The sequence below is a fragment of the Halomonas citrativorans genome (genome assembly GCF_014898005.1).
Classification (GTDB): domain Bacteria; phylum Pseudomonadota; class Gammaproteobacteria; order Pseudomonadales; family Halomonadaceae; genus Vreelandella; species Vreelandella citrativorans.
The window spans coordinates 57,672-115,342 of sequence record NZ_JABUYX010000007.1 but is presented as its reverse complement, the minus strand read 5'-3'; the positions used below and the strand labels follow the sequence as shown (position 1 = coordinate 115,342).

Genomic DNA, 57,671 nt, shown 5'->3' with positions numbered 1-57,671 from the left:
TGATGGCGCTGATGACCGGTATGGAGCCCATGAATGGCGACATGAATAACCTGATCCCGCAGATGGTCTCGATGTACCTCTCGCCGGTATTTATTGGACTGTTCTTTATTCTGGTGATCGGCTCGCTCTCCTCAACCGCTGACTCGGACCTTTCTGCCATGTCGGCGATTGTCATGGCCGATATCTATGGCAAGAACATTGCGAAAAACAAGCCCGATCCGACCAGGATGCTGTTTATTGGCAGGCTGACCATGATTGTGGCGACGCTGATTGGGGTGATTCTCGCCAGCTTCTCCATGGACATTCTTATCATGCTGATTTTCGTTGGCGCGCTCTGGGGCGCAATTGTCTTCCCGGTGATCGCCAGCTGTTTCTGGAGCCGGGTCACCAACACGGCGTTTACCTCGGCGGTAATCGCAGGCTTGGTGATGTTCTGCATCGCACGATTTGAACTGCTGCCTATGGTCGGCCTAACCGCAGGGCTATTTGAGTTGCTGGCCTCCGTAGGCGGAGGTGTAGTGCTTGGCCTGATGGCCTTTGGATTCTGCGGTCGCCGTGTCGGTTTGATTGTCGGCGCACTCAGCACTCTTGTTTTGGCCTACTTCTGTGTTGGCTTCCTGCGGGACTACACGGTGCTAATGGCCTCATTAATGGCCTACGGCGTCAGCACGATTGTGTGCATCGGTGTCAGCCTGATGAGCTCAAGCAAGTTCGACTTCGCGCAGATTAATCAGGACGTCATCAACTATGACCCGGCTAAGCCTGCTACTCGGGCCTAAGCGCTCTGTGATAAGGGCTGGGTGATAAGGGCTGGGCAATAAGCCCTATGTAAGACGTTGAAATCATTTCATCCGCTGGTGCGCCATAGCGCACCAGCCAAACATTAGGAAAGCACATGCAAACTTTTATATTGGCGTTATATGTATTGATCTGGCCGCTAATCTCACTCTCCGTACTGGGCGTCATCGGCCTGGCAACACTAAAAGACATTCTTGCGGCGCGGCGTGATAAGCGGGGACTGGTGTAACGTAATAATTAATCGCTGAATAGTGGCAATGCAAACAAGAAAGGAAGCAGGAGTGGCAAAGGATTGCCGTGAGGTGGCTTTTTAGCGCCGATACGTCAAATGCGTCATCACTCAACCCACGTCAGGAAAGTTTTCAAGAATAACGTCAATGACCTCCCTGAGTGTATACCCTTTTTTCACCCCCAGTTCAGACGAGTCTTATACGTCATACTCGTCGTGGCGACGATTCCAGCCATACGGCTCAGTTTGTGGCCAGCCTTCTGGAGAATCTTCCCAGGTTTCCTGACGACCAAACGGGGTCAAGTCTAAATAGGTCCAGAGACTACCAAGATATTCGACGCCTCGCGCCCCTGTAAAATAGCTGCGATACATGGCGTTGCCATCACGAATAAATACACTGACGCCGTGCCTCTCACCTTCCGCAGTCGTTACGCCAACATCATGGTTAAAATCGCTCTCATAAGACGAGTACCATGGGATAGGATAAGCCCATCCCATACGGGACCTATACTGATTAAGTTTTTCCAGGGGGGCGCGTGACACCATCACTAGCGAGGTATCGCGAGCATGCAGATGAGCCGGGTGAGTCATGGCATCAGCGACCCACGAGCACCCTTCACAGCCCGCTTTCCAGTCAGGTGCGTACATAAAATGATACACAATGAGTTGACGGCGCCCTTCAAACAGATCGAGCAGAGACGCTGGGCCGTTTTCGCCCTGAAACGTATAATGCTTAGTCACCTTCACTACAGGTAATTTCCTACGCTCAGCACTCAGTGCGTCACGCGCGCGGGTTAGCGCTTTCTCTTTTACGAGAAACTGATCCAGCGCTAATTTCCACTCTTCTAAAGATACGACACTCGGCAATGGTTGTTTAGTTGTAGTCATGGTTTTTCTCTCCGGTGTGTTCCGTCGATCCGCACCAACACTGATAAACTTCGCCGAAGTGCTGGCGTGCGGGATGCTGACCACTCACACTGCCAAGCGCCGATTATAGGCATCAAGGCATTTATGCCACGCTGGCCGGTCGTGACAGCGCGTTAAATAGGAAGTCACATTAGGAAACTCATCTAGAAGATTTGTATGCTGTATTTGACTTAACGCAGCAACCATTAGAATGTCTGGATAGGTAAATTGGTCGCCAAGCAGATAGCGCTTGCGGATAAGCACACCTTCGAGCACTGCGAGGCAGTTCCTGGCCATCTCCACGAGTGCCGGACGTCGCAGCTTTGCCCACTCGGCATCCGCTTCAAATAAATCAATCATGGCAATTTGCGTCATCGGTGGCTCCACTGTATCCAGGGCAGCAAACGTCCATTGCAGGGCTTTAGCGCGTTCTGACTCACTCGTCGGCAGAAGCCTCCCTGATTGCTCCGCCAAGTAGATAACAATAGCCCCTGACTCAAAAATGATCACGCCATCATGGTCAATCGCGGGTACTTTGCCAAAGGGATTGATTGCCAAATAATCAGCGCTATGTAGTTCACCAGCGACATCATCGAGCCCATTAACCTGATGAGGCAGTTCGCACTCCTCTAGTGCCCACAGCACACGTAAATCCCTCGTAATCCCCACCACTTGCGGCGTTACTTTTCCAAATCCATACATCGTAATCATCATTAATTTCCTCACGAAAGCCGATACTTCAAACGGTCTGTGATTGCATGAGCGAACTATCACTAGTCGTTCGAGCGTGAGAGAAATCGACAAGCTACGATGTATTTTTTATTCTCAATGGCCGCATAAACGGCGCGAGGAGCGTAAACCTCATAGCCCACTCCGCCGCTACACTTATTTCTGCGTTAACCCGTAAAGGTATTGATATACAGCGCTTCTACTTTATCCCGTGCCCACTGCGTTTTACGCAGGAATTTCAACGACGACTTAATAGAAGGATCATTGAAGAAGCAGTTAACGTTGATCTCTGCGTACAAGCCGTCCCAGCCGTAACGCTCAACCAAACGCGTCAAGATCTTTTCAAGGCTTAAACCATGTAACGGATTATTGGGTTGTGGATGGCTCATTAGTAATTCCCAGTGGTATTTCAAACGCCCTGTCCAACATGGCAGGCGACAAACCACGAATATTAACAGAGGGCATGAATAAGCGCGGCGGAAGTAGCCGTCCGCCGCGCTTATCAAAGGCATGAACCTCAGCGGTGCAAGTCGAACCGGTCATTCTCCATCACCTTGACCCATCCAGACACAAACTTGTTGAGCATATGTCGCTCACCGCCATGGGCAGCGTACTCCTCTGCAATGGCACGCAGCTGCGAGTTAGAGCCGTAAACCAAGTCAACCCGAGTGGCCGTCCACCGGGTTTCGCCGCTCTTACGATCACGGCCCACAAAGCGCGCTTCGGTGTCATCAACCGGCTCCCACACGGTTCCCATATCGATGAGATGGACAAAGAAGTCATTGGTCAGCTGCCCAGGGCGATGCGTTAAAATACCGTCATTGTTGTCATCGCCCGCGTTAATACCAATCGCCCGCATGCCGCCCAGCAGTGCGGTCATCTGGGGCGCGCTCAGGTTTAACATGAATGCCCGGTCGACCATTAAATGCTCGGTTGGAATGGACGTTGACTGCGCCTGCATATAGTTACGAAACGCATCATGCCTGGGTTCAAGATAGGCATGGGTATCCACTTCGGTCATCTCCTGAGTGGCATCCGTACGCCCTGGTGTGAAAGGCACTGTCAGGTCATGCCCGGCTGCTTCCGCCGCCATCTCAACCCCAACACTCCCGCCCAGAACAATCATGTCGGCCAACGAAATATTGGCATCGGATGCGTCCTTGATGCCCTGCAATTGGTCGATCACCTCCGCCACGCCACCGCGTATGTTGATATCCCAATGGAGCTGCGGTTCAAGGCGAATCCGCGCGCCGTTAGCGCCACCTCGATGGTCCGTTTGGCGGTAGGTACAAGCAGAGGCCCAAGCCGTTTCGACCAACTGCCGGGCCGTTAGGCCGGTGTCGGCAATGGCCTGCTTGAGCGTTGCAATCTGTTCATCGGAAACCAGCGGCCCTTCATGCTTGGGCACGGGGTCCTGCCACACGAGCACTTCGCTCGGCACCTGAGGGCCGAGGTAACGAGCACTTGGCCCCATATCGCGATGCAGAAGCTTGTACCAGGCGCGGGCGAACTCGTCGGCCAGCACATCGGGATTCTCGCGGTACTCCTTGGATATTTTCAGATAATCGGGATCGACAATCATCGCCATGTCAGCGGCGTTCATCACCGGAGGGTTCTTTTTACCCTCAACATGCGCGTCGGGCACCCAAAATCCATCTTTAACTTCTACCGGCTCCCACTGGTTGGCGCCCGCCGGGGATTTCTTGACCCGCCATTCGTGGGAGAAAATCGTCTCAAGATAGGTGTTGTCCCACTTGGTCGGTGTGGGGGTCCAGGCACCTTCGAGCCCGGATGTGATGGTGTACTCACCCAGCCCCGTTTCGTGCTTATTAGCCCAGCCAACGCCCATTTCGTTGAGCTTGGATTCCTCGGGTGCTTTGCCAACGGCATCCGCAGGCCCGTTGCCGTGCATCTTGCCAAACGTGTGGCCACCCACCGTCAGCGCTACCGTCTCGCGATCATTCATCCCCATTCTGGCGAACGTTTCACGTACGTCCATCGCGGATTTAGCTGCGTCTGGCACGCCATTAGGGCCTTCCGGGTTAACGTAGATCAGCCCCATTTGCACCGCGGCAAGAGGGTTATCGAGGACACGGTTACCGTCCTCGAAACTGCCGGTATAGCGCTCATCCTTGGTGCCCAGCCACTCATTCTCAGGGCCCCAATAAATATCATCCTCGGGCGCCCATATATCAGCACGACCGAACCCAAAGCCGAAGGTTTTAAAGCCCATGGTTTCAAGCGCGCGGTTACCTGCAAACACCAGCAAGTCGGCCCAGGAGATTTTCTCACCATATTTTTGCTTTATCGGCCACAGCAGGCGGCGCGCCTTGTCCAGGTTGCCGTTATCCGGCCAGCTGTTGAGTGGGGCAAAACGCTGAGCGCCGGTACCACCGCCGCCGCGCCCATCAAGCGCCCGATAGGTGCCCGCAGCGTGCCACGACATGCGAATAAAGAACGGACCATAGTGCCCCCAGTCAGCGGGCCACCACACTTGGGAATCTGTCATTAACGCATCAACGTCAGCGCTTAACTCTTCAACGTTGAGCTGGGCAAATGCGTCGCCATAGCGAAAGCCTTCACCAAAGGGGTTGGAATCAGGGTGTTTTTGATGCAGGACATTAAGGTTGAGCTGGTCAGGCCACCAGTGCTCGTTACCTTGTAGGCGCGGCGTGGTACGTGCGCCCCACTCCTGACGCGTAGGCTTTTGATCAGACACGTTATTCTCCTCGACTAAATGCTGGGCTTATTAGGCATTCAAGCGATATTTCTGATCACGCCAAGCGCCAACCACACCGCCCGAACTGCGATAGAAAGCATTGAGCGCTTCTATAAGCCATCACGTTAATGAAGGATTCACTTTGAACCCATCAAGAGACAGTGAAGGATTCAATAGAGAGACCGTCAAGCAGGAAAAAGAAAGTAGGTGCATGAATCATAGTAGTTGCATGAATCATTGCGGGCCGCATATTAACGTTCAGAGAGATTAACGATAGTATTGTTTCTCACCATCGGCGTCCCCCGTGCGGGCCACTCAATCGCTCTCATCTCCGACTACTTTTACATGCCGTAAAGCAATGGCAGATATCAACGCAAGCACCAGGATAGCGATACCACTCACCATAGCGGCCATGCTCATACCGTGAGTAAATGCCAACTGTGCCTGATCAAGTAGCTCGGAGGGGACGCGATCAGCGACAACCATAGTTGCCCATAAGCTCTCTCCAAGGGCAGTGGAGACTTCGTGCGGTACTCCTTCTGGGATCACTGGAGTCATCTGCACTCGATACATCAGAGTAGCCAAGCTACCCAGAAGAGCCACTCCTAGCGCCACACCTAACTCTTGAACCATCTCAGACATCGCCGATGCAGACCCTGCTTTCTCACACGGCGCTGCCCCTACTACCAAATCTGTGCCAAGTGCAGCAATGGTACCCAACCCTAGATAAACCAGCGAAAAACCTATTACGACCAGAGTTACTTGAACAGAGTGTGCATGGACTTGCGCAAGCAAGCCGCAGCCGATACTTGAGAGCATGAGGGCTACAGCAATAACAAACGCTGGTCGAATACGACGTGCAAGCAGAGGGGCAAGTATGCCAGCCAGCACCATCATCAGCGCCGGAGGCCCCATCCAAAGCCCGGCAATCAACGGTGTGTAACCCGCCACTAGCTGAAGATATTGAGTGACCAAGAGCATCATGCCAGCAACGCCAAGCAGTCCTACCAGGAGTATGATAAGTGCGGCAGTGAAGGTCTTACTGGCAAACAATTTCAGATCAAGCAATGGATGGAAGAGGTGCTGTTGTCGACGCACAAAAAGTAATATTCCCAACGCTCCAGTAGCAAGGGTGATCAGCACCGTTGGTGTAACACCCGCTTTAGAAAATTCCTTTATGCTATAGATGCTTGGCAGAATTGCTATTAATAGCAATAGGACACTAAAAAGATCCAGACGACCTGCACGCGGGTTACGGTACTCTGGCAGCAGTATTGGGGCAGCTAACAATAATACGATGACAATAGGCACAGCAATCAGGAAAGCGGCTCCCCACCAAAAGGAAGCTAACAATAATCCTCCAACCATTGGTCCCAACGCCATACCCAATGCAAACATGGTTGCCCATATCCCAATTGCCAATGCACGCTGCCTCAGATCAAAAAACATATTGCTTAATAAGGCCAGCGTAGAAGGCATCAGGGTCGCACCAGCAATACCCAAAGCTGCCCGGGCTACAATTAGCCACTCTGCATTTGGCGCAAAGGCTGCAAACACAGAGGCAACCGCAAACGCGAAGGCCCCAATCATCAGTAGCCGACGTCGGCCGATCCGGTCCCCAAGCGTGCCCATAGTGATTAAAAAACCGGCAATCATGAAGCCGTAGGCATCCATAATCCACAGTGCTTGGGTGTTGCTCGGCTGTAACTCTACCGCTAATGCCGGTAGCGCCAAGTAGAGGATAGTGACGTCGAGGCCTAGCAGAATGGTAGGCAGAGCCAATACTGCAAGCCCCGCCCACTCTTTCATGCCAGCCTTGTTAGACAGGTCGCCTGTTCCTGTATCCGTATTTAAAGGGATGTGAGCATCAACTTTGAATGACATGCTGCCTCCTGTTCCTTCATGGAAGCTGGCATTCTCAGACACTACATATAGGGTTACAATATAGCTAATTATCCTATTACCAAAGGTAATGGCATGGTTAATCAAAGGCTTGAGCGAACACAGAGCGATATTACGGAGTTCATGCTACGGCATCGTCGCAAATTGACGCCCGCTGATGTTGGGCTTCCTAGCAACGGACGAAGGCGTACACAGGGTTTAAGGCGAGAAGAAGTTGCAGCACTTGCCGGAGTAGGGCTGACTTGGTACACGTGGTTTGAGCAGGGCCGTGATATTAAGGTCTCCGAACGCTTTCTGCTCAATATCGCCCATGCGCTGAAACTGGATGATGCCGAATGCTGCCACCTTTTTCTGCTGGCACACCGCCGCGCACCACCAGCAGAAGCGTATCAAGAGCAGAGCATTTCTCCCCGCGTCCAGTCGCTGTTGGATGACCTCTCCCGCCCTAGCTACGTCGTAAACCTTCGCTGGGATGTTCTTGGCTGGAATGCGCAAGCTGATGAGCTACTCCAGTTCAGCTCCCGTGAAACGCCTGAACGCAATCTATTAAGAATGATCTTTACCGCCCCAGATCTGCGTCGGCGACTCCCCGACTGGGAACAGGATGCATCGCGTATGCTGGCGCAGTTTCGTTGTGACTTGGCTGTCGCTCCTGAGGACCCGATCATGCAAACTCTGATCGACGAGCTTAGCCGATTATCACCTGATTTCCGTCGCTGGTGGGAGGCTTCAAACATGGATGGCTATAATAGAGGGATCAGCAGCCTCCTTGATATAGATGGCACGCAACATACCTATGTCCACGAGGTGCTGACCGTTGATGAGCACCGCCATTTGAGGATGATTATCTATTTCGATAGTTCAAATGATCCTATGCCATAAAACTTATCTAACCCACATCATGAAGAGAGTATCTCACCGTCACATTACTTCTGCTTCGTGCGGCTTGGCAGAAAAATACAAAGAACCAGCAATATTCGATACATTTTCATTCCCTGCCATGGTGATGTTGTTATTTAATCCAACGCTACCCTGATTATGTTTAAAGCAACGTAAATTTTATTACGCCAACCTCACCTGCGGACAACTGTCATGGATGATCATCGCGCAAATACGCTGGACAAGCCCACCCGTGCGGGCTTGATTTTGCTGGCCGTGGTACAAGGAATGGCGCTGCTGGCCCTTCACCTGGCGATTGAGCATGAGCACTGGCTGGCCGCTGACCAGCGCTGGCTCAAGGCGCTTTATACCGTAGCAATCGCCCTGCCCGCGTTTTATCTAATTGGCATGGAGCGGCTACGTGATCGCCTCAATTTTTTGCCGCTGTTGCTGGCCCCGTTGCTGTTTTGGCTGGGCTGGCACCTTGGCTGGGTAGAGCAAACACCCGAGCAGCAGTGGGTGCGGCACCCGTTCACGTTTGCCTTTTGCGTGTCACTTGGCGTGGCGCTTTTCATCCTGGCGCTGTTTTTTCGGAGTAGCGCCACTAGCAGAACCTGGCCTACCGCCTATTCACCGCTGCTGAATTACTCTTGGGAATTCACCCAGACGCTTTCACAATTAACGCTGTTTATTGGTGTGTTCTGGGGCCTGTTATGGCTGGGGGCAACGCTGTTTTCGGCTATTGGCGTGCGCTTTTTTGAGACGCTTTTCAGCGCCCCCCTATTTATTTACCCCGTCACTTGGCTGGTGATCGGTTTAACGCTAGTGATGATTCGTAACCGCTTTCGCCTGATTCAAAGCGTGCGGCAGATGAGCGAGGCACTTATCAAAGCGTTACTGCCGCTGGTAGCCCTTATCATTCTGCTGTTTTTTTCCATGCTCCTTTTTACCGGCGTGCAGCCCGTCTGGGATACAGGCAGAGCCTCCTCCATATTAATGGCGCTGATGTTAACCCTGCTGCTGTTCTTCAACGCGGTCTTTCATCAAGCGCATGGCTTACCCCCCTATCCCACCTGGCTACGCCGCATCACCCTGCTGGCCGTTGTGCTGCTGCCGGTGGGTAACGTGCTGGCCGCTTGGGCACTCTGGCTGCGTATAGATCAATACGGCCTTAGCCTGGACAGGCTGTGGGCTGCCCTGCTGCAAGTGCTAACAGCGGCATTTACCGTAAGCTACAGCCTGCTCCTGCTGTGGCGCCGCCAGGCTGCACTTCCCAGCCTACAGCGCGCCAACGTTGGCCTGGCCCTGCTGGTGGCCGTTGTATTGATCGTGGTTAACACGCCGCTGGCAGATATGCGCCACTGGGTTGCCGAGCAGCAAATCAAGCGGTTGCTGGATGACCGCACAACAGCCGAGGCGTTTGATGTTAACTACCTGCGCTACCAGCTCGGCCAGCCGGGCACCCTGGCCTTGCAAGCCTTGGTAGAGAGCGAATTTGCCCAAGCGCAGCCTGAGTTAGCTCGGCGTATTGAACTTTCGCTCAGGCAAACCGAACGTTGGAGCCAGGAACCACTGGTGGATACTCAGAACCTGGATGACGTCGCCCAACAGTTCAGGGCAAGCCCTAACGGCGCCACCCTCCCAGAGCCCTTGCTGAACCTGTTGGTTGAGCAGAATTCCACCTGTTTAAGCCAGACGAAACCCTGCCAGACCCTACAGATAAGCAGCGGCACGCCCTTCCAGTGGCTGGTTTATGAACCTTATAGCGCGGTGGGCAAGGCGTATGGCGAACGCAATGGCGACTGGCTGTTGCTCGGCCATTTGATGCTACTCGGCACGACTCAGCCGCAAGATGACCTAACGTGCCAAACGACTCTGACTACGAATGAGCTGGAACGTATTATCGGACCAGCTGATGTCTACCGAAGCGGTAACTGCCTTTATAACCTGCAACCGACGCTTGAAAACGCTAAGCAGCAGCTTTCTATTCAACTTGATGAAAGCAGACAAGCACAGCGGGACTAGTCCGCTGTGCTTGTCTGTTCAGTTACCGAGCGAGCCTTTCGCCCTTTTTCTATACTAGCCCGCCCAAGCTCTACCCGGCCGGTGTTCTTCCTGCCATTCAGGGATGGCTGGCTGGGTAAGCTGGGGCTTCTAACGTGGGGCTGTGATGACTGACCAGAGGGCCGGACAGTTTACGCAGCGCCACATAGAACACCGGAGTCAGGAACAAGCCAAACAGGGTGACGCCGATCATGCCTGCAAATACAGCAGTACCCAGCGCCGCCCGCACCTCGGCACCCGCACCGGTGGCAATCACCGAAGGCAAGACTGCCGCCGTGAAGGCGATTGAGGTCATGATGATAGGCCGCAAACGCAGCCGACAGGCTTCAAGGGCTGCCTCCACCACTCCCTTACCTTGCAGTTCAAGTTCGCGGGCGAACTCCACAATCAGAATCGCGTTCTTGCATGCCAGGCCTATCAGTACCACTAGCCCCACCTGCACGAAGATGTTGTTGTCGCCACCGCCAAACCAAACGCCAATCAGGGCCGACAGCATCGACATGGGCACAATCAAGATGACTGCCAGCGGTAACGTCCAACTTTCATAGAGTGCCGCCAATACCAAAAATACCAGCAGAATCGATAGCGGGAAGACCACCAGCGCCGCGTTGCCTTGAGTAGATTGCTGGTAGCTCAGGTCGGTCCATTCCAACGCCATACCTGGGGGTAATACTTCTGCCGCCAGAGCGTTGATAGCCTCCATCGCCTGCGCAGAAGAGAGCACTCTAGGGTCAACTTCCCCGGCTAGATCCGCCGCTGGGTAACCGTTGTAACGCAGTACCGGGTCTGGGCCAAAGGTTTGCCGGATATCCACCATCGTGCCGATCGGCACCATTTCCCCTTGGTCATTGCGGGTGCGCAGTCGGGCGATGTCTTCTACGCTGGCCCGATACGGAGCATCCGCTTGGGCGATGACCTGCCAGGTGCGACCAAAGCGGTTGAAGTCATTCACATAGGTCGAGCCAAGATAGGTTTGCAGGGTGTCGAACAGTTCAGTCAATGGCACGCCTTGGGCCTTGGCCCTTAACCGATCCACCTCGGCATCCAACTGTGGCACGTTGGATTGATAGCTGCTGATTGGGAAGCCCATGCCCGGCGTTTGCGCAACCGCGCCCTGGAATTGATTAACCGCCTCCTGCAATGCTCCATAGCCAAGATTACCGCGATCTTCTATGAACAGCTGAAAGCCAGAACCATTGCCAAGCCCCAGAATCGGCGGCGGCATAAAGGAGAACGCAAAGCCCTCTTTCAAGCCACCAATGCGCTGGTTGATGCGGGCATTGATCTCCGCGGCGCTAATGGTGCGCTCATCAAAAGCGCTGAGGGTGAGAAATGCTACCCCGGTATTGGAGGTATTGGTGAACTGCAGCGCGTTCAAACCAGGAAAAGCAATAGCGTGCTCCACGCCTTCGGTTTCCATGGCAATATCCACCACCTCCTGGAGCATCTGATCAGTTCTCTCCAGGGATGCTCCTTCCGGCAGAATAACGCCCGCAATCAGATAAAGTTTGTCCTGCACCGGAATAAAGCCGGACGGCACCGCCTTGAACATCATGCCGGTACCCAGCAGCAACAGCGCATAGACCATAAACACCGCACCACGATGTTTCAGAGACCTAGCGACCCCTCCCTGATACTTATTTGAGCTGGCATTAAAAAAGCGATTGAAGGGACGAAAAATCCAGCCGAACAGCTTGTCAATCACTCGGGTAAGGCGATCTTTAGGCGCGTCATGAGGCTTGAGTAGCATTGCTGCCAGCGCGGGTGACAGGGTAAGGGAGTTAATGGTGGAGATCACCGTGGAGATAGCAATTGTCACTGCGAACTGGCGGTAGAATTGACCGGTCACACCAGAAAGGAAAGCCATGGGGATAAACACCGCGCACAGCACTAGGCCGACGGCAATAATAGGTCCGGAGACCTCTCTCATTGCCTGATGAGCGGCTGCCTGCGGCGGTAAACCCTCCTCAATGTTCCGCTCCACGTTTTCCACCACTACGATGGCGTCATCCACCACGATGCCGATGGCCAGCACCAGGCCAAATAAAGTGAGCGTATTGATGGAGTAACCCAATAGATAGAGCGCCCCAAAAGTACCGATAACCGATACCGGCACAGCAAGCAAAGGGATAATAGAGGCACGCCAGGTTTGTAAGAAAAGCGTGACCACTAACACCACCAGCAGCACAGCTTCCAGCAGCGTTGCTATTACCGACTTTATAGAGTCGTTCACAAAAATGGTGGTGTCATAGATTGCCTCATATTCCACACCTTCAGGGAACTGCTCGGACAGTTCATCCATGGTGGCCACCACCTGCTCACGGATCTCCAGCGCATTGGCACCCGGTGCTTGGAAGATGCCAATCGCCACCGCGTTCTGGCCGTCCAACTGCGAACGCAGGGTATAGTTTCCGGCGCCCATTTCCAGCCGGGCCACGTCTGAAAGCCTGAGTAATTCGCCGTTATCGCCACGTTTCAGCACGATATCGCCAAACTCCTCCACTGTTTCCAGTCGCCCGCGGGCATTGATCAGCGTCAGGAAATCACTCTCTTCAATGGGTTCAGCGCCCAGTTGTCCGGCGGAGACTTGAACATTCTGCTCCCGCATAGCACCGACCACATCGCTGGCCGTCAGGCCGCGAGCGGCTATGCGAGCGGGGTCCAGCCAAGCTCGCATGGCGTAATCCCCCCCACCAAAGAGTTGGGCATCCCCTATTCCTTCGAGACGGGCCAGACGATCGCGAACATTCAGCCGCACGTAGTTGCGCAGGTAAAGGGTGTCGTATTCACCGCCAGGCGAAGTCAGGTGAACCACCATCAGAAAGGTAGGTGATTGCTTCTGTGTGGTGACCCCTTGACGACGTACCGCCTCAGGTAGCCGCGCTTCAGCTTGGCTGACGCGGTTCTGCACCCGAACGGCAGCCTCTTCGGCATCGGTCCCTGGGCGGAAGGTAACGGTCATCTGCAGCACGCCATCAGAACCCGCGACGGACTTGAGATACATCATGTCCTCAACGCCATTGATAGCTTCTTCCAGCGGGGTGGCCACTGTATCGGCGATCTCTTTCGGATTGGCACCCGGATACACGGTACGCACTACCACCGAGGGCGGCACCACGTCCGGATACTCGCTGATCGGCAGGTTGGGGATGGATATCAACCCCACCGCCAGGATAATAATCGACAGCACCGCCGCAAAAATCGGTCTGTCCACGAAGAAACGGGAGAAGTTCATGGCGGATTAATCTTCCCTGGCAGCAATGGTGGACTGGGCAGTAACCGGCGGGGCATCCACTACCTGTTGTGGGGAGACTTCCATCCCCGGCATGAATACTTTTTGCACGCCGTTAACAATCACCCTGTCACCGGCGTTAAGCCCTTCGGTGATAACCGTTCGTTCTGCCACTTGGCGTCCGGTGGTCACCTGGCGCCGCTCTGCCAGGTTGCTCTCATCAATGACATAGACGTAGCGGCGATCCTGGTTGGTCAATACCGCCTTTTGATCTACTAGCAACGCCTGTTCTAAACGAGCGACCGGCATTTCAACCCGTGCAAACTCTCCAGGGCGAATATACCCATCTGGGTTGGCTAACACTGCCCGGAATTGCAGAGTGCCCGTATTGGGGTTTAAACGGTTATCGATAAAATCTAGAGCGCCTGTGAACTGACGCTGCGGGTCGCCCCCCAACTCAATCGTCAGGCGGTTCGGCGCGTCTCCGATCAGCATGGTCTGGCTGGCAAACGCAGCTTGTTCATCCGCCTCGAAGTAGACATGGGCCGGATCGATGCTCACTAGCGTAGTCAGCAGGCTCTGATCGGCGTTGGCCAGATTGCCGCGAGTCACCATGGCCCGACCGATACGGCCACTGATCGGTGCCGTGATGCGGGTATACTCAAGGTCAAGCTCGGCAGTATCCAGCGCTGCTTGCGAGGCATCCACCACGGCCCGGGCATTGTTCAAGGCCGTTTGACGCTGGTCATGCACCTCCTGAGAAATGGCTTGGCGCCCCAATAACACTCGGGCGCGTTCGGCTTCGCTGCTCGCCTGGGCCAGTTGGCTTTTGGCCTGGGAAAGATCAGCCTGGGCGGCTCCGATACGCGCTTGGTAAGGCCGCGGGTCGATCAGGAACAGTAGCTCTCCCTGCTCCACCAGTTCGCCCTCATCAAACGCCACCTCTTGGATATAGCCGCTAACCCGGGCCCTTAATTCGACCGTTTCGGCAGCCTCCACGCGTCCGGTGAATGACTCACTTAACACCACCGGCTGAGCGACGATTTCCGCTACGTCGACTTCCGGCGGTGGAGGTAATGAAGATGCTACGGACTCCTCGCTCTGGGCCTCGCACCCAGTGAGTAAAACCGTTATCAGCAGGAGCAGGATCACTGCCCCTCTGCTGTTTGCAAACGGAGTTCGTTGAGACAGACTTCCCATGATTACTTGCTCCAATGGCTATCGAAAACCGATAGCGGCGTCAGAATCGACAGTCGATGGTGTTGGCATAGAGGGACTAAACAAGCGGGCACCGTCGCGCGCCCAACAAACGCCACTCACCATAGGTGGGGCGAGCGCGTTCAAGGTAGCGCGTTCCTGCACCATGATTGCCTAATTCTGTCGTAGGTCGTAAGCAATGGAACAAGGCTGGCGGATCAAGAGAGCAAAGGGTTTTCGCGTCTATGCATTGTGTCTGTCTGATGACACTCAGCGTGGTTGCCAATTTCTACGAGGTACTTGCCTGATCCTGCAAAACAGATAAAAAAACATCGGATTTATAAAACGTAGGCGTACACTGCAATTTGTTAAGGAGGAAAGCCATTGACCGTTCTCGTGCCTGAACAGATTCCCCATCTTGGCGACAGCCTGCTGCCACAATTAAGCCAAGTCGCCCGCCGCTGGGCGCCCCTGGAAGAACTGCAGGATACGGCGATTGCCGAGGTTCAACTGGTACGCGCTGACGCCCCTACCAGTTTTCACTGCGCCGTCTATGAACCGTGCCTGTGCTTTGTCATTCAAGGCAGCAAGACTGTGCTATTGGGTGACAAGGAGATCGTCTACACCGGACCTAGCTATATGGGTAGTGCCGTTCACCTGCCGATGGTAGGCAGGATTGACCATGCTACCCCGGAGACCCCCTACCTGGCGGTAAAGGTGTCGGTGGAGCCTCAGGAAGTAGCTGGGTTGATACTGGAGGTGGGTGACAAGGCACCGCACGCGGGAGGTAATGCCATCTGCCCCGGGATGGACTGCGGTTTAAAATCGGCCCCCATGGATGCCCGTATGCAGGGTGCACTCTATCGATTATTAAGCCTGCTCGACTCACCAGAAGATATTAAGGTACTTTCCCCCTTGGCCCGGCGGGAGCTAATCTATCGAGCCTTAATGGGTGACATGGGGCCTCACATGCGCCGGTTTGCTGCCTCGGACTCACAGGCTAATCGGATTGCACGGGTTATCTATGCCCTTAAAGAGCACTATGCTCAGCCACTTAAGATCAGTGAGCTGGCAGCAACTGCTAATATGAGCGAATCGACGCTTTACCACAGCTTCCGACAAGTAACACGAATGTCGCCCCTGCAATACCAGAAGAAGTTGCGCCTACTAGAAGCCCGGCGATTAATGCTGGCCGAGGGGCTGGAAGCGGCTACCGCCAGTTACCGAGTGGGTTATGAAAGCCCTTCTCACTTTAGCCGCGAGTACAGTCGTATGTTCGGTGCCCCGCCGCGTGCCGATGTTAGCCAGTTAAAGGGCATTGCGATGGCCTCAGCGACCGCTTAAGGTGAGGAGAAACTGCGGGAGTAAACAGGCTGGCAGGCGCAAGCTGCTTAAGTCTCCCCGCGCCTGCCTATTACAGGTCACTCATGCAGTGACGCTGTCTTCTAATGTGTATTCCTATGTTACTGGCTTTCCAGGCCTTTCAGCAGCGCTTCGTGAAAACGCTCGGGTTCCTGAATTTGCGGTGAATGGCCAAGCTCTGGAAATTCAACGAGCGTTGCCTGGGGGATGGCCTCGGCAGCCTGCTCACCCAGCACATCGTAACGGCCCAGAGTTTTCTGAACCTCTTCCGGCGCCTGCGCCTTGCCGATGGCGGTGTTGTCCTTCTCGCCAATCAGTAACAGCGTAGGCATCTGCAGCTGATCAAATTCATGAACCACAGGCTGAGTGAAGACCATATCTGAAGTTAGCGCCTGATTCCAGGCGACCAGTTCCCCGTCTTCGCCTGCATACATGCCCGCCAGCATTTCCACCCAGCGGTCGTACTCCGGCTCCCAGGTATTCACGTAGTAGGTGCTTTCCTGATAAGCGCGGATACCCTCAGCGGTTTTCTCGAGTTCGGCCTGGTAGCCTTCATCGATGCTCTGGTAAGGCACGCCAAGGGCTTTCCAGTCTTCCAGGCCAATCGGGTTAACCATCACCAACTGCTCGGTTTGCCCTGGATACATCAGCGCAAAGCGCGTGGCCAACATACCGCCCATGGAGTGGCCCATGACAGTCACTTCATCTACCTCCAAATCTTCCAGCAACGCGTGAGTGTTAGCGGCCAGTTGATGGAAGCTGAACTGATAATGCTCCGGCTTGGTCGATTTACAGAACCCCACCTGGTCTGGCGCAACCACCCGATAGCCCGCATCATGCAGCGCTTCAATGGTGCCTTCCCACGTACCCGCGCAGAAATTCTTACCGTGCATCAGCACCACCGTTCTGCCGTTGGCGCTGCCCTCTTTAGGCTGCACATCCAGATAGGCCATCTGCATGTCCTGCCTCTGGGAGCTGAAATTAAACCGCTCGACCGGGTAAGCGTATTCGAAGCTGGAAAGCTCACCATCGTATTCAGGCGCGTCTTCAGCGATAGCGCTGCCGATAGCACCAACGGCCGCGATACTGCTAATACCGCTAGCCAGCAGTGTCCGGGGAAAGTGTCTCTGAGAAAACCTGCGACGGCCCATTATGTCTCTCCTCTCTTCCATGGGATAAGTGACACTGGAGAGTATGGCAGTAATTGTCAGACATGCCGCTTTTAAGCTTTTTTACCCGACGTCAAGATTAAACCTGTGAAGTGCGTAACGCTTATGGCGAACACTACTCAAATGGCGGGTTCTCAACAGCTTCCCTATTAACGATAAAACTCAACAAAAAATCTTACCGGGCCCAATGGCTTTATATGATGCTTTATCGTTGGCTCTACAACGCCATACTGCTCTGGGCTTAGCTCGATGATATCCAGTGCTGGCTCTTGAATGGTGTATTCCAACAAGCCTTCAAGTACCACTATTTTTCCCCACACCCCCTCTTTGGTCGTGTGGTCATTCAACAACCCTGTGGGAACGCTCTCTTCGGTGAATTCTGGCGTTCTTTTATAGGGAGAAACATTGACGGGTAAGTCTTTCATGTTATCGGCTCCTTGTAGCCAAAAACTCGCCGTTTCCGACAGGCACGGTACACGTGGCGAAATCAGGGTCTGCGGAAACCAATGCCACAAAAGATAACATCTCTTCAGCATGAGACGTGGCATTATCAACCACAAGAAGCCCTCCTACACGAAGAACCCGCTTAATGTCGGGCCACCATGCCAGATACTCAGAACGCTCAGAGTCGAGAAAGAGAAGATCGATACTGGATGTGGAGCTGCGACCAAGTACGGCACCCGCCTCACCATGAACCTGGGTAATGAACGGAGCAAGGCCTGAACGCTCGAAGCTCTTCGCCGCAAGCGAAAGTTTGAAATCGGATTGTTCAACGGTCGTCACATGGCCGTTAATTGCCGCTGCGGCCCAGGCCAGCCAAAGCGTTGAGTAGCCGTTAGACGTTCCAATTTCAAGCACGCGTTGAGCATTCGTGGCCCGAACCATCACGGAAAGGAATTTTCCCGTGTCACGAGTGATGTTCAACATACGGCGAGGCCGGTCGGTGATGGCCCTATCGTTGCTTACACCAAACTGTTCGAGTTCAAGTAACAGCGTTTGTAGCGATTCAGTCACGTTGCACTCCCTTTGTTTAATGCCGCCTTATCTAGCTCGCCTGCCACGCTTCAACCATGCTTCATTCTTTCTCAACCGCCGCCGTGGCCGACCCCATCGCGTTACACTACGCTTGAAGTGATTTTCATACTTTACAGCAGAGGCTCATGTGCGTGCACTTTCCCGCAAAAAACAGATTCTGGGCCTGATTGGCTGGCTGGCACTGGCCTATATTGCTGCCGCCATCGGATCGGTGGCCTCCATCAACGCGGCCTCTTTCTACGCAGAGCTTGTGCAACCGCCCTGGGCACCGCCCGCCTGGCTATTTGGGCCGATGTGGACGACGCTTTACGGCCTTATGGGCATTGCCGCCTGGCTTGCTTGGCGTGAACCCGACGCCCAGCCCGCGCTTGTCGTGTTCGCCATACAGCTGGCGCTCAACGCCTTATGGAGCTGGCTCTTCTTCGCCTGGCAACTGGGCGCTCTCGCCTTTATCGGCGTGGCCGCGCTTTGGGTACTGATTTTGATGACGCTGGTGATGTTCTGGCGACTCAAGCCGTTGGCGGGTCTACTGCTGGTGCCTTACCTCGCTTGGGTGAGCCTGGCCTGCGCGCTCACCTGGAGCGTGTGGCAGCTTAACCCGCAAGTGTTGGGGTAATGGAAGCGGCGGAGTCGCTTGTCCCAGCAGGGCTGAAGTCACTCTTAGTCTCAACGGCACGACAACAGGTACAGTCACCCGCACGGACTCCATCCAACGCCACTTGGGCAAAAAGGCATGTGAGGATTGTTTTACGGGGTATCAAGGCACCCCTCAATCGATTTTTTCAAATAAGAGGCAAGCGCTGCAACGTCCTCATTCTTATCCTGCCATCTATCCTCAATTATCCCCAGATAACCTTCCCGAGCATATTTCAATAGCCTTGCATGATCAGGAGGTGCTTGCCCTTCCGCCCACTCTGCCGCTGTATCTTTGGGAACAATATCGCCAATGGCCGCTGTCCGCCACATGCGTGCCAAGGTTAAAACCACGTTACGCTCATCGCCCGCAGCGTCGGCCAGAAGAGTGGGCAAGGAGTGACACATTGCCCGTCTAATATCAGACATGGGCACAGGCTCAAAAACCTCAGCGGCGCTTCTTCCGTACAGCGAAAGACTGTTATCCCTTACCTTCTTCAGAACAATGGCAAGATCAGGATCACGGGCTGGTTCCGGAACACTGCCGGCCTCGAATTGCGCTCGCAACCACTCCCCGTAAACAAACTCAGCCCGAGGCGGAAACTGCCAAGGAACAACATCAGAAATTGTCACCACCGTCAGTTCTAACGGCCTGATGGCTTGAGAATTCCCAATCGCACCGGATACGTCCATCAACCGAGCAACCAGGGCTTTTCTTTGCCATAAGCCAGGAGGCCTTGAGACGGCGACTAAAATATCTACATCACTTTCGTGCCTTAAACCGCCAACGACAGCAGAGCCGAAGAGATAAATACCGATGATCGAATCACCCAGGACGTCTTCTACGACTAATTGTGCCTGTATTGCTTCGTTTGTTATCTCTGGGATTGTCATATCCAGAATCTACTCTTGGTCTAACGTCCACAACATGCGTCTGGCTATGCAGGGCGATCACTTATCAGCCGCCCATACATTGCAGAGTCAGAGACGACGCCATTGACCTCCCAACGCTGTCTTAGAAGCCCTTCTTGAGAAAATCCAAGATTCTCTAGCGCTTTCGCAGAAGATTGATTGTCTGGGTCGATCTCTGCTTCAATTCTCCGAAGTCCCAATGAGCTGAACCCGTACTGAATCAACGCCTCTCCCGCCTCGCTTACATAGCCTTTACCCCAACAAGAACGGCCTAATCCAAAACCGATCTCGGCTCGTTTGGATTCCTTGTCGTAGCTAAATAGCATGCACTTTCCAGCTAACTCGCCTGTAGACTTCAGATACACACCAAGTACAAGTGACTCTTGACGCTGCATCGAATCGTGGCTGTCATTAATAAATTCAAGTGAATCCTGAATCGTTGCCCAAGGAGCAGTGTGCCAATACCGCATGACCTCAGGATCAGCAAAAATTTCCAGTAAACTATCCGCGTCATCTGTTACTAACGGTTTAATGGTCAATCGCTCGGTCTCAATCACCGGAAAAAATAGTTTTTGTGCCATTAATATCTCCATGCTTACACATAACAGCGATGATGCAGCTGCCTTGGTTAAGGGTCATTCCTCTTGTTTCCTCGGCTCTGTTGACGTTTCGACAATAAGATTTAGCCAAGCTCACAGCATAAAGGTTCCTACGCCAATAGATGGCGCGCTTGCCGTGCCCCGACTGACACCCACGGATGAACCCAGGGCGAAGCTGAAACCTATCCTGCTTCAACCATGGACTTAACACCATGAACGACCGAACATGGCGTTGGACGGAATAATTATTATAGAAAAGGCAGCCATGACTTCCTGGCGCACTCTACCTATCAGCTCAATTATAAATAGCGGGATTACCACGCATGAGACTCAAGCAACGTACAGCACTCATTACCGGCGGGGCCAGCGGCATCGGGCTGGCAACGGCTGAGCGTTTTCTTTCCGAAGGCGCGAGTGTGGCACTGCTAGACCAGGATAGCCTGGCACTCGCCAGGGAGTGCGCTAGGCTTGAGCGCGAAATTGGCCGTCCTGTCCTGGGCGTGGAAGCCGATGTCGCCGAGACGACCGCGATAAATCGCGCAGTCGCGGAAGTTGGCAACGCCTTGGACCGAATCGACATTGTGATCAATGCCGCTGGCGTCAATGTTTTCTCAGACCCGCTCGAAACCGATGAAGCCACATGGCGGCGTTGCCTATCGGTCAATCTGGAAGGCGCGTGGCGGGTCATTCAGGCTGCGCTACCTGGCATGCTGGCCCGCGAGTATGGCCATATCGTCAACATCGCTTCAGTTCACGGGCACAAGATTATTCCCGGCGCCTTTCCGTACCCGGTCGCCAAGCACGGCCTGATCGGCCTGACCCGCTCACTGGGCATCGAATATGCGGCGCGCGGCATCCGCGTCAACTCTATCTCACCCGGCCTAATCCGCACGCCGCCCGCTCAGGCCTGGCTGGACAGCTTAAGCGAAGCCGAACGCCAACACCAAGTCGATCTATTGCCGTGCCGACGCATCGGTGAGGCCGATGAAGTCGCCAACACGGCGCTGTTTCTAGCCAGCGACGAAGCACGCTTTATTAATGCCACCGACATTCTGGTTGATGGGGGGCGCAGCCAGGTTTACCACTCGTGACGCGATTGCTAACTGGCAACCTTCGGCGGTGATGGAAATGCTGCAAAGATAGCCACAATTACTACTGCTCGAAACTCGGGAATTGGTTACCGAGTTCGATTTATCGGGATTTTCTACTTATAGCCGCTTCAAATTCTCGAGGGAGTTACACGCCACCCCCCTAATTCGACAGATTGAGCTGCCAAGACACACCATACCTATCATTCAACCACCCAAACTTTTGGCTAAAACCGTAGTTATCCAACGGCATTAGCTCTGAGCCACCTTCGGCGAGGGCCCGAAATACTTTCTCTATTTCGCTCATTGATTCACACTCAACGTGCAATGACATAGAGGGTGTAAAGGTAAATGGGTGGTCAAGATGGCTGTCCAGCGCCATGAACTCGGTGCCATTTATCGTAAATCTAACCACCTTGGCAGAACCCTCTGGTTCATGCTCACCAGCTTCGTAGCGCTGAATATCAGTGATCTTTGAACCAGGAAATAGTGAGGTATAGAACCTGGTTGCTTCCTCGGCTTTCCCAGCTTGCTCCCCGACAAACATGAGCGAGGTTCTAATGGATTTCATCTATTCCTCCTTTCACGTTTATACGCATAACGCAAAGCACAGCGGCGCGAGTTTACGAACTTCTGGCGGCGCATTCCCACGCTTTGTCATGGGTGATACTCCATGATGAGTTCAGGGTGCCCGGTGTGCTCATCGATTTGCTCTCCAAGTAAAGTGAACTTGTGTTTCTCGTAGAACTTGATGCTCGAAGTATTTTCTTTGTAAACAGTGAGCTGTAACCGATTTCGCCTATTCTTAGCATCATCCAGCAAGGCTGAGCCTAACCCCTTCCCCTGTGAGCCAGGGACCACAAAGATCGCAGCAAGATTGTTCTCATACAAGCTATAGAACCCAACGACTTTTCCCTCAGCTTCATATACAAGCGTTTCCGATGCAGGGATGTATACATCACGCATCTCGCTAACCTTTGATTCCCAAAACGCAGATTCAATGAAGGTATGGGCCTTAATCGAGGCAGATAGCCAAATTGCCAAAATTTGGTCGATATCGTCTGCCCGATAATCGCGAATCATTTGGTTGCTCCCTAGAGTACTTGAAACGCCCTGTTAAGGTATGAGGCGTGCAATACCAATGCTAGCGCATAGCACCTTAACCACTAAAACCAACGCATAGAAAAGTGCCAAGCATGCTGAATTACGCTTAAATGCTTTGTTATGTGCGCACTATTTGGCATTGCATTTCAATTAGCTGATGTTCGCCCACCATCTCTACTTCTTTGGTGAACTCAAACCCAAACTTTTCGTAGTAACCTCTAAGATAACTATGAGCATGGATTTCAATAGAATTGACACCTATATTTTGCGCATATTGCATCATTGCCTGGATAACTTTTGAAGCGACTCCCATTCCTCGGCATTCCTCATTGACCGCTACCCTGGCCATAACAGAAGAGCCATCTTCTTTCACTGTTAGGCGAGCGGTAGCCATTGGCTCACCTTTTTCTGTTACTAATGCATGGAATGACTCCTCATCCAATCCATCAAGGTCTAACTCTACGGGGATCTGTTGTTCACGTGTAAACACCTGATAACGGATACCTTGAGCCAGATTGATCAGTTCAGAATCATTACCGATAGTTACTTCCATTATTACTTTCCCTCTAAGCACACAACACCGACAGCACGTGTGGCTCTGTAGTGGAGTCAAAGCCGCACGGAAAAACTGTCGCTGTGCATGACTTTGATACTCATTGAGCCTTCTCCCCCAGCTCAGCTGTTTGGCTAAGCTGAAAAGGCGACCAAACCCAACAGGAGAAGACTCAATGAATTTTTACAATAGCACTCATCGTCACTACTGTGGAATTGATCTGCATGCCCGTAGCCTGTATGTCTGCATCCTGGATCAGCAGGGCGAAACCCTTCTGCATAAAGAGATTCCAGCCAAACCAGAACCTCTGCTTCATCTGATCGAACCTTACCTGGACGATCTGGTCATCGGGGTTGAATGCATGCACTGCTGGTACTGGATCGCTGATTTCTGTGAAGACCAGGGCATTACTTTCATTCTCGGTCATGCCCTTTATATGAAGGCCATTCATGGCGGTAAAACCAAGAATGACCGCGTGGATTCTTACAAAATTGCGGCGCTTATTCGAGGCGGTAATTTTCCCCTCGCTTATGTCTACCCACGCAGCATGCGAGCTACCCGTGACCTGCTTCGCCGCCGAACTGGGCTCGTTCGCCACGGCGCTGATCTCAAAGCTCATGTTGTCAACACAACGAGTCAGTACAACCTGCCACCCAACAAGGTCAATTTAAAAAATGTCAGTGCCAGAGAACAATTGGGCAGAACCTTTGATGACCCGCTCGTTCAGCGCAATATCGATCTAGATATGGCCGTTTTAGAGTGCTACCACCGGGAACTAAGCCAGGTGGAATGGCTATTGGAAAAGCAGGCCAAAAAGCATCAGCCGACCTACTACCACTTATTAAAAACCATTCCCGGCGTTGGCCGTATTCTGGCCCTCACCATTCTGTATGAAGTGGGTGATATTCGACGTTTTGAATCTGTTCAGAAGTTTGCCTCCTATTCCCGACTGATCAAGTGCAAAGCCGAATCGGCCGGTAAGACCTATGGCACCCAGGGCAACAAGATTGGTAATGCCCATCTAAAGTGGGCTTTTTCTGAGGCTGCGGTGCTTTATCTGCGCGGCAATCCAGGTGCACAAAAACTGTTGCAACGCTTCCAGAAACGCATGGGTAAAGCCAAAGCCTTATCGGCCCTGGCCCACAAGTGGGGGCGTGCAGTCTATTTCATGTTAAAGAACGAAAAGGTGTTTGATGAACAACGCTTTTTAAGGAGTTAGTCACGCAGCAGGATGATGATCAACGTCTAACTGGATCATCATGGAGTGTGCTGAAACAGGGTGTCTGCTGACTGATCTTGAGATCTGAAACCCGACTTCTACACCCAACTCGAAGCCCGTCGCTTTGATTATCCATCCTGCTGGCGTGCATCAGCACCCTGAGCGAGTGGGCTTACACCGGCGCTGAACCTGAAACTAACTGGGACTGTAAAGTAACCCGCTTTTTGAATAGGACAGATGCTGGTTAACCGATGAATGTCTAGTGCCCCAGACCCACCTGCAAGGAGCAACCCGGTTTGGCAGTGGTGAACTACCACGTTAGAGAGCCTCAATAGGTGTTTGCTGTAAGCCACCAACAGCCAACGATGACAGATGAAGTAGGATCACTGGCTCAGGGACTTGAGATTGACCGCTTACGCGGCCAATAAAAAATGCTGCGGCCTATTGACAGGCAGAAGGCTCATAGGTGTTAACTTTTTATAGCGCCATATGCAACAGCGGATAAGGCTTACCCTGACCATCGACTGGGGACCGACCTGTCACTTTAAAGCCAATATGCTGATAAAAACCTACCGCCTGTTCATTCTGCTCGTTTACATCGACCCTTGATGCTCCCTGCTCTTTGATAGCATGGGCCGCTAACATGGCACCAATACCTTTTCCGCGTGCATCAGGTGAGATGAACAACATCTCAATATTACCGTCATGTACTCCACAGAATCCCTGTATTTCACCGTTACCGTTTTTAGCGCACCTTAAATCAACTGCGTCAAAATACTGCTCCAGAATTAACGGCTTTAACTCCTGTAGATCATCTTCAGCCAGAAAATTATGCGTTGCCCTGACCGACGCTTCCCAGACGTCTATCAGCTTAAGGTGGTCTGCTTTTTCTACGATCTCAATATTCATCACTAAACTCGGTTGAAAATTTAACGCTGAACGAAGCGGCGCGTCTCACGCTTCCGCCTTCCGTGACTGGTTATATGGACAATGGCTACGCGTAGATAGCAATTGGTAGAACCTGAATCGCTGGACCTTCGATTTCCATTGTGAGTTCAGGAATGTCAAATCCCTGAGTCGTACCCAACGCCGCAAACTGTTGAAAAACCTGTTCTAATAGATGGCTGGGCATTCGACTCAACGCTGTCTTTCTGATCAGGTTGATCGATTCTGATGCGTCGCTAATACTTCTCACAACCTTGCCAACGACTTTAAATTCCCCATCAACCAGATCCGACATAACTGGATCATTCAAGTAAAGCGATTCCACCGTAATTACTGCTTTGTGACCAGACGGGAGATTACTTGCAGTTAAGTCCACTGTATTACCTGATTTCAACGCTTTAGAAAAATCTTCCATCTGCTTTTTGATTTGGGAATTTTCATCAGATTTTCCCTTTCCTGCTTTTCCACCTTTGCTATTATTTTGGGGCTTGTCTTCAAAAAGGACTGCAATCGACATCATCTCAGTCACCGTGTCCATGATCTCGATGATGGGGTTTCGCTTGAGTTTCACCGTGAACTCCACGATTTCCCCAGCGTTGATTTGGCTCCCCTCACCGATTTGCTTAAGCAGCTGCTTTTCAGACAGAGTGTTTCTCAACTGATAAAAGAGGGAGGCTGGAGTATGAACGCGCTCCTCTTGAATAGAATTATTGGTAGATGATTTATCCGATGCCTCTATTTCAGCTTTTAAACCAATTCTAAAAAGGGATGATAATGCTTCACTCAAACCCAGCGATGCAGATGCACTACCCACCGATCCTGACTCGCCTCCTTCTTGTTTCGTAACCGCAGTTACTGTAGAGATTCCCCCTTGGAGCATCGCAAGCAGATCAAAAACCATCCTTTGATTGAGATAAACAGGGACTATCAGATTATTCATATTTCGATTTCCATATAACGTCGCATTCAGCGGCTTGTCCGCTGCAATGCCTTGTTAGGCGATGTTTGGCGATATACCAAAATTGGATGGACCAGAACTCTCGGATACCGACAGGTTCTTACCATAGCCTCAATTCCATCAAATCCTCGGAACATACCTCGAAATGCACGTTCAACACTTTCGTAGTCTTTAAGGTCTTCTTTTTCGAATTCCTGCAGTGGCAAAAAGGTTTCTCCTTCATCCGAAGGAACAGAGGTTATGACACCGAGCATTGTAAACTCTTCGGTAGGGAATGAACCGTAAGTGAAGTGAAAAGCTGTGGGATCTGAAACTGTAAAATTTGAAGCCTCTAGGTGCCCAAAAATATGTTCATCATCTTCATCTTTGAATGGATAAACACGAATGTTTGTTATGTTGGGAAGAAACGCATCAATCCATGTTTTCATGCCATCCAAGATCCATTGTGGAACCACATCAACTGCTGTTGATGAAGCTAGTAATGAATCTAGTCCAGCTCTTAGCTCCTTTGCCTTCTTCTTAGCTTTAGCCTGTGAATTTCTATCTCCGATCGTACTCTCCAGCTCTTGGATTTGCCGTTCACTTTCTTGGTACTCTGGGGAACCCTTCAATTTGTCAGCATGACTTCTGTTTATCAGTTTTACTATGTCTGGAAAATCTTGGCCGATTTTCTTCATCCTTTCATAGTCTTCTATGACTACTCGGCCTGAGCATTTAATACAAAGGGCATTTTTAAGTGTAGCCCGAAGATCCGAGTCTTTTAATGTTTTCCCTTCTTCAAAGTTAGCTAAGTCCAAAAGGTAGCCCGAAGAAGACAGCTCTGACTCTAATTCTTGCAACAAAGCATGATAAGGCTTGATTGTTGTTTTATCTTGCTCTCTATCTTGTGTCGTCCCACCAGCATCATGTTTGAAAACTTTGAAATCGTAGTTTCTTTTATTGTCTGAAGTAGACCCTTTTTCGGATTGGGTTTCCCTTAACTCAACAACACCACCTGTGAGCTGACTATACAACGAGATGACTTTATCCAAGTCTACATACAGATAATCAAATAGATTCAAAGTTTATTCCTTCTGCTATGTTCGCCTAACAGTGATTATATAGCCAGCTGCATAACCTCAATGAACGCGTCAGCGCATTCATTGGGGTTATCTAGCCGCCTAAACCAAATCTACCTCATTGATTCTATTACTAGCAAAGCAAATTTTGGCTGCCTATCCAAAATTCGTGTGCTGGCACGATTTGCCATGCCCAATAAACTGTATATAAATACACGTTAGAATTAATACAAAGAGATACCCCATAAAGCTAATGGATAGGATCCGGGCCACCTTGCGGGTAAAACGCTATAACCTTCGCACCGAGAAAACGTATTGCTACTGGATTCGCTTCTTCATTCGTTTTGACGCACTGCAGCGATGACGGGCACTGAAGTGAGGTAATGCCAGGAGTATCAAGCGCTCAGGCACGTAGCACCCCCCCCATTAAATAAGGCGATTCAATCAAACCATTGGCTTTCTCAAGATAAGATCAAACCGGTGCCAGTGATGCGTTACCAGCCCGCCCTCTCCTTCACTTTCGCGAAAAAGCTCGATCTCTAAACTGCCGCAAAGGGCTCCTACTTCTTCCTTCGAGTGAAAACTCATTGCTGGATGCTTGGCCCAATCGTGCCGATTACCGAAAAGGTGCCCGACAAATAACCCTCCCGGCTCAAGCGCTGAAAGAATCATGTTCCATAGAATGGGAAAGTGCGCTGGCTCGCAGAACGGCAGGCTTAGCCCGGCGTGGACCAGGGCAGACGATGGCAGGTCTTTCAATTCCTCGAAGCGCGAAACCATCACCGTCAAATCAGCGCCGGGCAATTCAGCTTTTAGTGTTTCAACTCGCGCAATGGCGTTGGGCGCTTTGTCGATCGCCAAGACTTTCCACCCCGACGTCAGCAGTAGCGCGGTTTCGATGCCGCCTCCACACCCTAAATCGATAGCATGGCCACTGCCTTTGGGTAAGCATTCATTTCCCAGAGCGCGGCGTAACAGCGGCGAGGCGGCTCGCGTTTGATTGGCGCGATAGAAGGCTTCCCAACCCGTTTTGTTATCAGTGGTCAATGTCAGTATTTCCTGATCGCATCACGCTGTAATGATGAGTGTTAATCGTCATAATCAATTCAAATTAACACGTAGCACCGTCGTCCGCCCCCTTGCATCTCCCTCAACCGCCACCTAGACTCGCTGAGTTGAATGCTTGACGGGGTGCCGGTGAATCCGGCTGAGATGGCGCAGGGCGTAGCAATTTTGCTGCCGAGCGCTGGTCCCGCTGAACCTGATCCGGCTAATGCGCTGCTCTTGTTACGAGCGCGCGGGTACCGGCGTAGGGATCAAGCGATGGCGCCGGCCAGCTCTCTCCCAGGATCGCTCGCCCCCTTCCGTGCCATTTCCTCGATCTTTTCGCCTGCCCTTCGGATCACTACTCCCGGAGGATGTATGGGCTACCGCTTTACTGATTTAACCACTGCCTGCCATGACGATTGGCGCGCCTACATTGAGCACGACTTTGTGCGCCAGCTGGGCAACGCCACGCTGCCAGAAGCGTCATTTCGTCACTACCTGAAGCAGGATTATCTGTTTCTGATTCACTTCGCTCGCGCCTATGCGCTGGCCGCCTACAAAAGCCCTACGCTTGCCGATTTGCGCCAGGCCCACGAAGGGTTGAAAACCATTGTGGACGTGGAACTGGGCTTGCACGTGGGCTTTTGCAGCGAGTGGGGTATTTCCGAGGAGGCACTTGCCGAGCTACAAGAAGCTCGGGCGACCATGGCCTACACCCGCTACGTGTTGGATACCGGCAACCGTGGCGACCTGCTGGATTTACACGTAGCACTTGCCCCGTGCCTAGTGGGCTATGGCGAGATTGCCAACTGGTTGAACGCACAATCCACAACCCTACGCGGCACACACAACCCGTTTGATGCCTGGATTGCGATGTACGAAAGCGAGGAGTTTCAAGCCGCCATGCAGGCCGAGCTTGAATGGCTTGACGCACGCTTGGCCGACGTCACCCCTGCCCGCTTTAATGAGCTCAGCAAAATTTTCCGCGATGCCACGCGTTTGGAAATCGACTTCTGGCAGATGGGCCTGGATCTTTCCGATTAATTCCAATAACAAGGATATAACCATGAACAAAACCGTTACCCAGAAGACAGCCCGCTTTCTAGCCGAAACCGCCCAAGTGGATGCCGCCGCGATTGCCCCACTGCCCGGTTCACGCAAGGTGTATCTTGAAGGCTCGCGCCCGGATATCCGCGTGCCGTTTCGGGAAATCAGCCTCTCGCCGACCAAAACGACCAGCGTAGATGAACAGAACCCGCCGCTGCTGGTGTACGACACCTCTGGCCCCTACACCGACCCCAACGCCCAGATTGATCTACGCCGTGGGCTTCCCGCGCTTCGCCGGGCGTGGATTGAGGAGCGTGGCGACACCGAGTTTTTAGAAGGCCATACGTCTGAATACGGCAAACGCCGCGCTAACGACCCCATGCTGGCCCAGCTGCGCTTTGATTTGAACCGCACGCCGCGTCGGGCAAAGGAAGGCAAGAACGTTACCCAGCTGCACTATGCCCGCCAAGGGATTATCACGCCGGAAATGGAGTTTATCGCCCTGCGCGAGAACCAGCGCCGCCAAGCGCTCTCTGCAAAGTACTCAGGCGATGCCGAGGTGGAGCGAATCCTGGGCCACCAGCATCGCGGCCAGAGCTTCGGCGCCAGCATTCCGGAGGAGATTACGCCGGAGTTCGTGCGCGATGAAGTCGCTCGCGGGCGGGCGATTATTCCTAATAACATCAATCACCCCGAAAGCGAGCCGATGATTATCGGGCGTAACTTTCTGGTCAAGATTAACGGCAACCTGGGCAACTCGGCCGTCACCTCGTCGATTGAAGAAGAAGTCGACAAAATGACCTGGGGGATTCGCTGGGGCGCGGATACCATCATGGATCTCTCCACCGGGCAGAACATTCATGAAACTCGCGAATGGATTTTGCGTAATTCGCCAGTACCTATCGGTACAGTGCCTATCTACCAAGCGCTGGAGAAGGTCAACGGCGTGGCAGAGAATCTGACTTGGGAGGTGTTTCGCGATACGTTGATAGAGCAGGCCGAACAGGGTGTGGATTACTTCACCATTCACGCAGGCGTTTTGCTGCGCTATGTGCCGCTTACCGCCAACCGGGTGACGGGCATCGTCTCTCGCGGCGGTTCGATTATGGCCAAATGGTGTTTGTATCATCATCAGGAGAGCTTTCTGTATACCCACTTCGAGGAGATCTGCGAGATCTGCAAGCAGTACGATGTGGCATTTTCGCTGGGTGACGGCCTGCGCCCTGGCTCTATCGCCGATGCCAACGACGAAGCGCAGATGGCCGAGCTTAAAACCCTGGGCGAGCTGACCCACATTGCCTGGAAGCACGACGTGCAGGTAATGATTGAAGGGCCCGGTCACGTGCCCATGCACCTTGTGAAGGAGAACATGGACAAGCAGTTGGAGTACTGCGATGAAGCGCCCTTCTACACACTCGGCCCGTTGGTCACGGATATCGCACCAGGCTACGACCATATTACCTCGGGCATTGGGGCCGCGATGATCGGCTGGTTTGGTTGTGCCATGCTCTGCTACGTCACGCCGAAAGAGCACCTGGGCCTGCCCAATAAAGATGACGTAAAGACCGGTATTATTACCTACAAGATTGCGGCCCACGCGGCGGATCTCGCCAAGGGCCACCCGGCAGCACAGCGGCGTGACAATGCGCTTTCCAAGGCACGATTTGAATTCCGCTGGGAAGATCAGTTCAACCTGGGGCTAGACCCAGACACCGCGCGGGAATTCCATGACGAAACCCTGCCCAAGGATTCCGCGAAGGTCGCCCATTTTTGCTCCATGTGTGGGCCGAAGTTCTGCTCGATGAAGATTAGCCAGGAAGTACGCGACACCTACCGCGACCGCACGCCAGAAAGCACTAACGACGCGGAGTCGGTTAAGCGCGGTATGGAAGAGCAGGCGGAGAAGTTTCGCCAAACGGGAAGCCAGCTGTATCAGGAAGTGTAAAACGGTTTGAAAACGAAAAACATAAACGCAAACAGGGGCCTAAGGGCCCCTGTTGTCGACGTGTTACGCTAACGTGCGTAGCAAGGCTATTTTTTCTTGAGGCTCTCTTTCACCTCGCCTTTACCTTTTTGAGCTTCGCCTTTAGCCTGCTGCATTTTGCCTTTGGCTTCCGTTTTTTCGCTGCCCGTTACTTTGCCAGCCGCTTCTTTCACTTTACCAGCGGCTTTGTTAGCGGCGCCTTTTACTTTATCGTCTTTTCCACTCATGACATACACCTCTAATCCGTTAGTAGGAAACACGCTGGAGGGAAGAACATATTGCCCTTCACATCACAGCTGCCTTATTAGAGTAGCCTTTGTTAAAAAAGTTACCTCACTTTCTTTCTGGTAGTCGCGTAGGCTCCCAAAGATTGAGCACATAATGCAGGCAAGCCATAAACAGCAGCGTTACTACCAGCGCCACGCTCATGGATGAAAAACGGTACAGGGCGCTATAGACAAGGTCCTGATTCGGTCCTAATGATTGCCCAAACAGAATGCCTAAAGTGGTCATCCCGCCAAACCCGATGCCGGAACCGCCACCTTCAAGTATGTGTTCGCGCCCAAACAGCAATAGCCCCAACCAATAAAGCACAATCGCCAGCAGGAAGTGATTGCTTTGTGTGTAAAGCAGAAGCTGCATTATCAGCGCCAGATTACATCCCAATAGCGTGCCGATGGCGCGTTTGCGAGCGGATACGCGTGCACCGGCATAGCCCATCGCGAACAGTACCAGAATGGTCGCCATTTGTGCCGAGAGCGACCCCTGCAGGTCAAGCACCTGAAAAACGACAAAGGAAAGTGTCGCGGTAATGCCGCCCATCAGCGTTTCATGGCGCATCTGCGCTTTAGTCTTGGTGCTTTTGGGCGGCGGTTGGCGGGGCTCAACGTCGGGGAAAAGTGTGTACATCAGCATGGCGATGAACACAGCGAGCACACTGGCCACAAAATTGGAGGCCAACAAATCAGCTAGATCGACGCTGGGGTAGCTCGCAAAATGCAGCAGAATGCTTAAGGTTAATACGCCATTGGCCCCAAACAGAAACAGCGGGCCTTTTGCCATCAGGCTAAACCGAAACAGGAACATACCCAACACGACCAGCGTCATCACCACCGGCATATGTTTGAGCAGGCCGACCACCAGGCTGACTTCCAGCGCATTCACCGATACGTTACCTAAAAACTGGCGAATAATGCTGATATTCAGAATGGGCACCATACCCAGCAAAAACATCGGAAAAACGGTAAAGAAAACACCGTAGTTCCAACCCATTAACTGACTGATGATAAACCCGAGTGTGCCACCACCGGCCACCCGCAAACACTGGCGCAGGGCATTCTCACTCAAGCGATGATAGCCAGGCGCTTCAGGGCCAGCACCGCTACGGCGAGGCGTGCGTTTAAAAAAGCCGTGCAGCGCGCGATTGATTGACCACGCGCTGGCATCAGCCTGTTTTGTATCAGCGGGCCCTGCATTAGTAGACCCCGCACTAATAGACATAATGTAGCCAGCTGATCAGATGCGTTTGTAGCCATGCAAAGGGATGCGCCAGCGCATGTTCCCCCGGTAGCAGTTGCACCGTTGCCCGGGCGCCGCTTGGCAGCAGCGCAGCAATGGGTTCGTTGAGGACAATATGAATACGCAAGCGCTGCGCATCGCGCACCCAGCGGTCAGAGGTAGGAATATCCGCCAGTTGCCCATCAGCGGTCAGTTGCCCTTCCCGCACGCCAGCATCAAAAGCACTGACCTGCCCTTCAAAGATATGCCCTGGCATGGCATCGAAGATCACCGCAGCCGAGTCGCTGGGCAGTACGTGGCGTAGGCTTTTTTCACGGAAGTCGGCAACGATATCCATCTTCTGAGTCACCAGTGCGATCACTGGCTGCCCCGCCTGAACATAGTCGCCCACCTGAAGCTGCAAGTTCGTCACCTGGCCTGACTCTGCCGCCCGCACTTCGGTACGTTCGACGTCCAACTGCGCTTTCTTAAGTGCGTTGTCGGCTTGGCGCAAGCGCAGGTTGGTATTTCCGTCCTCGCCTAGCTGTACTTCCAGGCTCTGTATCTTCGCCTCGGCGGAAGCCACTTCTGCCAGGGCGGTATGCTCAGCCGCTACCTGCTGCTCGTACTGCTGGCGTGAAATATTCTGCCGCCCCACCAGGGCTTCGCCACGGCGCCGCTCGCTGCTGCGCTCCTCAGCAGTTGCCTGGGCAGAGGCCAGCACCGCCCGTGCGGCGGCAAGCTCCGCTTCAAGGCGCGTGTTTTCGCGCTCAGCCTGCTCACGGTTTAGCCGCGCTTGATCAAGGGCAAGCTGAAAGGGCTCGGGGTCCAGACGAAACAGCACATCGCCTTTGGCAACCTGTTGATGGTCACGCACGGTCACTTCTTTCACTGGCGCGCTGAGCTCTGGTGCCACACGGGCAACCGGGCGCATTACCCTGGCCTCGGGCGTCATGGGCATGAAGCTGTCAGCTATCAAGAAATAGATAAACAGCAGTGCAAAGGCAGCCAGCGCCACCTTCACCCAGCGGGCGAATTTTTGATCAGGGGACATGGAGTTTTACTCTTTGTTTTGCGCGCCTTCTACGTACGCGCAGAGCGCTTGTGGCCAGCGGATGCTTAATAGAATAGCGCATTTTAGCAAATGATTAGCAAGCTAACAATGAGCCACCCTTCTGCTTTATTAGCGTTATTTAGCAGTGCCCTTGGCTACCTACAGAAAAAATCCATAAAAAACCCCAGAGCCAAAAGGCCCTGGGGTTGGATAAACCACTAACGCGTTTTAAGCGTTAATCATTAAAAACGGTATTTTAAGCCCACGCTTGCCGCATCGAAATCGTAGGCAGACTTGTCCAGATAGCGCATGTAATCAGCGCTGATGGCCAGATTGTTGGCGACATCAATTTCACCGCCCGCGCCATAGGAGAAACCGCTTTCACTGTCGTGGTCGAAATCCACTTCAGTGACACCGATCAGACCATACAGGCGTGCATTGGGGGTAATAGGCGCGATGCCTTTTGCGTAAGCACCTACCAGGTAATCCAGCTTGGTATCACCATCGGAGCCACCAGTACCCAGATGCCCTTCGAGCGCGAAGTAATCATTGAACTGCGCACCACCGCGCAAACGCAGGCCTACGTCGTTACGTGAGGAACCGCGGTCAGGATCAAGGTTCCAAAACATGGCGTCGCCCGCCACGTAACCTTCAGGGTGACCAAATGATTGCTGTGCCTGGGCTGATGCAGCGAATGCACCCGCGCCGACCAAGAGTGCCGCAGAAGTGAGTGATAATACGGTCATCTTCATCGTCATGTACCTCCGTTAAAAAACAGTGTTTCCTTACACAACTTCATTGTGGTACATGTCCGAAAAGAACGCAACGTTTACCGCCCTTTGGATAGGCTAAGTGCGACAATACCACCCACCACGACCGCCCCACCCAATAACTGGCCAGGGCTTAGCGTTTGCCCTAATACGAAATAACCGATCACCAAAGAGGCGACAGGTTCGATATTCATGACCGGGGCGTTGCGGGCCATATCCAGGCGCGGCACAAAAATAAACAGTGTCGAGAACGCGGTGGCGTAAAGCAGCGCCAAAAGCCCCAACCCCACCCACCCTTGGCTATTGTCAGGTAGGCTCATACCACCTGGCACGACACCTAAAGCCCCACCGATTACCATGGCGAAAAACACGGTTTGCATGGTTAAAAGACTGCGCAGTGTGCTGCCTACCTGGGATAAACGGTGCTCGGTAACCCATAGCGCGCAGGCGAAAACGAATGCGGCCAGCAACCCAAATCCGATGCCGGCGACCCATTCAGGCCCCATACTGTCAGCACTGGAAAGCCACGCAGGAATATCCAGCACGACCAACAGCCCGATTAAAATGGTCCCCATAATAAGGCAACTGCGAAGCGACGGACGCGGCCCGCCCAGCGCCCAACTCAATAGTGCTAACTGAATGGGGAAGGTATTGACCAACAGTAGCGCAATAACAACAGGAAGCCGCGCAACCGCTGAATAAAGGCTGACACTTTGAATGGTGATAAGAAGGCCTACCACCAGTTGCCAGGGCCAGGTGCCCGAAGGCAGCCAGAAGCGTTTCTTCTGAACGATCACAAGGGCGAGCAGGATCAAACAGGCTACCCCGGAACGCGTTAATACGGCCAGCAGTAACCCTGTACCGTTATCAAAGGCAAGCCTGGCCGATACATGGTTGGCAGCGAACATGGTGCCAACGGTCATTAGCAGCAAAATGGCTAAGTGGCGCGGCAGGTGGTTGGGTAACGACGACGTAGACATAGGCTCCAGGCAGCAAAAGAACGTTAACCGTCAAGCATGCCCGGATTTGAGTCGAATGGCTAAACAAATATCCGCCTACGTTAATGCCCCTTGCCGCCTGTCACACTAACGTACAAACTAAACCTTTACTCTTTTGGTAGATTCTTTATGAATGCACCGGTGCTGGTTATTAATTGTGGTTCATCCTCTATTAAATACGCACTGATCGATCCGGCCCCTGATGCCCCGCGCTTAGCAGGCTTGGCAGAGCGCTTAGGCAGCGCCGATGCCCGCTTAAAAGGAATAAATAGCGCGGGGGGAAGCTTTAGCCATGCACTCCCCAATGCTGACCATACTCAAGTGCTCAACGCCATTTTAAACAGCCTGGAAGGACGCATTCCGGGCGCTATTGGGCATCGCATTGTTCATGGCGGAGAGAAGTTTACTCAGGCCGCTTTGATTGATAGTGATGTTATCAGTGCGATTAAGGCCACCGCCGCGTTGGCACCTCTGCATAACCCTGCCAACCTGGCAGGCATCAGCGCTACCCAAAAGATATTTCCAGCACTACCTCAGGTTGCGGTATTCGATACCGCGTTTCACCAAACCCTCCCAGTAAAAGCTTACCGCTATGCCCTGCCAGAGAACCTCTACGCTGAGCACGGCATTCGTCGCTACGGATTCCATGGCACTAGCCACGCCTTTGTTAGCCAGCGGGCTGCCGAGCTTAGCCCGCGCGGTGCGGGTGGTTGGCTAACTGCTCACTTGGGCAACGGCTGCTCAACCGCAGCGGTTTGGAATAACCGAAGCCTGGACACCAGCATGGGCCTTACCCCACTGGAAGGCCTGGTGATGGGCACGCGCAGCGGCGATGTCGACCCAGGCTTGCACGCCCACCTACACCGTCAGTTAGGCTGGTCGCTGGACAAGATTGATGACGTGCTGAATAAGCAAAGCGGGCTATTGGGGCTTTCTGGCTTAACCAACGATATGCGCGAAGTAGAGGAAGCAGCAGAGCAGGGTCATGCAAGAGCCATGCTGGCGCTGGATGTATTTTGCTACCGCATTGCCAAGTCGCTTGCTGCTCTCTCTTGCGCACTGCCGACGCTTGATGGCGTCATTTTTACCGGTGGCATCGGCGAGAACTCTCCTCTTGTACGCAGCCGCGTTATCAGCCTGCTGCCTCACTTTGGCTTTGCCCTTGATGAGGCGAGCAATGACGTGATGATTCGCGGTAAAGAGGGCAAGCTGGACAGGGCAAATCACCAGGGTCCCGAAGCCTGGGTCATTCCTACCGACGAAGAAGGCCGTATCGCGATGGAAACACGTCAATGCCTGGAGGCCCAAGCATGAGCTCGTCCCCCTCTCAACCTCAAGCCATTCTTCTGGTGCCCACAAGCATGGGGGCCGGATTAACCTCAGCCTGTTTAGGCTTGATTCAGGCGCTCGACACCATTGGCCTTAAAGCCGGGTTTTTGAAGCCGTTTATGCAAAAAGAGCTGAACGGCCCGGGCCTTGATCGCTCAACGGCACTGGTGTCTCGCACGCTCAACCTGCGCCCGCCTTCGCCGATCTCACAAGCCCGGCTGGAGCGCCTGCTGCGCGATGACCAAACCGATGAGCTAATGGAAAATGTGGTCGAGCTTTATGAGCAGGTAATGCAACAGGCTGAGCGGGACGGTAATGCGCTGGATTTAGTCGTAGTGGAAGGCGTAGTGCCTACCCAGTACACCACGTACGCGACGCAAACCAATGCTCAACTGGCGCATGCACTTAATGCCCGAATCATTCTGGTTGGCACCGGGGATTTAAACGAGCCACAGGCACTTGCTGAAGAGCTGGATATGCACGCCAGAAGCTTTGGCGGGGTTAGCTCGACCCGCACGTTGGGCGGCATCCTGATGCGCATGAAGAACCTGCCTTACGGCCAGGAAGATGACCTTTCGGCAGCGCCGGGCACCATTAAACCGCAGCTTGAAGAGTCGGTGCTTAACGAGCTTCGCGGCTATTCACCGTCACTAGCCACCGACAGTTTTCACCTAATCGGCATCGTGCCTTACAGCAAAACCCTCAATGCGCCCCGCACGCTGGACGTGGCACGGGCACTAAGTGCCAAGGTGCTGAATGAAGGCGATGCGGCAAGCCGCCGGGTAATGTCGACAAGCCTGTGTGCGCGTAGCGCGGCGAATGCGCTGCATATCTTTACACCCGGCAGTCTGGTGGTGGCGTCTGGCGACCGTGACGACGTCGTGCTGGCGTCCGCCCTCGCTACCATGAACGGCACTCAGTTGGCGGGCATATTGCTGACCAACGGTTTTTTGCCTAACGACAATATGATTGAGATGTGTCGCCCAGCGCTTAGAACCGGCCTGCCCGTGCTGGCGGTTGAAACCGACAGCCTGACCACGGCTCAAAACTTGAGCCAGCTTAGCAGTGAAATCCCCGTTGATGATTTCGAGCGTGCCGAGCAGGTGGCGCGCTTTGTCGCTGCCCATATCGACCTTGAATGGCTAAAAGATAAGTTAAGCCACGGCTATGCACGGCGCTTATCTCCTTCGGCGTTTCGCTATCAGTTGGTTAAACAGGCTCAGCACGCAAAAAAACGAATCGTACTGCCGGAAGGCGACGAGCCCCGCACGGTGGAGGCAGCGATTATTTGTCAGCGGCGCGGCATTGCCAACTGCGTGCTGTTGGGCAGTCGTGAAAACATCGAGGAAGTGGCGCGTAACCGCGGTTTAGCACTGCCTGACGAGTTGACGATTATCGACCCCGAAAGCACGCGTGCCCACTATATCGCGCCCATGGTAGAACGTCGGCGTGGCAAGCTTAACGAACTCACCGCTGAGGCCCAGCTACAGGATAACGTGGTGCTTGGCACCATGATGCTCCAGCTGGATGAAGTCGATGGCCTTGTCTCGGGTGCTATCCACACCACCGCTAACACCGTGCGCCCGGCGTTTCAGCTGATAAAGACCGCGCCAGAATATAGCCAGGTATCGTCAATCTTCTTTATGCTGCTGCCAGAGCAGGTAGTGGTGTATGGCGATTGTGCGGTGAACCCGGACCCGGATGCCGAAACGCTGGCTGAAATAGCCCTGCAAAGCGCCCGCTCCGCAGAAGCGTTTGGCATTGAGCCGCGCGTGGCCATGATCAGCTACTCAACGGGAGATTCAGGCACCGGCGCGGATGTCGATAAAGTGCGTGAAGCTACGCGCATCGCCAAAGAGCGTGCCCCGCACTTATTGATCGATGGCCCGCTTCAGTACGATGCAGCCGCCATTGAGAGCGTGGGTAAGCAGAAAGCGCCAGATTCGCCCGTAGCGGGCCGCGCCACCGTCTTTGTATTCCCGGACCTGAACACCGGCAACACGACCTACAAAGCGGTGCAGCGTAGTGCCCGCGTAGTCAGCGTCGGCCCCATGCTGCAAGGCTTAAACAAACCGGTGAATGACCTTTCCCGAGGCTCGCTGGTGGATGATATCGTCTACACCATCGCGCTGACCGCTATTCAGGCAAGCCAGCGAGAAGCGTAAACCCGTCATCGCACCTGATAAGCTTCGCAGGTGCGATCAATGGTAAGTAAGCTTTAAGACAAGAAAAAGCCCCGGGCAGTTTAACTACCCGGGGCTTTTCTAATTCAACCACTTAGCGGTGTGGGTCAATCACGCCCACATTATTGGCACCATGGATTCCAACACAATCACCAGGCTCATCGCGGTGATGGTCAAAATCGAGACGCCAAATACGCGTTTGGCCCAGCGTACATCATCATCCAGCCGGTAGCCGCAAATCGCCAGGTAGAGCCAGTAGCCCCCCATGGTCAGTGCGACGCACAGGTAGCCAGTACCTGCCTTACTCGCCAGCACCAAAGCCAATGAGGCGGGAATAAACGCCACAATGTAGCCAAGGATGTGATGCTTTGCGCGCTTGATCCCGTGAACAACAGGCAGAACGGGAATCGAAGCGCGCTGGTAATCGGCATAGCGGAAAATCGCAATGGCATAGGAGTGCGGCATCTGCCAGAGGCAGAAGATCAACAGCAGAACCATCGCCCCACTGTCAAAGGTACCCGTCACGGCGCAGTACCCAATCACGGGCGGCATAGCGCCTGACAGGCTGCCTACTACCGTGCCGTATTCGGAGTTGCGCTTCATATAGAGGCTATACACCCCCACATACACGCCCCATCCGATAACAGCCAAGGCCACCGTCAACCCGTTGGTGCCCAATGCCAGGCAGACCACACCACTGATACCCAGAAACGCCGACAAGCCCAATGCTTGCGTGATAGAGACGCTTCCCCTAACCAGAGGACGATGGCGCGTGCGCGCCATCAGAGCATCAATATCCCTATCAATCACGTTGTTACAGGCACAGCCTGAGGCGATCACTAACGCGATCCCCAACATGACCGAAGCAAACGTCACCAGATCGAATTCACCGTGCGCGGCTAGAAAGTAGCCGCCAAGGGCGGCAATGAGATTGCCGCCAATGATTCCTGGTTTGGTTAGCTCAAGCAGATCGTGCCACCGATTGGGCATGCTGGTTAGCCGATCATCATGTTGAGATGTAGATGCTGCATGATCCACAGCGAACCTCCTACCACTAGGCCGAGAATCAGCACCGTAAAGACGAAGGAAAGCATGTTCCAGCCATCTTCAGTCTTGAAGTCCAAGTGCATGAACATCACAAGCTGAACCAGCACCTGCAAAACGGCCGTCACAGTGATGATTCCCACGTTCACGGGTAAGCTGAACGAACCCAGCATAACCGCGCCAAATGGAATGACAGTCAGGACTAACGACAGCACAAGACCCGTTACATAGGACTTTACGGTGCCGTGACCGGACGGTTGGCTAGAAGAACTCATACCAGCACTCCCATCAAGTAGACGAAGGAGAAGACACAGATCCAGACGATATCCAGGAAGTGCCAGAACAAGCTCAAGCACAGGATACGCGGACGCGTTTTATCATTCAGGCCCTTGGTCGACAACTGAACCAGCATGACCAGAATCCAGATCATACCGAAGGTCACGTGCAGACCGTGGGTACCTACCAGTGTAAAGAACGCTGACAGGAAGGCGCTGCGGTCTGGGCCGAAACCTTCATGGATCAGGTGATAGAATTCATAGATCTCCATCCCCAGGAACATCAGGCCCAGCACGAACGTAATGCCCAGCCACATTTTCACCTGGCCGACGCGATTGGCATTCATTGCCAGAACGCCCATGCCGAAGGTGAAACTACTGATCAGCAGTGCAAAGGTGCCGAAGAGAATCAAAGGTAGTTCAAAAATATCCGCGCCGGTCGGCCCACCTGCCGTGCCCCTCATGAGCACGGCGTAGGTGGCGAATAGTGTTCCGAAGATCACTAAGTCGCTCATTAGGTAGACCCAGAAACCAAATACCTTGGTAGGACCGGCATCGTGGTGCTCATGCTCTTCAGCATGGGCATCGTGATGTAGGGATTCAGTAGCCATTACGCCTGGGCCTCCACACGTTGTTGATGAGCACGTTCGATTCGCTCGACCTCTGCAGCAGGCACGTAGTAATCGATATCGTCGTTAGATACCCGCATCAGGAAGCTCACCAGCATGCCGATTGCACTGAACCCAGCCAGCCACCAGATGTGCCATACCATGGCGAAACCAAAGATCATCGCAAAGACACTGATGACGGGGCCGGCCACCGTGTTCCTCGGCATATGGATATCCGTGTAAGGCGCATCGTTCAACTGCTCGTTGCCACGCTGCTTTTGTGACCAGAAGCTGTCGATATCACCAACGACGGGCAGGCGCGCAAAGTTGTAGAACGGAGGCGGTGAAGAGGTTGCCCACTCCAGCGTACGGGCATCCCATGGGTCGCCGGTCACATCAGCATACTTATCGCGGTTACGCACGCTTACGTAGAACTGAATGAGCGTACAAGCGATACCCGCAGCAATCAGCAGTGCACCGACCAAGGCAACGATAAACCAGGGCTGCCATTCAGCGTTCGGGTAAGAGTTCATGCGGCGCACAGCACCGTAGAAGCTCAGTACGTATAGCGGCATGAAGGCCACGTAGAAACCTGACACCCAGAACCAGAACGAGCGCTTGCCCCACTTCTCGTCAAGCGTGAAGCCAAAGGCTTTCGGGAACCAGTAGGTCAGACCCGCCATCATGCCGAAGACCACGCCACCAACGATAACGTTATGGAAGTGGGCAATAACGAACAGACTGTTGTGCAGCACGAAGTTTGCCGCCGGCAGCGCCAGCATAACGCCTGTCATACCACCGAGGACGAAGGTGATAATAAAACCCAGCGTCCAGAGGGTCGGCGAGGTCATTTCCAAGCGTCCACGGAAGATAGTGAACAGCCAGTTAAAGACTTTCACCCCAGTCGGTATGGCGATGATCATTGTCATGATGCCGAAGAAGGCATTGACGTTGGCACCTGCGCCCATGGTAAAGAAGTGGTGCAACCAAACGATGAATGACAGGATCGTGATCGCGATCGTTGCCCATACCATGGTGTGGTAACCGAACAGACGCTTGCGTGCAAAGGTCGCGATAACTTCTGAAAACACACCGAAGGCCGGCAGAATCAGAATATAAACCTCAGGGTGACCCCACGCCCAGATAAGGTTGACGTACATCATCATGTTGCCGCCCATATCGTTCGTGAAGAAATTCATCCCCAGGTAACGATCCAGCGTCAGCATGGCAATAGTAGCGGTCAAAATCGGGAAAGAGGCAATGATCAGTACGTTGGCGCACAGCGACGTCCAGGTAAAGATCGGCATGCGGAACATGGTCATGCCCTTGGTACGCATTTTCAGGATAGTAACGAAGAAGTTAATACCCGTTAACGTGGTACCTATCCCGGATATCTGCAACGCCCATATCCAGTAATCGACCCCTACCCCGGGGCTGTACTCTATCCCCGATAACGGCGCATAAGCCAACCAACCAGTGGTAGCGAACTCACCCACGAACAGAGAAATGTTAACCAGTAGAGCAGAAACCGCGAACAGCCAGAAACTCAGGTTGTTCAGGAACGGGAACGCAACATCGCGCGCACCGATCTGCAACGGAACAACCAGGTTCATCAGGCCGATAACCATAGGCATGGCCACGAAGAAGATCATGATAACGCCGTGGGCGGTAAAGATCTGGTCGTAGTGGTCAGGCGGCAAAATGCCTGTCGAACCGCCTGCGGCTATCGCCTGCTGTACACGCATCATCAGGGCATCAGCAAAACCGCGCAGCAGCATGATAAGCGCCACGATGAAATACATGATACCGAGCTTTTTATGGTCAACGGAGGTGAACCACTCGTTCCATAGCCAGCCCCACTTACGGAAATAGGTCAACGCGCCTAACAACGCCGCGCCGCCTAGAATCCCCACGAGACCCGCAAGAACCAGAATGGGTTCGTGAAGGGGAATTGCTTCTAGGGTTAATTTACCGAACACGGTTACTCTCCCGCCTCATTGCTCACAGGTTGGCCTTCTTCAGCCTCGCCACTCGCTTGGTTGTCGGTCGTTTGATAGGCTTCATTGCTATCGATAGCTGGTGCGCGGGGCGCATCTTGAGTGTCGGTTTCAGGATCGCTGCCAGTATGGAAGCTGGAGACCAGACGCTCATAGAACTCAGGTGTAACACTTGCGAAGTACTCAACGGGGTTGAACGAAGAGCGCTCAGCCAATTGTGAGTAGCCTTCTGGGTAGGTCAGCGTTTGTGGTGACTGCCGAACCTCTTCTACCCACGCATCAAAGTCTTCATCTGATGTCGCGTGAGCATCGAAGATCATTCCAGAGAAACCTGCACCGCTATAGTTGGTCGAACGACCGCTATAGGTACCGATCTCATTAGCTTCGAGATAAACGTCATTATCCATTCCTGCCATGGCATAAATCTGGCTGCCTAGTCGAGGAATGAAAAAAGAGTTCATCACCGAACCGGAGCTCACTCGGAAACGGACGGGCGTATCAACCGGGAATGCCACTTCATTTACCGTTGCAATACCTTGCTCGGGATAAATGAACAGCCATTTCCAATCAAGTGCCACGGCCTGGATTTCAAGCTCAGGAGTATCACTTTCAAGTGCGCGATGGGGGTCAAGGTCGTGTGAACTTTTCCAGGTAATTACGCCCAAAATAGCGACGATTACGACAGGAACCAGCCAAACAATGGCCTCGATCCAGTTGGAGTGCGCCCAATCAGGTAGGTATTCAGCCATCGTATTGCTACGGCGATAGTACCAGCCAAACACTATCGTCATAACAATAACGGGGATGACCACGATCAGCATCAAGCCAAATGAACTCAGGATCAGTGAACGCTGGGTTTCACCAACGACACCTTTTGGGTCCATTAAGGCCGAGCTACAGCCTGCAAGCAGCAAGCATAGCGCAATGAGCACCAGAGTGCCTGACCTGCGCCAGTAGGAAGGTTGTTGCATGGTGCGATCTCGTCAGAGTTGCGTTACAAAACTAGCCGTCAAACAGCAAGCCAAACGATATGCCATATGTCAGCTAACTAACACCCCATACCCTTCCCAAAACACTCTGCCAGAGGTACTGCCTGTGCTCCGGGAAAAATATGCGCTACCGGGATTGGAAGCAGGTAGCGGATTGAACCGACATCCTAACATGAAGGAGGCCCGCTCTAACCGACGTATCTTCCTTTGATCCAAGCAACGAATCAAAGCGACGATTTGACGCACCTGGCCGTAACTTCCTAACACGATTGCTCAAAAGAAGATGGAACAGGAAGGTGGGTAAGCACACGCCCCGTAAAATGGGTAAATAACGCGGGCGCAGCGCCCTCATTAGTCACAACAATGTCAAAATCGTTCAATGACGCGAAATAGGCGGGGCGAATCATGCCGATTTTACTCGCGTCGATCACTAATAAGCGCTGCGAAGCACAGGCAATAGCCGCCTGCTTGGGGGCTACTTCATGAAAGTGAAAACAGCTAACGCCACGCGTGCAATCAACCCCAGCAGCTGAAATAAATGCCTTATTGATACCGATACGCTCAATGGCAGCGCGCATATCATCGCTGCCAAACGATTGTGATGACGCATAAAACAGCCCGCCCAATAGCACCAAACGCACATTGGGTAGAGCCGACACCGCCGTGGCGACATTTAACGCATAGGTCACCACCGTTAGCTCATGAAAATTCCCCAGCTGCCCCAAAAGAGGCACCAGCGTTGAGCCGCAATCAATAAATAGCGTATCGCCCTCTTCAATAAAGCTTGCGGCCCGCTTGCAGAGCAAGTGCTTTAACGGATAGTCGTTGGCTTGCTGCTCCGCCAAATCGTACGCAGGAGTGCTACTTGGGTAACTTGCCATTACCAACCTTCCGCCCAGCAGCGCTAACGCAGAAGGCTGCGTTGAAAGGTCGCGGCGTATGGTCATTTCTGAAACACCGCATAAACTAGCGGCGTCACGTAAATGCAACGTACCACCACCGGCAAGCGTTTCCTGAAGCAATGCCAACCGTTGGGCGCTACGGTCGTTCATACCAGACGTCTCCTCAATACCGTTATTATTCACTTTATAATATGTCGTGTATGGCTCGTGCCATGACCACTGTTATCCAACGGCGTACTTATATCCAACGGCGTACTTAGCCTATGGCCGTGACGTTAAAGCCACAAGCTTAACGTCTGGAACATGCAAGCCTGGCCTTAGACGTTCGGTTAACTCCATGCCTTCCTGCGACACCCCGATAGAGGCATCCAAGAAGCGGTGGTTTGAGTTTATTGCAAATGGGCGTTAAAAAAATAACATGCAATGTTATAATTATAACATTTTCGCCAGCCCACATAATTCTAACGACGGCCAAACTGTGGCAATCCCTCTTGAGGCTTACATGACTGCTCCGATCTCAATGCGTACTTTTTCATTCACTACCAGCGTTGGCGTTTTAGCCGCTGGCTTGGCACTGGCAACACCAGCAATAGCTGCCGATGCGCCGCACCAACCGACGACACCTCTTTGGTCCTTTGCCAATGTCTCGGTTAACTACCTCGACTGGTCTAACGGTACCGAACGTCGCACGGCCTCCAACGCGGCAAAAAGCGACTTCACCTACGTAGAGATAGAAGGCGGTGCGGGCTTTAGCTGGGGCGAGTTCTACGGTTTCTTTGATTTCGAAAACCCGACCAACGACCGGTTCGATGAATCAAGCGGCGGTAAAGATAACTTCCGCACGGCAGGCAAGGTAACGTCACACATTTATCTGGGGGATACCCCGCTGTCGCTCTACGCTCACGTGTACGACTTCCGTGACTACGGCTATAACAGCCGCGAACAAGACCAAATCCTGGGCCTGGGCTACCGCACAACATTCGCCAACGGCTTATGGTTTAAACCCTTTATTGGCGCAGCACGCGTTCAGAGCGAAAGCTATACTGGCATGAATGGCTACATGGCGGGCTGGGTCGCGGGCTATGACTTCGCCGCCCTTAATCAAAACTTCAGCGTCACCAACTGGCACGAGCAAACGTTTGGCCGCGACAGTGACTACCTGGAACAGAACTATGTAGATGGCAAAGCCGGAAGCGTAGGCACCAACGGTGCGCTGAGCCTTTGGTGGCACCCCAGCGATTTGATCACAACGGGCGTTCAGTATCGCTACTCGGAGAATAAGCTCGGCACGCCGAATGCTTATCAAAACGCGATGATTTACTCTGTCAAGCTCAACATACTTTAAACAGGCTCAACTTAACTTTAAACGAGCCCCCCTAGCGGACTCAAAGGATTCCCATATGACACTCCTTATGAGCTTGGTTGGCATGGTCACTCTGGTGGCCATCGCTCTGATTTTTTCTTACGACCGTAAGTCAATTCGCTTGCGTACCGTGCTGGGCGCTTTTGGTATCCAGGCAGCCATCGGGGCGTTTGTCCTCTATGTGCCGTTTGGACAAACCTTTTTGCAAACCATTTCCATGGGAGTAAGCCAGGTACTGGTTTATGCCAACGACGGTATTGGCTTTCTGTTTGGTGGTCTGGCTGATGTTGATAATGTTGGCTTTATCTTCGCGATCAAGGTCCTGCCGGTCATTATCTTCTTCTCCTCGCTGATCGCCGTGCTTTACTACATGGGCATCATGCAGTGGGTGATTCGTATTCTGGGTGGCGGGCTGCAAAAAGCACTCGGCACATCGCGTACGGAGTCGCTTTCTGCGACAGCCAATATCTTCGTAGGCCAAACCGAAGCGCCGCTGGTGGTACGTCCGTTTATTGCTCGCATGACGCCCTCGCAGCTGTTTGCCGTTATGTGTGGCGGCCTTGCTTCAGTAGCGGGTTCAGTACTTGCCGGTTACGCACAGCTGGGCATTCCCATGGAGTATCTGGTTGCTGCGTCGTTTATGGCAGCCCCGGGTGGTCTGCTTTTCGCCAAGTTGATCATGCCGGAAACCCAGGATGCGACTGACAGCGACAGCATCTCTAAAGTCGAGGAAGAGCTTCAAGAGCAGGAAAACAAACCCGCCAACGTGCTGGATGCTGCGGCCTCGGGCGCCACCTCTGGCCTGATGCTGGCGGCCAATGTTGGCGCCATGCTGCTGGCCTTTATTGCCTTGATCGCACTGATCAACGGCATTTTAGGAGGCGTTGGCGGCTGGTTTGGATTTGAGTCGCTGAGCCTTGAAATGATCCTGGGCTGGCTGTTTGCCCCGCTGGCTTTCATGCTGGGCGTGCCATGGGCTGAAGCCACCGTTGCTGGCTCCTTTATTGGCCAGAAGCTAGTGGTTAATGAGTTCGTCGCCTTTATTAACCTGGCCCCCTACATTGATGGGGAGCAGGTGGTTGCCGCGACGGGTCAATTAATGACTCCCCATACCACGGCCTTCTTGTCTTTCGCCCTGTGCGGCTTTGCCAACCTGTCTTCAATCGCTATTTTGTTGGGCGGTTTAGGCAGTATTGCGCCGAGCCGTCGCGCTGAAATTGCCCGCTTTGGGGGCAAAGCCGTTCTGGCCGGTACACTGTCCAATTTAATGTCAGCCACCATTGCTGGCTTCTTCATCTCGCTGAGCAGTATTACGACCTAACGCAGCGAGTACGACACCATGCAACGGGCGCTGCTGTTTTATCTCGCAGTGCCCGTTTTGTCTTTTATCAATTTTGTGAGAATCCAATGACCGCGACAGCCTCTCCCCACGTCATCCAGGCCGCCCGCCAAGCGCTGAGCTTAATGGATTTGACCAGCCTGAATGACAGCGACACCGACGGCACGATTGAAGCGCTTTGCCAGCAGCTTAAAACGCCTCACGGTAATCCGGCGGCCGTCTGCGTATATCCGCAGTTTATTGTTACCGCTCAGCGTGCGCTGACCGCCCACAAACTCAACGAGCTGGTAAAAATCGCGACCGTTACCAACTTCCCTAATGGCGGCGATGACATTATGGCGGCTGCCCGTGAAACCCGTGACGCAGTTGCCTCCGGCGCCCACGAAGTCGATGTGGTGTTCCCCTACCGCACGCTGATGGCAGGTGACGAAGAAACCGGCCTTGAGCTGGTTGAAATGTGTAAAGCCGCCTGCGCAGATCAGGCCCAGTTAAAAGTCATTATCGAATCAGGCGAACTCAAAGACCCAGCACTTATCAAACGTGCTAGCGAGCTTGCTATTGAAGGCGGCGCCGACTTTATTAAAACGTCTACCGGCAAAGTGGCCACCAACGCCACGCTGGAAGCCGCCGAAATTATGCTGAACGCGATTAAGGCAAGCGGCAAAGACGTTGGCTTTAAAGCCGCAGGCGGCGTGCGCACCACAGAAGAAGCCGCTGAGTACCTGGCGCTGGCAAGCAACATCATGGGCAGTGCATGGATTACACCGGCACATTTTCGCTTTGGCGCATCCAGTCTTTTAGCCAATTTATTAAACACACTGGGCGGCGTAGAAAGCGCAGCACCACAGGAAGGCTACTAATATGCTCCCGCAGGAATTAATTCGCGAAAAACGTGATGGCAACCCGCTGGCAGCTGCGGATATCAAAACGTTTATTCAAGGCATTGCCGATGACCGCATCAGCGACGCTCAGATTGGCGCCTTCACCATGGCGGTATTTCTTAACGGCATGAGCCGTGAGGAAGTCGTAGCCCTAACCACCGCCACGCGTGACTCGGGTCACGTGATGCAGTGGGACTCACTCAACCTGCCCGGCCCAGTGGTAGATAAGCACTCCACCGGCGGCGTGGGTGATCTGGTGTCTCTGGTGCTCGGCCCGTGGGTCGCTGCCTGTGGCGCGTTTGTTCCCATGATTTCAGGCCGTGGCCTGGGCCACACCGGCGGCACGCTGGACAAGCTTGAATCGATTCCCGGCTACGACCCTTACCCTGCCCCTGAGCGCTTCAGCGACGTGGTGAAATCTACCGGTGTGGCGATCATCGGCCAGACCGGCAACCTGGCACCGGCGGATAAGCGCATTTACGGCGTGCGTGACGTCACCGCCACGGTTGAGTCCATTCCGCTGATTACCGCCTCCATTCTGGGTAAAAAGCTTGCCTCTGGCCTTGATGCGCTGGTCATGGATGTCAAAGTCGGCAGTGGCGCGTTTATGCCCACCACCGAAAAATCCCACGAGCTTGCCAAAAGTATCGCCACGGTGGCCACCCAGGCCGGTACGCCGACGACCGCACTTCTCACCGACATGAGCCAGCCGCTGGCACCGTGCGCGGGCAACGCGGTTGAAATCGTCGAGACGCTGGAACTGCTGCGCGGTGAGCGCCCGAACAGCCGCGTAATGCAGGTTACCCGTGAACTGGCCGTGGAAATGCTCATGGCGGGCAAACTGGCGAAAAGCCGTGAAGATGCCCTAAGCCAGCTTGAAAAAGCCCTGACCTCGGGTGCCGCCGCCGAAGTATTCGCACGCATGGTACGTGAGCTGGGCGGCCCGGGTGACTTTATGGAGCGCTCAGACAGCTACCTTGCCAAAGCCAACGTGGTCAAACCCGTGTATGCCGAGCAGTCGGGCAATGTGTTGCGCATCGATACTCGCGCAGTAGGCATGAGCGTGGTGGAACTGGGCGGTGGTCGCCTGCGTAACGATGCCAGTATCGATCATAGCGTGGGCTTTAGTGCGATTGCCGAACTGGGCGCCCAGGTGGATAACCAGCAGCCGCTGGCCTTCGTTCACGCACGTAGCGATGAAGCAGCTGACCGCGCCGCTGCCCAGCTGCGTGCAGCGATCACTATTGGCACGGGTGAAGCAACGATTGATTCACTGCTCCAGGAAACCTATCGCGGTGAAGCGCTTTAATTAGCACCATCTGACGAGGAAAACGCCATGAAACGTGCAATTGTGCTGGTACTAGACTCCTTCGGCATCGGCAGCGCCGCCGATGCCGCCGCCTTCGGCGATGAAGGCTCGGACACCCTGGGCCATATCGCTGCCGCCTGCGCGCGTGGCGACGCCGATACGGCTGAGCGCTCGGGCCCCTTGAAGTTGCCTAACATGGCCAAGCTTGGCCTGTTTCACGCCCACCGGGATAGCACCGGCACGGTTGCCGAAGGCGTTGCTCTGCCCGAGGTGCTTGAAGGCGCCTACGCGCACGCTCAGGAAATTTCCAGCGGCAAGGACACCCCGTCCGGCCACTGGGAAATCGCTGGCGTGCCGGTGCGTTTTGATTGGGGCTACTTCAGCGACAAGGCTGAAAGCTTTCCACAAGAGCTACTGGACAAGATTGTTCAGGCAGCCGACCTGCCCGGCGTGATCGGCAACTGCCATGCTTCAGGCACCGAGATCATCGCCCGGCTGGGTGATGAGCATGTGCAAACCGGCAAACCGATTGTGTATACCTCAGCGGATTCGGTCTTCCAGATTGCCGCCCACGAGGAGCACTTTGGCCTGGATCGCCTTTACGCGCTGTGCGAAACCGTGCGTGAGCTGCTGGAGCCTTACAATATCGGCCGGGTAATTGCCCGCCCGTTTATAGGTGAAGACAGCGCAAGCTTTGCGCGTACCGGTAACCGTCGCGATTACAGCATAGAGCCGCCTTCGCCCACGGTACTGCAAAAGCTCGCCGATGCCGGTGGTGAAATGGTATCGATTGGCAAGATTGCCGATATCTACGCCCACTGCGGCATTACCCACAAGGTCAAAGCCAGCGGCCACGATGCACTGATGGACGCGACGTTGGGTGAAGTGGCGCGCACCGCTGCTGAAACCAGCGACCGCCCGACCATGATCATGACCAACTTTGTCGATTTCGACTCGGTCTACGGTCATCGCCGTGACGTGCCGGGCTACGCGGCCGCCCTTGAGCACTTTGACGCTCGCCTGCCGGAGCTGCTGGCTGCGTTGAACAGTGACGATCTGCTGATTCTTACCGCGGATCACGGCTGCGACCCAAGCTGGGAAGGTACTGAGCACACGCGCGAATACGTTCCTGTGATGGTCAGCGGCGCTGGGTTCGTGCCTGGGCCGATGGGCGCGCGCGATACGTTTGCCGATATTGGCCAGACACTGGCGGATTACTTCGCCCTTCCCGCAATGGACGATGGCAAAAGCTTTCTATCGTATGCTGCCTGATGACGCTATTTAACAAGACATAAGGAAACCACATGGCTACTCCGCATATTAATGCTGAACAGGGTGATTTCGCGGATACGGTGTTGATGCCCGGCGACCCGCTGCGCGCCAAGTTCATTGCCGAAACTTACCTTGATGACGTGCGTCAGGTGAACGACGTGCGTGGCATGCTGGGCTATACCGGCACCTATAAAGGCCGCAAAATTTCCGTGATGGGCCACGGCATGGGTATTCCATCGGTCTCTATTTACGCCAAAGAGCTGATTACCGATTACGGCGTGACGTCGATTATTCGCGTAGGCTCCTGCGGCGCAGTACGCGACGACGTTAACGTTCGTGATGTGGTGATCGGCATGGGTGCGTGCACGGATTCCAAGGTGAACCGCATGCGCTTTAACGACCACGACTTTGCCGCGATTGCGGATTTTGAGCTGACAAGCCACGCCGTAGCCGCCGCCAAAGCGCAAAACGTGCCGGTGAAAGTGGGCAACATTTTCTCCGCCGATCTGTTTTACAACCCGCAGACCGATATGGCCGAGCTGATGAAGCGCTACGGCATTGTAGGCGTTGAGATGGAAGCGGCTGGCCTTTACGGCGTTGCCGCCGAGTTCGGTGCCCGCGCACTGACCATCTGCACCGTATCGGATCATATCTTGAAAGGTGAAGCGCTCTCCAGCGCCGATCGTCAAACGACGTTCAACGATATGATGATCATCGCGCTGGATACCGTCCTGCGTGATGACGCCGCCAACGCCTAAGTGGGTCACAATGCCCAAGTGGTTCACAATGCCTAAGTGGGTTAAACCGAGGAATCATCCATGAGCCAAGCAGACTCCGCGCTGGTCAACACACTGCTTGATGCACTGAACAATGCCTATGTCCCTTACTCCGACCACCCGGTGGCATCCATCATGGAGTGCCCGGACGGCCAGCAGTTTGTAGGCGCTAACGTCGAAGTTGCTCACTACAAGGGGCTTTGTGCAGAAGCATCGGCCATTAGTGCGATGGTAACCGCTGGCCAGCGCGAGCTTGCCAAGGTGTATGTAATGGGGCCAGGCGAGCACCTGTGCACGCCCTGCGGGGATTGCCGTCAGCGTATTCGTGAGTTCGCTACCCCCGATACGCAAATCATGGTTATCTCCCGCCAGGGTGAGGTGCTCAAAACCTACACCATGGAAACATTACTGCCGGACGCCTTTGGCCCCGAGCAATTGCCTCAACGCTAGGCCGCATTCATTACTGCGGTTAGCCGCATCAGGCTGGTTGTCACTCTGCCGCCGTCTTCATGACGGCGGTTTTTTATTGCCTTACGAACCACACTGCCAGCACTGGCCTCGCCTAACAATTCCTCGTACTCTATTTCCTCGGGCTCTAATTCCTCAAACCCTGTAAGGCAATTTATCTCGCGTGAACTGTACGCTTACTCATTAAGGAGAACGCCATGGCGGCCCTACTGCCCAACGTTGATCCCACCGGACTGCTTGAATACTCGGTGGTGTATACCGACCGTTCGCTCAATCACATGTCGCAGCAGTTTCAAGGCGTCATGCGCGATATTTCGACCACGCTGAAAGAGGTCTATAACGCCCATGCAACGGCCATTGTTCCCGGTAGCGGGACGTTTGGCATGGAAGCGGTCGCACGTCAGTTCGCCCTGGACCAGAAAACCCTGGTGATTCGTAACGGCTGGTTTAGCTACCGCTGGACGCAAATTATCGAGATGGGCCGTTTAACCGACCAACACACAGTGCTCAAAGCACGCCGCATGACGGCTGATGACCCGCAGTCGCCGTTTATGCCTGTACCTGCGGAAGAAACCGCCGAGCGTATCCGCCAGGAAAAACCCGCTGTGGTGTTTGCCCCCCAGGTAGAAACCTCTGCGGGTTTACTGCTGCCCGACGATTATATTCGCACCGTGGCACAAGCGACGCGTGAGGTGGGTGGCCTGTTTGTGCTGGACGCCATTGCCGCAGGCACCCTGTGGGTGGATATGCAGGATTTGGGCATCGATGTGGTGGTCAGCGCACCGCAAAAAGGCTGGAGCGGCTCACCCTGCTGCGCCATGGTCATGCTTTCTGAGCGCGCCACACAGCGCTTAAGCGAAACGCAAAGCAATAGCTTTGCCTGCGATTTAGCCAAATGGCACGCGATCATGCAGGCCTACGAAAACGGTGGACATGCCTACCACGCCACCATGCCAACGGATGCCTTGCGCCAGCTGCGCGATATCATGCAGGAGACTCGTGAATACGGCTTTGCCAAGGTGAAGCAAGAGCAGCAGGCGATTGGTCAGGGCGTTCGGGACATGCTCGCACGCCACGGGTTTATCAGTGTCGCCGCCAACGGCTTCGAAGCGCCGGGTGTCGTGGTCAGCTACACCGAGGACGCCGGGCTTGTCGGCAAGTTTGCCCAAGCAGGCGTTCAAGTGGCGGGCGGTGTGCCCTTAATGTGCGATGAAGGTGATAACTTCCAGACCTTTCGTATCGGCCTGTTTGGGCTGGATAAACTGCATCACACTAAACGCAGCGTGGACAACCTGGAAAAGGCCCTTGATTCATTCAATTAATCAGCCGTTACACAGTGCTTAACGCTGACTATATCCGCTCAGAGGCGTCTTTTCGGGCGCCTCTGAGTGAATCGCCTGCAGCTGGCTGGCACTCGTATGCGCAGAGGCTGCACTTAAGGACTGAGCTCACTGGATGTGCCTTCTGAGACGCCACTTTCAGCAACTTTTTCGACATCGACAATGCCCGAACGACTAACCACCACCTTCCAACGCGCCAGGTAAGGGGCATCTTCACTGCCGGTTTCGCGCACCACCAGGTTGAACAAATGGCGCCGTTCAACGCTTTCACGTACGGCCTGGCCATCTTTTAACCGAAAGATATGATGCTTCTCTTTGCTCATTAAGCGGGTCAGCATCAAGAGATCAATATACAGCGTCTCTCGCGTATGCTCGTAACCACTCAAAAACCGCGTGGGCGACATACGCGAACTGGAGCGGTAATGCAGCACATCCTCTTCCCGCTCAGCCACGGTCCGTCTTCGCATCTGTTTGATGTCTTCATTCAGGGCGGTGTAGCGCTTGTAATCAAACCATTCAAGCTGACGCCCCACCAGTGCATTACGCGTGGGGTCAACATATTGGCGACGCCATTTTGGCCGCCCCCGACGCAGCAGGCGCCAAAGCGTATTGCGCAGGTCGTCCTTAAACACTTCACGCAAGGCATACAGCAGCGCCATGGCAAGCACAAACAGCGCCGTAATATCGCCAACGACTTCGCGTACGCGCAATACTCCCAGCGTGACACAGGCCATTACCAGTGCGGTTGCCAACGCTTTTACAGCTTTTTGCTCACCGCCGCCTAACTCCAGCGCCTCCTGCTTCAAGGTAATCGGATATTCAATCAAGCGTCGTAGCAAGCGCATTTTATTCGACATGCGTGTCGGGTCTTCCATCACACGCTCTGAGTTGTACTTCTGTTCGCGTCGATACTCACTTTCACGTTCGCAAACATTGATAAACTGGCGCTTGATATCACTAAACTCGCCACCTCTTGGCATATAGGCCACTAGTGACAGCAGCTGCTGCTCAGTAAACCAGGAGAGATAGTTATCAATATTGGCAAAATATTTGTATAAACGCTCATCCGTGGGTTGATTGCGGCGCATCTTCCTTAAAATGCTTTCGCTGAGCTTCTGCATTTCATTCAGTTGCTCACACAGCTCTTCTCTTAGCGTCTGCACATCGCTGGACTCTTTTTGCCGTTCGCTACGCAGTTTGCGCTCACGGACCAGCATTTTTTGAGTCGTCCGCTCCATGGCAGTCACATACTGATACGCATAAAGACTTAAGCTTAATCGGTAGGATTCGCTGCCCAACTGATTACGGCTGGCGAGCCGGCTATGCACTAGCGGCAGGTGGTAGGCATCGCTATAGTACGTCCGCGAGACACTAATGGATGAGTGATAAAATGCCTCTTCCGAGATGACGTGAGCATTTAAACCCAGCTCGCCAGGTACAAAAAGATAGACGTCAAGCCTATGCGATGTCTCTTCCTTGAGCCGCCGTGTAAGGCGTAGCTGGTAGCTATTTTTACGCTCGACGTTAATCACCTGGTCAATCTCCTACTTCATTGCCTTGAGCGATGATATACCATGACACCAATTGTCATGGTGGTCCGCTTCATGCGGGAATGGTTTACTTTTACCCTTTGGAGCCTGGGAATGCCCATTGCCCGTTTCTCCCCCTTTGAGCTGCTGCTACTGCAAAGCCGCAGCCAAGTGGATACGGCAAAGCTACTGCTGTTGGCCTGGATATTGGTACACCGCCAACACGTTTCAGAAGGTCAACGGCGACGCCGTTTGGCCCAGGTGTGTGCGCACTTTCGTCATGGGCATGAACTGGCGCCAGTCATGCATATTGCGCGGCAGCGCGACCTCAAGGCTATTCAGCTTGCCGCTGAAGTCATTCGCAAGGAGTGCTCTGAAGAGCATAGCCTTGGCGTCATGCATCAAGCCATCACAGTGGCAACCGACAATGGCGACCTTTCTCTGTCGAACCATTATATATTGCGGTTCGTGGCAGATTTGCTCAATGTGCTGCCCACAACACTTGGCACGCTATTTAAAGAGCTTACAGGACGCGCGCTCGCTCTGCCGGAAGATCCCAGCCGCGACGCCTATTGGCGTGTCCATGACGCTGACTATTACGCGCAGCAAGCACGCAAGGCTGAAGAGGCTGCCCGCCAGGCCCGCGAAGCGCAGGAAAAAGCCGAACAGCAGGAAAAAAGGCGCCAGGAAGAAGAGGCCCAACGCGCGCATTCGAAAGCCCAGGAAAAGGCCGAACGTGAGAGAGCCCGCAGCGACAAGTCTCGTGACGACAAAGCGCGTAAAGACCAAGCGCGCAACGAAAAGGCTCGACAGCAGCAGGAACATGCTCGGCGCAAAAAAGAGGAGCGTGAGCGCGCAAAACGCCAGCAACAAAACTCGAAAAGCGGTTCGCAAAAAGGCTCACAGCAGGGCTCATACCAAGGTTCACGCCAAGGCTATCAGCACAGCCATCAACAGCGCTCGTCCACACCGCCGCCACCTGATCGCACCACCCGCGCTTTGGCGGTACTGGAATTATCACCTGGCGTTACCCAAGCAGAAGTGCGCCGTGCCTACCGGCGCATGGCACAGCTACACCATCCGGATCGCTTCTATACCCAAAGTGAACATCAAATTGCCCTTGCTTCAGCACGTTTTCAACGTATAAAAAGCGCCTATGATTACTTGATGCAAACCTATCGGTAAAATAGGCACACTCTCTGGTGTTAACCTCCAACCTTAAAAGAACAATGCACCTATGCGGGATTTGTACCAACGCCTTAACGTTCCACCCCAAGCAAACAATGAAGAGCTACAGCAAGCCGTTGCTCGCTGCCCCAACAGCGCTTTGCGCCAGGATGCGGAAGCCGCATTCGCCGTCGCCAAGCGGCGTGCAGACTACGATAAGCTGCACGCCACGCTGAGCGACATTGGGCAGCTGCGTACTCAGCTTGGGCTAACCCACGGTGCCCATTGGCAGGATGATGTTGCCAACGATTTTTCAGTACCGCCTGACGAGATAGTTTCCCGTCACGATAAATTGGTCGACCGCGTCAGCCACGTCGTAAAACTCTACAACCGTTGGCGTGGCTTGCGCGGCGCTTGGCTACTCATTGCGATTTTCACCATCGGTACAGGCCTGGGGATTGCGCTGGGACTCACCTTGAGCTAGACGATTGCGGCTTAAGGTGAGCCGCGATACGTCCTCCCCTCATCACGCTCTATCTCTGCTTGAGTAGGCTGCGGGGCGGGCTTGGGCGGTGCAGGCTTTTTATTGGCCTCGTGCTCACCCGTTGTGGCTTCCCCATTATCAAGCGATAGGTCGGTGCCTCCGGTCGGCTCCATATGGTCTTCTGAGCGCGCTTCCATGCTGACACTTAGACGCGGCACACCCAAATCGATGGACTGCGCTTCCATCCGTTGTTTAAGCAGTAGATTAAAGGCCCGCGAAACATCCCATTGCATTTCAGGAGCGGTCCGAAAGCGCATGCGCAAGATAGGGCAGCCCTCTTCAAATCCCTGGACCCCCTGCATTTCAAGCGGCGACCAGATGTAATGACGCATCATCGGGTCATTGCGCAGCTCCTGGGCGGTTTCCTGCATTAGCGTAATGGCATCATCAATTTTCATATCATAGGGAATGCGTATCCGCATTAGCGCAATACCAAACTGACGCGACATATTGTGGATCGATTCAATACGACTGAAGGTAATAATATGTACCACGCCATCCAGGTCGCGTAACCGCACGGTACGCAGAGTCAGCCCTTCTACCGTTCCCATATGGTTGTTGATGCGCACAAAATCATCTACCGCCAACGAATCTTCAATCAGAATAAAGATGCCGGTAATCAAATCCTGAACCAACGTCTGTGCGCCAAAACCTATCGCCAAGCCGATC

55 protein-coding genes and 1 riboswitch (2 of these 56 cut by a window edge) are annotated in these 57,671 nt (G+C 53.7%); of the genes, 23 read left to right on the top strand and 32 right to left on the bottom strand.

Annotated elements, in window-relative coordinates; translation table 11 throughout:
* Positions 1 to 779: the end of a sodium:solute symporter family protein gene (locus tag INT20_RS09845; RefSeq protein WP_193053983.1), read on the top strand. The gene continues 874 nt to the left of window position 1, outside the view; the window shows 779 of its 1,653 coding nt (coding positions 875-1,653); its start codon lies off the left edge, out of view; the stop codon is at positions 777 to 779.
* A 116-nt stretch (positions 780 to 895) separates the two neighbouring features.
* Positions 896 to 1,027, top strand: a complete 132-nt coding sequence (locus INT20_RS18075) for a putative transporter small subunit (RefSeq protein WP_216657919.1) — start codon at positions 896 to 898, stop codon at positions 1,025 to 1,027.
* Positions 1,028 to 1,225: 198 nt separating this feature from the next.
* Here the strand turns inward: INT20_RS18075 and INT20_RS09840 are convergent, their stop codons facing one another.
* The 5 genes from INT20_RS09840 to INT20_RS09820 all read right to left on the bottom strand — a co-directional run bounded on the left by INT20_RS09840 (position 1,226) and on the right by INT20_RS09820 (position 7,265).
* Positions 1,226 to 1,915, bottom strand: coding sequence for a DUF899 domain-containing protein (locus INT20_RS09840; protein WP_193053984.1), 690 nt, complete (start codon positions 1,913 to 1,915; stop codon positions 1,226 to 1,228).
* A gap of 84 nt (positions 1,916 to 1,999) precedes the next feature.
* Entirely contained in the window at positions 2,000 to 2,647 is a 648-nt protein-coding gene (locus INT20_RS09835) for a glutathione S-transferase family protein (protein WP_193053985.1), read from the bottom strand.
* Positions 2,648 to 2,829: 182 nt separating this feature from the next.
* Positions 2,830 to 3,051 carry a VF530 family protein gene (locus tag INT20_RS09830; RefSeq protein ID WP_192528609.1) on the bottom strand — a complete coding sequence of 74 codons (222 nt, stop codon included), beginning with the start codon at positions 3,049 to 3,051 and terminating at the stop codon, positions 2,830 to 2,832.
* Positions 3,052 to 3,179: 128 nt separating this feature from the next.
* Positions 3,180 to 5,381: a catalase/peroxidase HPI gene (gene katG / locus INT20_RS09825; protein WP_193053986.1), complete on the bottom strand. Its 2,202-nt coding sequence runs from the start codon at positions 5,379 to 5,381 to the stop codon at positions 3,180 to 3,182.
* A gap of 315 nt (positions 5,382 to 5,696) precedes the next feature.
* Positions 5,697 to 7,265: an MFS transporter gene (locus INT20_RS09820; protein WP_193053987.1), complete on the bottom strand. Its 1,569-nt coding sequence runs from the start codon at positions 7,263 to 7,265 to the stop codon at positions 5,697 to 5,699.
* A gap of 93 nt (positions 7,266 to 7,358) precedes the next feature.
* Here INT20_RS09820 and INT20_RS09815 point away from each other — a divergent pair, with 93 nt between their 5' ends.
* The gene (locus INT20_RS09815) at positions 7,359 to 8,165 is read left to right on the top strand and encodes a helix-turn-helix transcriptional regulator (RefSeq protein ID WP_193053988.1); all 807 of its coding nucleotides are present in this window, start codon (positions 7,359 to 7,361) and stop codon (positions 8,163 to 8,165) included.
* 210 nt (positions 8,166 to 8,375) lie between these two features.
* Positions 8,376 to 10,187: a DUF4153 domain-containing protein gene (locus tag INT20_RS09810; protein ID WP_193053989.1), complete on the top strand. Its 1,812-nt coding sequence runs from the start codon at positions 8,376 to 8,378 to the stop codon at positions 10,185 to 10,187.
* Positions 10,188 to 10,284: 97 nt separating this feature from the next.
* Here INT20_RS09810 and INT20_RS09805 read toward each other — a convergent pair whose 3' ends face one another.
* A complete protein-coding gene (locus tag INT20_RS09805; RefSeq protein ID WP_193053990.1) occupies positions 10,285 to 13,461 on the bottom strand; it encodes an efflux RND transporter permease subunit in 3,177 nt (1,058 codons plus the stop codon).
* 6 nt (positions 13,462 to 13,467) lie between these two features.
* Positions 13,468 to 14,658 carry an efflux RND transporter periplasmic adaptor subunit gene (locus INT20_RS09800; RefSeq protein WP_193053991.1) on the bottom strand — a complete coding sequence of 397 codons (1,191 nt, stop codon included), beginning with the start codon at positions 14,656 to 14,658 and terminating at the stop codon, positions 13,468 to 13,470.
* A 381-nt stretch (positions 14,659 to 15,039) separates the two neighbouring features.
* On the opposite strand from INT20_RS09800, the gene INT20_RS09795 reads away from it, so the two are divergent.
* The gene (locus tag INT20_RS09795) at positions 15,040 to 15,999 is read left to right on the top strand and encodes an AraC family transcriptional regulator (protein WP_193053992.1); all 960 of its coding nucleotides are present in this window, start codon (positions 15,040 to 15,042) and stop codon (positions 15,997 to 15,999) included.
* 119 nt (positions 16,000 to 16,118) lie between these two features.
* Here the strand turns inward: INT20_RS09795 and INT20_RS09790 are convergent, their stop codons facing one another.
* The 3 genes from INT20_RS09790 to INT20_RS09780 form a co-directional block, all read right to left on the bottom strand.
* Positions 16,119 to 17,168 (bottom strand): alpha/beta fold hydrolase, encoded by a 1,050-nt coding sequence (locus INT20_RS09790; protein ID WP_193053993.1) that lies wholly within the window; start codon positions 17,166 to 17,168, stop codon positions 16,119 to 16,121.
* A gap of 167 nt (positions 17,169 to 17,335) precedes the next feature.
* Positions 17,336 to 17,611 (bottom strand): DUF1971 domain-containing protein, encoded by a 276-nt coding sequence (locus INT20_RS09785; RefSeq protein WP_172115986.1) that lies wholly within the window; start codon positions 17,609 to 17,611, stop codon positions 17,336 to 17,338.
* A gap of 1 nt (position 17,612) precedes the next feature.
* Complete coding sequence (locus tag INT20_RS09780) at positions 17,613 to 18,200, bottom strand: O-methyltransferase (RefSeq protein WP_319643851.1); 588 nt, start codon at positions 18,198 to 18,200, stop codon at positions 17,613 to 17,615.
* 148 nt (positions 18,201 to 18,348) lie between these two features.
* Between INT20_RS09780 and INT20_RS09775 the strand changes: the two genes are divergently transcribed.
* Positions 18,349 to 18,837, top strand: a complete 489-nt coding sequence (locus INT20_RS09775) for a TspO/MBR family protein (protein WP_193054181.1) — start codon at positions 18,349 to 18,351, stop codon at positions 18,835 to 18,837.
* A 131-nt stretch (positions 18,838 to 18,968) separates the two neighbouring features.
* On the opposite strand, the gene INT20_RS09770 is transcribed toward INT20_RS09775, so the two are convergent.
* Positions 18,969 to 19,748: an aminoglycoside adenylyltransferase family protein gene (locus tag INT20_RS09770; RefSeq protein WP_193054180.1), complete on the bottom strand. Its 780-nt coding sequence runs from the start codon at positions 19,746 to 19,748 to the stop codon at positions 18,969 to 18,971.
* A 44-nt stretch (positions 19,749 to 19,792) separates the two neighbouring features.
* The gene (locus INT20_RS09765) at positions 19,793 to 20,347 is read right to left on the bottom strand and encodes a GNAT family N-acetyltransferase (RefSeq protein WP_193054179.1); all 555 of its coding nucleotides are present in this window, start codon (positions 20,345 to 20,347) and stop codon (positions 19,793 to 19,795) included.
* A gap of 341 nt (positions 20,348 to 20,688) precedes the next feature.
* Between INT20_RS09765 and INT20_RS09760 the strand changes: the two genes are divergently transcribed.
* Positions 20,689 to 21,456: an SDR family oxidoreductase gene (locus INT20_RS09760; protein ID WP_193054178.1), complete on the top strand. Its 768-nt coding sequence runs from the start codon at positions 20,689 to 20,691 to the stop codon at positions 21,454 to 21,456.
* Positions 21,457 to 21,616: 160 nt separating this feature from the next.
* Here the strand turns inward: INT20_RS09760 and INT20_RS09755 are convergent, their stop codons facing one another.
* The 3 genes from INT20_RS09755 to INT20_RS09745 form a co-directional block, all read right to left on the bottom strand.
* The gene (locus tag INT20_RS09755; RefSeq protein ID WP_193056818.1) at positions 21,617 to 22,024 is read right to left on the bottom strand and encodes a VOC family protein; all 408 of its coding nucleotides are present in this window, start codon (positions 22,022 to 22,024) and stop codon (positions 21,617 to 21,619) included.
* 86 nt (positions 22,025 to 22,110) lie between these two features.
* Positions 22,111 to 22,536 carry an N-acetyltransferase gene (locus INT20_RS09750; protein WP_193054176.1) on the bottom strand — a complete coding sequence of 142 codons (426 nt, stop codon included), beginning with the start codon at positions 22,534 to 22,536 and terminating at the stop codon, positions 22,111 to 22,113.
* A 139-nt stretch (positions 22,537 to 22,675) separates the two neighbouring features.
* On the bottom strand, positions 22,676 to 23,110 hold the full coding sequence (locus tag INT20_RS09745) for a GNAT family N-acetyltransferase (protein ID WP_193054175.1): 435 nt from the start codon (positions 23,108 to 23,110) through the stop codon (positions 22,676 to 22,678).
* Positions 23,111 to 23,285: 175 nt separating this feature from the next.
* Between INT20_RS09745 and INT20_RS09740 the strand changes: the two genes are divergently transcribed.
* Positions 23,286 to 24,329, top strand: coding sequence for an IS110 family RNA-guided transposase (locus INT20_RS09740; protein WP_193054174.1), 1,044 nt, complete (start codon positions 23,286 to 23,288; stop codon positions 24,327 to 24,329).
* Positions 24,330 to 24,806: 477 nt separating this feature from the next.
* On the opposite strand, the gene INT20_RS09735 is transcribed toward INT20_RS09740, so the two are convergent.
* The 3 genes from INT20_RS09735 to INT20_RS09725 form a co-directional block, all read right to left on the bottom strand.
* Positions 24,807 to 25,238, bottom strand: a complete 432-nt coding sequence (locus tag INT20_RS09735) for an acetyltransferase (RefSeq protein ID WP_193054016.1) — start codon at positions 25,236 to 25,238, stop codon at positions 24,807 to 24,809.
* A gap of 85 nt (positions 25,239 to 25,323) precedes the next feature.
* On the bottom strand, positions 25,324 to 26,214 hold the full coding sequence (locus INT20_RS09730; protein WP_193054015.1) for a DUF6414 family protein: 891 nt from the start codon (positions 26,212 to 26,214) through the stop codon (positions 25,324 to 25,326).
* A 26-nt stretch (positions 26,215 to 26,240) separates the two neighbouring features.
* A complete protein-coding gene (locus tag INT20_RS09725) occupies positions 26,241 to 27,293 on the bottom strand; it encodes a DUF6414 family protein (protein ID WP_193054014.1) in 1,053 nt (350 codons plus the stop codon).
* 250 nt (positions 27,294 to 27,543) lie between these two features.
* On the opposite strand from INT20_RS09725, the gene INT20_RS18345 reads away from it, so the two are divergent.
* Positions 27,544 to 27,654 (top strand): phage integrase N-terminal SAM-like domain-containing protein, encoded by a 111-nt coding sequence (locus INT20_RS18345; RefSeq protein WP_328515363.1) that lies wholly within the window; start codon positions 27,544 to 27,546, stop codon positions 27,652 to 27,654.
* Positions 27,655 to 27,734: 80 nt separating this feature from the next.
* On the opposite strand, the gene INT20_RS09720 is transcribed toward INT20_RS18345, so the two are convergent.
* Positions 27,735 to 28,337: a class I SAM-dependent methyltransferase gene (locus INT20_RS09720; RefSeq protein ID WP_192526714.1), complete on the bottom strand. Its 603-nt coding sequence runs from the start codon at positions 28,335 to 28,337 to the stop codon at positions 27,735 to 27,737.
* Between the two features lie 130 nt (positions 28,338 to 28,467).
* Positions 28,468 to 28,623, top strand: a riboswitch (TPP riboswitch).
* 89 nt (positions 28,624 to 28,712) lie between these two features.
* Here INT20_RS09720 and tenA point away from each other — a divergent pair.
* Positions 28,713 to 29,381, top strand: coding sequence for a thiaminase II (gene tenA, locus INT20_RS09715; RefSeq protein WP_192526713.1), 669 nt, complete (start codon positions 28,713 to 28,715; stop codon positions 29,379 to 29,381).
* A 22-nt stretch (positions 29,382 to 29,403) separates the two neighbouring features.
* Complete coding sequence (thiC, locus tag INT20_RS09710; RefSeq protein ID WP_225733692.1) at positions 29,404 to 31,329, top strand: phosphomethylpyrimidine synthase ThiC; 1,926 nt, start codon at positions 29,404 to 29,406, stop codon at positions 31,327 to 31,329.
* Positions 31,330 to 31,415: 86 nt separating this feature from the next.
* Here the strand turns inward: thiC and INT20_RS09705 are convergent, their stop codons facing one another.
* The 5 genes from INT20_RS09705 to INT20_RS09685 all read right to left on the bottom strand — a co-directional run bounded on the left by INT20_RS09705 (position 31,416) and on the right by INT20_RS09685 (position 35,669).
* Positions 31,416 to 31,595 carry a CsbD family protein gene (locus INT20_RS09705; RefSeq protein ID WP_087105804.1) on the bottom strand — a complete coding sequence of 60 codons (180 nt, stop codon included), beginning with the start codon at positions 31,593 to 31,595 and terminating at the stop codon, positions 31,416 to 31,418.
* Positions 31,596 to 31,701: 106 nt separating this feature from the next.
* Entirely contained in the window at positions 31,702 to 32,868 is a 1,167-nt protein-coding gene (locus INT20_RS09700) for a DUF2955 domain-containing protein (protein WP_192526712.1), read from the bottom strand.
* Positions 32,858 to 33,919: an HlyD family secretion protein gene (locus tag INT20_RS09695; protein WP_192526711.1), complete on the bottom strand. Its 1,062-nt coding sequence runs from the start codon at positions 33,917 to 33,919 to the stop codon at positions 32,858 to 32,860. The genes INT20_RS09700 and INT20_RS09695 overlap by 11 nt, the downstream gene beginning before the upstream one ends.
* Positions 33,920 to 34,161: 242 nt before the next feature.
* Entirely contained in the window at positions 34,162 to 34,671 is a 510-nt protein-coding gene (locus INT20_RS09690; protein WP_087105797.1) for a porin family protein, read from the bottom strand.
* Between the two features lie 77 nt (positions 34,672 to 34,748).
* Positions 34,749 to 35,669: an EamA family transporter gene (locus INT20_RS09685; protein ID WP_192526710.1), complete on the bottom strand. Its 921-nt coding sequence runs from the start codon at positions 35,667 to 35,669 to the stop codon at positions 34,749 to 34,751.
* Between the two features lie 147 nt (positions 35,670 to 35,816).
* Here INT20_RS09685 and INT20_RS09680 point away from each other — a divergent pair, with 147 nt between their 5' ends.
* Together INT20_RS09680 and pta are read left to right on the top strand one after the other, a co-directional pair.
* On the top strand, positions 35,817 to 37,001 hold the full coding sequence (locus tag INT20_RS09680; protein WP_192526709.1) for an acetate/propionate family kinase: 1,185 nt from the start codon (positions 35,817 to 35,819) through the stop codon (positions 36,999 to 37,001).
* Positions 36,998 to 39,181 carry a phosphate acetyltransferase gene (gene pta, locus INT20_RS09675; RefSeq protein WP_192526708.1) on the top strand — a complete coding sequence of 728 codons (2,184 nt, stop codon included), beginning with the start codon at positions 36,998 to 37,000 and terminating at the stop codon, positions 39,179 to 39,181. The genes INT20_RS09680 and pta overlap by 4 nt, the downstream gene beginning before the upstream one ends.
* A gap of 129 nt (positions 39,182 to 39,310) precedes the next feature.
* Here the strand turns inward: pta and cyoE are convergent, their stop codons facing one another.
* The 6 genes from cyoE to INT20_RS09645 all read right to left on the bottom strand — a co-directional run bounded on the left by cyoE (position 39,311) and on the right by INT20_RS09645 (position 45,164).
* Positions 39,311 to 40,237 carry a heme o synthase gene (gene cyoE / locus INT20_RS09670; protein WP_087108380.1) on the bottom strand — a complete coding sequence of 309 codons (927 nt, stop codon included), beginning with the start codon at positions 40,235 to 40,237 and terminating at the stop codon, positions 39,311 to 39,313.
* Positions 40,195 to 40,518, bottom strand: coding sequence for a cytochrome o ubiquinol oxidase subunit IV (cyoD, locus tag INT20_RS09665; RefSeq protein WP_087108378.1), 324 nt, complete (start codon positions 40,516 to 40,518; stop codon positions 40,195 to 40,197). Before cyoD ends, cyoE begins: the two co-directional genes overlap by 43 nt.
* A complete protein-coding gene (gene cyoC / locus INT20_RS09660) occupies positions 40,515 to 41,129 on the bottom strand; it encodes a cytochrome o ubiquinol oxidase subunit III (RefSeq protein WP_192526707.1) in 615 nt (204 codons plus the stop codon). Before cyoC ends, cyoD begins: the two co-directional genes overlap by 4 nt.
* The gene (cyoB, locus tag INT20_RS09655) at positions 41,129 to 43,105 is read right to left on the bottom strand and encodes a cytochrome o ubiquinol oxidase subunit I (protein ID WP_192526706.1); all 1,977 of its coding nucleotides are present in this window, start codon (positions 43,103 to 43,105) and stop codon (positions 41,129 to 41,131) included. Before cyoB ends, cyoC begins: the two co-directional genes overlap by 1 nt.
* A gap of 2 nt (positions 43,106 to 43,107) precedes the next feature.
* The gene (gene cyoA / locus INT20_RS09650) at positions 43,108 to 44,094 is read right to left on the bottom strand and encodes a ubiquinol oxidase subunit II (RefSeq protein WP_192526705.1); all 987 of its coding nucleotides are present in this window, start codon (positions 44,092 to 44,094) and stop codon (positions 43,108 to 43,110) included.
* Between the two features lie 278 nt (positions 44,095 to 44,372).
* Positions 44,373 to 45,164, bottom strand: a complete 792-nt coding sequence (locus INT20_RS09645) for a DeoR/GlpR family DNA-binding transcription regulator (RefSeq protein ID WP_192526704.1) — start codon at positions 45,162 to 45,164, stop codon at positions 44,373 to 44,375.
* A gap of 352 nt (positions 45,165 to 45,516) precedes the next feature.
* Between INT20_RS09645 and INT20_RS09640 the strand changes: the two genes are divergently transcribed.
* The 8 genes from INT20_RS09640 to INT20_RS09605 all read left to right on the top strand — a co-directional run bounded on the left by INT20_RS09640 (position 45,517) and on the right by INT20_RS09605 (position 53,744).
* The gene (locus tag INT20_RS09640) at positions 45,517 to 46,359 is read left to right on the top strand and encodes an outer membrane protein OmpK (protein ID WP_407647898.1); all 843 of its coding nucleotides are present in this window, start codon (positions 45,517 to 45,519) and stop codon (positions 46,357 to 46,359) included.
* 55 nt (positions 46,360 to 46,414) lie between these two features.
* On the top strand, positions 46,415 to 47,698 hold the full coding sequence (locus tag INT20_RS09635) for a NupC/NupG family nucleoside CNT transporter (RefSeq protein ID WP_192526703.1): 1,284 nt from the start codon (positions 46,415 to 46,417) through the stop codon (positions 47,696 to 47,698).
* A gap of 86 nt (positions 47,699 to 47,784) precedes the next feature.
* A complete protein-coding gene (gene deoC / locus INT20_RS09630; RefSeq protein ID WP_087108367.1) occupies positions 47,785 to 48,576 on the top strand; it encodes a deoxyribose-phosphate aldolase in 792 nt (263 codons plus the stop codon).
* Between the two features lies 1 nt (position 48,577).
* Positions 48,578 to 49,906 carry a thymidine phosphorylase gene (deoA, locus tag INT20_RS09625; RefSeq protein ID WP_192526702.1) on the top strand — a complete coding sequence of 443 codons (1,329 nt, stop codon included), beginning with the start codon at positions 48,578 to 48,580 and terminating at the stop codon, positions 49,904 to 49,906.
* A gap of 27 nt (positions 49,907 to 49,933) precedes the next feature.
* Positions 49,934 to 51,178, top strand: coding sequence for a phosphopentomutase (locus tag INT20_RS09620; RefSeq protein ID WP_193054001.1), 1,245 nt, complete (start codon positions 49,934 to 49,936; stop codon positions 51,176 to 51,178).
* A gap of 32 nt (positions 51,179 to 51,210) precedes the next feature.
* Complete coding sequence (gene deoD / locus INT20_RS09615) at positions 51,211 to 51,936, top strand: purine-nucleoside phosphorylase (RefSeq protein ID WP_193054000.1); 726 nt, start codon at positions 51,211 to 51,213, stop codon at positions 51,934 to 51,936.
* A 60-nt stretch (positions 51,937 to 51,996) separates the two neighbouring features.
* A complete protein-coding gene (gene cdd / locus INT20_RS09610; protein ID WP_018919042.1) occupies positions 51,997 to 52,404 on the top strand; it encodes a cytidine deaminase in 408 nt (135 codons plus the stop codon).
* A gap of 215 nt (positions 52,405 to 52,619) precedes the next feature.
* Complete coding sequence (locus INT20_RS09605; protein ID WP_193053999.1) at positions 52,620 to 53,744, top strand: aminotransferase class V-fold PLP-dependent enzyme; 1,125 nt, start codon at positions 52,620 to 52,622, stop codon at positions 53,742 to 53,744.
* A 113-nt stretch (positions 53,745 to 53,857) separates the two neighbouring features.
* On the opposite strand, the gene INT20_RS09600 is transcribed toward INT20_RS09605, so the two are convergent.
* Complete coding sequence (locus tag INT20_RS09600; protein ID WP_193053998.1) at positions 53,858 to 55,294, bottom strand: hypothetical protein; 1,437 nt, start codon at positions 55,292 to 55,294, stop codon at positions 53,858 to 53,860.
* 111 nt (positions 55,295 to 55,405) lie between these two features.
* On the opposite strand from INT20_RS09600, the gene INT20_RS09595 reads away from it, so the two are divergent.
* Both INT20_RS09595 and INT20_RS09590 read left to right on the top strand, forming a co-directional pair.
* Positions 55,406 to 56,476: a DnaJ domain-containing protein gene (locus INT20_RS09595; RefSeq protein ID WP_193054017.1), complete on the top strand. Its 1,071-nt coding sequence runs from the start codon at positions 55,406 to 55,408 to the stop codon at positions 56,474 to 56,476.
* A 52-nt stretch (positions 56,477 to 56,528) separates the two neighbouring features.
* The gene (locus INT20_RS09590; RefSeq protein WP_193053997.1) at positions 56,529 to 56,942 is read left to right on the top strand and encodes a hypothetical protein; all 414 of its coding nucleotides are present in this window, start codon (positions 56,529 to 56,531) and stop codon (positions 56,940 to 56,942) included.
* An 11-nt stretch (positions 56,943 to 56,953) separates the two neighbouring features.
* Here INT20_RS09590 and INT20_RS09585 read toward each other — a convergent pair whose 3' ends face one another.
* On the bottom strand, positions 56,954 to 57,671 hold the 3' portion of the coding sequence (locus INT20_RS09585; protein WP_193053996.1) for a mechanosensitive ion channel family protein. The gene runs 1,634 nt beyond the window's last position; only the last 718 of its 2,352 coding nucleotides appear in the window; the start codon falls outside the window, past its right edge; the stop codon is at positions 56,954 to 56,956.

Coding starts and splice junctions, on each gene's coding strand:
- INT20_RS09640 (WP_407647898.1), top strand. CDS start 45,517: ATGACTGCTCCGATCTCAATGCGTACTTTTTCATTCACTACCAGCGTT.
- deoC (WP_087108367.1), top strand. CDS start 47,785: ATGACCGCGACAGCCTCTCCCCACGTCATCCAGGCCGCCCGCCAAGCG.
- thiC (WP_225733692.1), top strand. CDS start 29,404: ATGAACAAAACCGTTACCCAGAAGACAGCCCGCTTTCTAGCCGAAACC.
- INT20_RS18075 (WP_216657919.1), top strand. CDS start 896: ATGCAAACTTTTATATTGGCGTTATATGTATTGATCTGGCCGCTAATC.
- INT20_RS09700 (WP_192526712.1), bottom strand. CDS start 32,868: ATGTCTATTAGTGCGGGGTCTACTAATGCAGGGCCCGCTGATACAAAA.
- INT20_RS09835 (WP_193053985.1), bottom strand. CDS start 2,647: ATGATGATTACGATGTATGGATTTGGAAAAGTAACGCCGCAAGTGGTG.
- cyoC (WP_192526707.1), bottom strand. CDS start 41,129: ATGGCTACTGAATCCCTACATCACGATGCCCATGCTGAAGAGCATGAG.
- INT20_RS09620 (WP_193054001.1), top strand. CDS start 49,934: ATGAAACGTGCAATTGTGCTGGTACTAGACTCCTTCGGCATCGGCAGC.
- pta (WP_192526708.1), top strand. CDS start 36,998: ATGAGCTCGTCCCCCTCTCAACCTCAAGCCATTCTTCTGGTGCCCACA.
- INT20_RS09590 (WP_193053997.1), top strand. CDS start 56,529: ATGCGGGATTTGTACCAACGCCTTAACGTTCCACCCCAAGCAAACAAT.
- cdd (WP_018919042.1), top strand. CDS start 51,997: ATGAGCCAAGCAGACTCCGCGCTGGTCAACACACTGCTTGATGCACTG.
- INT20_RS09790 (WP_193053993.1), bottom strand. CDS start 17,168: ATGGGCCGTCGCAGGTTTTCTCAGAGACACTTTCCCCGGACACTGCTG.
- cyoD (WP_087108378.1), bottom strand. CDS start 40,518: ATGAGTTCTTCTAGCCAACCGTCCGGTCACGGCACCGTAAAGTCCTAT.
- INT20_RS09805 (WP_193053990.1), bottom strand. CDS start 13,461: ATGAACTTCTCCCGTTTCTTCGTGGACAGACCGATTTTTGCGGCGGTG.
- deoA (WP_192526702.1), top strand. CDS start 48,578: ATGCTCCCGCAGGAATTAATTCGCGAAAAACGTGATGGCAACCCGCTG.
- INT20_RS09695 (WP_192526711.1), bottom strand. CDS start 33,919: ATGTCCCCTGATCAAAAATTCGCCCGCTGGGTGAAGGTGGCGCTGGCT.
- INT20_RS09745 (WP_193054175.1), bottom strand. CDS start 23,110: ATGGAAGTAACTATCGGTAATGATTCTGAACTGATCAATCTGGCTCAA.
- INT20_RS09635 (WP_192526703.1), top strand. CDS start 46,415: ATGACACTCCTTATGAGCTTGGTTGGCATGGTCACTCTGGTGGCCATC.
- INT20_RS09785 (WP_172115986.1), bottom strand. CDS start 17,611: ATGAAAGACTTACCCGTCAATGTTTCTCCCTATAAAAGAACGCCAGAA.
- INT20_RS09830 (WP_192528609.1), bottom strand. CDS start 3,051: ATGAGCCATCCACAACCCAATAATCCGTTACATGGTTTAAGCCTTGAA.
- INT20_RS09740 (WP_193054174.1), top strand. CDS start 23,286: ATGAATTTTTACAATAGCACTCATCGTCACTACTGTGGAATTGATCTG.
- INT20_RS09595 (WP_193054017.1), top strand. CDS start 55,406: ATGCCCATTGCCCGTTTCTCCCCCTTTGAGCTGCTGCTACTGCAAAGC.
- INT20_RS09755 (WP_193056818.1), bottom strand. CDS start 22,024: ATGAAATCCATTAGAACCTCGCTCATGTTTGTCGGGGAGCAAGCTGGG.
- tenA (WP_192526713.1), top strand. CDS start 28,713: ATGGGCTACCGCTTTACTGATTTAACCACTGCCTGCCATGACGATTGG.
- INT20_RS09685 (WP_192526710.1), bottom strand. CDS start 35,669: ATGTCTACGTCGTCGTTACCCAACCACCTGCCGCGCCACTTAGCCATT.
- INT20_RS09605 (WP_193053999.1), top strand. CDS start 52,620: ATGGCGGCCCTACTGCCCAACGTTGATCCCACCGGACTGCTTGAATAC.
- INT20_RS09705 (WP_087105804.1), bottom strand. CDS start 31,595: ATGAGTGGAAAAGACGATAAAGTAAAAGGCGCCGCTAACAAAGCCGCT.
- INT20_RS18345 (WP_328515363.1), top strand. CDS start 27,544: ATGGATAGGATCCGGGCCACCTTGCGGGTAAAACGCTATAACCTTCGC.
- INT20_RS09690 (WP_087105797.1), bottom strand. CDS start 34,671: ATGAAGATGACCGTATTATCACTCACTTCTGCGGCACTCTTGGTCGGC.
- INT20_RS09770 (WP_193054180.1), bottom strand. CDS start 19,748: ATGACAATCCCAGAGATAACAAACGAAGCAATACAGGCACAATTAGTC.
- INT20_RS09815 (WP_193053988.1), top strand. CDS start 7,359: ATGGTTAATCAAAGGCTTGAGCGAACACAGAGCGATATTACGGAGTTC.
- INT20_RS09810 (WP_193053989.1), top strand. CDS start 8,376: ATGGATGATCATCGCGCAAATACGCTGGACAAGCCCACCCGTGCGGGC.
- INT20_RS09750 (WP_193054176.1), bottom strand. CDS start 22,536: ATGATTCGCGATTATCGGGCAGACGATATCGACCAAATTTTGGCAATT.
- INT20_RS09840 (WP_193053984.1), bottom strand. CDS start 1,915: ATGACTACAACTAAACAACCATTGCCGAGTGTCGTATCTTTAGAAGAG.
- INT20_RS09800 (WP_193053991.1), bottom strand. CDS start 14,658: ATGGGAAGTCTGTCTCAACGAACTCCGTTTGCAAACAGCAGAGGGGCA.
- INT20_RS09730 (WP_193054015.1), bottom strand. CDS start 26,214: ATGAATAATCTGATAGTCCCTGTTTATCTCAATCAAAGGATGGTTTTT.
- deoD (WP_193054000.1), top strand. CDS start 51,211: ATGGCTACTCCGCATATTAATGCTGAACAGGGTGATTTCGCGGATACG.
- INT20_RS09765 (WP_193054179.1), bottom strand. CDS start 20,347: ATGGCACAAAAACTATTTTTTCCGGTGATTGAGACCGAGCGATTGACC.
- INT20_RS09760 (WP_193054178.1), top strand. CDS start 20,689: ATGAGACTCAAGCAACGTACAGCACTCATTACCGGCGGGGCCAGCGGC.
- INT20_RS09680 (WP_192526709.1), top strand. CDS start 35,817: ATGAATGCACCGGTGCTGGTTATTAATTGTGGTTCATCCTCTATTAAA.
- cyoA (WP_192526705.1), bottom strand. CDS start 44,094: ATGCAACAACCTTCCTACTGGCGCAGGTCAGGCACTCTGGTGCTCATT.
- INT20_RS09735 (WP_193054016.1), bottom strand. CDS start 25,238: ATGAATATTGAGATCGTAGAAAAAGCAGACCACCTTAAGCTGATAGAC.
- INT20_RS09645 (WP_192526704.1), bottom strand. CDS start 45,164: ATGAACGACCGTAGCGCCCAACGGTTGGCATTGCTTCAGGAAACGCTT.
- INT20_RS09820 (WP_193053987.1), bottom strand. CDS start 7,265: ATGTCATTCAAAGTTGATGCTCACATCCCTTTAAATACGGATACAGGA.